The 57,671-nt window shown below is 75.5% G+C and carries 25 protein-coding genes (1 of these 25 running past the window's edge); 14 read left to right on the top strand and 11 right to left on the bottom strand.

The genetic code is table 11. The features are described 5' to 3' along the window. The 7 genes from EV374_RS28735 to EV374_RS28705 all read left to right on the top strand — a co-directional run. On the top strand, positions 1-7,739 hold the 3' portion of the coding sequence (locus tag EV374_RS28735; RefSeq protein ID WP_486486018.1) for a type I polyketide synthase. It extends 3,244 nt beyond the left edge of the window; the window shows 7,739 of its 10,983 coding nt (coding positions 3,245-10,983); its start codon lies off the left edge, out of view; the stop codon is at positions 7,737-7,739. Between the two features lie 36 nt (positions 7,740-7,775). Further along, positions 7,776-12,776: a type I polyketide synthase gene (locus EV374_RS28730; RefSeq protein WP_132240285.1), complete on the top strand. Its 5,001-nt coding sequence runs from the start codon at positions 7,776-7,778 to the stop codon at positions 12,774-12,776. A 49-nt stretch (positions 12,777-12,825) separates the two neighbouring features. Further along, positions 12,826-22,332 (top strand): type I polyketide synthase, encoded by a 9,507-nt coding sequence (locus tag EV374_RS28725; RefSeq protein WP_132240284.1) that lies wholly within the window; start codon positions 12,826-12,828, stop codon positions 22,330-22,332. A gap of 25 nt (positions 22,333-22,357) precedes the next feature. After that, the gene (locus EV374_RS28720) at positions 22,358-27,838 is read left to right on the top strand and encodes a type I polyketide synthase (protein ID WP_132240283.1); all 5,481 of its coding nucleotides are present in this window, start codon (positions 22,358-22,360) and stop codon (positions 27,836-27,838) included. A gap of 87 nt (positions 27,839-27,925) precedes the next feature. Beyond that, on the top strand, positions 27,926-28,978 hold the full coding sequence (locus EV374_RS28715; RefSeq protein ID WP_132240282.1) for an ABC transporter ATP-binding protein: 1,053 nt from the start codon (positions 27,926-27,928) through the stop codon (positions 28,976-28,978). Beyond that, complete coding sequence (locus EV374_RS28710) at positions 28,975-29,814, top strand: ABC transporter permease (RefSeq protein WP_132240281.1); 840 nt, start codon at positions 28,975-28,977, stop codon at positions 29,812-29,814. The genes EV374_RS28715 and EV374_RS28710 overlap by 4 nt, the downstream gene beginning before the upstream one ends. 365 nt (positions 29,815-30,179) lie before the next feature. Then, positions 30,180-31,586: a glycosyltransferase gene (locus EV374_RS28705; RefSeq protein WP_132240280.1), complete on the top strand. Its 1,407-nt coding sequence runs from the start codon at positions 30,180-30,182 to the stop codon at positions 31,584-31,586. A gap of 67 nt (positions 31,587-31,653) precedes the next feature. Here EV374_RS28705 and EV374_RS28700 read toward each other — a convergent pair whose 3' ends face one another. Then, complete coding sequence (locus tag EV374_RS28700) at positions 31,654-34,470, bottom strand: helix-turn-helix transcriptional regulator (protein WP_486486017.1); 2,817 nt, start codon at positions 34,468-34,470, stop codon at positions 31,654-31,656. A 737-nt stretch (positions 34,471-35,207) separates the two neighbouring features. Further along, positions 35,208-38,060 carry a helix-turn-helix transcriptional regulator gene (locus EV374_RS28695; protein WP_132240293.1) on the bottom strand — a complete coding sequence of 951 codons (2,853 nt, stop codon included), beginning with the start codon at positions 38,058-38,060 and terminating at the stop codon, positions 35,208-35,210. A 1,390-nt stretch (positions 38,061-39,450) separates the two neighbouring features. Between EV374_RS28695 and EV374_RS28690 the strand changes: the two genes are divergently transcribed. Continuing rightward, complete coding sequence (locus EV374_RS28690; RefSeq protein WP_132240278.1) at positions 39,451-40,830, top strand: AMP-binding protein; 1,380 nt, start codon at positions 39,451-39,453, stop codon at positions 40,828-40,830. A 45-nt stretch (positions 40,831-40,875) separates the two neighbouring features. On the opposite strand, the gene EV374_RS28685 is transcribed toward EV374_RS28690, so the two are convergent. After that, entirely contained in the window at positions 40,876-41,373 is a 498-nt protein-coding gene (locus tag EV374_RS28685; protein ID WP_132240277.1) for a cold shock domain-containing protein, read from the bottom strand. Between the two features lie 156 nt (positions 41,374-41,529). On the opposite strand from EV374_RS28685, the gene EV374_RS28680 reads away from it, so the two are divergent. Beyond that, a complete protein-coding gene (locus EV374_RS28680) occupies positions 41,530-42,192 on the top strand; it encodes a 4'-phosphopantetheinyl transferase superfamily protein (RefSeq protein ID WP_132240276.1) in 663 nt (220 codons plus the stop codon). Here EV374_RS28680 and EV374_RS28675 read toward each other — a convergent pair. Further along, positions 42,189-43,598: an acyl-CoA synthetase gene (locus EV374_RS28675; RefSeq protein WP_132240275.1), complete on the bottom strand. Its 1,410-nt coding sequence runs from the start codon at positions 43,596-43,598 to the stop codon at positions 42,189-42,191. The two genes, EV374_RS28680 and EV374_RS28675, sit on opposite strands and share 4 nt — an antisense overlap. A 238-nt stretch (positions 43,599-43,836) precedes the next feature. Between EV374_RS28675 and EV374_RS28670 the strand changes: the two genes are divergently transcribed. From EV374_RS28670 to EV374_RS28650, 5 genes are all read left to right on the top strand, one after another. Further along, complete coding sequence (locus EV374_RS28670) at positions 43,837-44,511, top strand: HAD-IA family hydrolase (RefSeq protein ID WP_132240274.1); 675 nt, start codon at positions 43,837-43,839, stop codon at positions 44,509-44,511. Positions 44,512-44,787: 276 nt separating this feature from the next. Then, complete coding sequence (locus EV374_RS28665) at positions 44,788-45,729, top strand: ABC transporter ATP-binding protein (protein ID WP_132240273.1); 942 nt, start codon at positions 44,788-44,790, stop codon at positions 45,727-45,729. After that, complete coding sequence (locus EV374_RS28660; protein ID WP_121397818.1) at positions 45,726-46,463, top strand: ABC transporter permease; 738 nt, start codon at positions 45,726-45,728, stop codon at positions 46,461-46,463. Before EV374_RS28665 ends, EV374_RS28660 begins: the two co-directional genes overlap by 4 nt. Before the next feature lie 251 nt (positions 46,464-46,714). After that, complete coding sequence (locus EV374_RS28655) at positions 46,715-46,960, top strand: DUF5988 family protein (protein ID WP_132240272.1); 246 nt, start codon at positions 46,715-46,717, stop codon at positions 46,958-46,960. 21 nt (positions 46,961-46,981) lie between these two features. After that, the gene (locus EV374_RS28650) at positions 46,982-47,362 is read left to right on the top strand and encodes a VOC family protein (protein ID WP_132240271.1); all 381 of its coding nucleotides are present in this window, start codon (positions 46,982-46,984) and stop codon (positions 47,360-47,362) included. Positions 47,363-47,402: 40 nt separating this feature from the next. Here EV374_RS28650 and EV374_RS28645 read toward each other — a convergent pair whose 3' ends face one another. The 7 genes from EV374_RS28645 to EV374_RS28615 form a co-directional block, all read right to left on the bottom strand. Continuing rightward, on the bottom strand, positions 47,403-49,139 hold the full coding sequence (locus EV374_RS28645; RefSeq protein ID WP_132240270.1) for a hypothetical protein: 1,737 nt from the start codon (positions 49,137-49,139) through the stop codon (positions 47,403-47,405). 6 nt (positions 49,140-49,145) lie between these two features. Next, positions 49,146-50,594, bottom strand: a complete 1,449-nt coding sequence (locus tag EV374_RS28640) for a VWA domain-containing protein (RefSeq protein WP_132240269.1) — start codon at positions 50,592-50,594, stop codon at positions 49,146-49,148. Positions 50,595-50,629: 35 nt separating this feature from the next. Next, positions 50,630-52,807 (bottom strand): tetratricopeptide repeat protein, encoded by a 2,178-nt coding sequence (locus EV374_RS28635; protein WP_132240268.1) that lies wholly within the window; start codon positions 52,805-52,807, stop codon positions 50,630-50,632. Beyond that, positions 52,804-53,673: a hypothetical protein gene (locus EV374_RS28630; protein ID WP_132240267.1), complete on the bottom strand. Its 870-nt coding sequence runs from the start codon at positions 53,671-53,673 to the stop codon at positions 52,804-52,806. The genes EV374_RS28635 and EV374_RS28630 overlap by 4 nt, the downstream gene beginning before the upstream one ends. 14 nt (positions 53,674-53,687) lie before the next feature. Continuing rightward, positions 53,688-54,770 carry a transporter substrate-binding domain-containing protein gene (locus EV374_RS28625; RefSeq protein WP_132240266.1) on the bottom strand — a complete coding sequence of 361 codons (1,083 nt, stop codon included), beginning with the start codon at positions 54,768-54,770 and terminating at the stop codon, positions 53,688-53,690. Further along, entirely contained in the window at positions 54,767-56,161 is a 1,395-nt protein-coding gene (locus EV374_RS28620) for a hypothetical protein (RefSeq protein ID WP_132240265.1), read from the bottom strand. Before EV374_RS28620 ends, EV374_RS28625 begins: the two co-directional genes overlap by 4 nt. A 243-nt stretch (positions 56,162-56,404) precedes the next feature. Further along, on the bottom strand, positions 56,405-57,643 hold the full coding sequence (locus EV374_RS28615; RefSeq protein ID WP_132240264.1) for a helix-turn-helix domain-containing protein: 1,239 nt from the start codon (positions 57,641-57,643) through the stop codon (positions 56,405-56,407). Between the last annotated feature and the right edge of the window lie 28 nt (positions 57,644-57,671).

Here is a 57,671-nt window from a genome sequence, read left to right as displayed (position 1 = left end):
CCGACCTGACCACCTGGCCCCCGCCGGGCGCGACCGAGGTCGGCACCGACGACCTCTACCTGAACCTCGCCGCCCAGGGCTACGACTACGGCCCGTCCTTCATCGCCCTGCGCTCCGCCTGGCGGCGCGGCGACGACCTCTTCGCCGAGCTTGCGCTGCCCGAGGCCCCCGCCGCCGAGGCCGGCGGGTACGGCCTGCACCCGGCCCTGCTCGACGCGGCGCTGCACACCCTCGGCCTGACCACGCCGGCCGGGGAGCCGTCCGGGGCGGACATGCCCCCGGGGTACGGCCGGCTGCCGTTCTCCTGGAACGACGTCGCCCTGCACGGCGCCGGCGCCGCGGCGGCCCGCGTCCGGGTCTCGCACACCGGCCCCGACAGCATCTCGCTGCTGCTCACCGACGTCACCGGCGCGCCCGTCATCTCCGTCGGCTCCCTGGTCCTGCGGCCGGTCTCCGCCGACCAGCTCCGCACCGCCTCCGGCGGCGGCGCCGAGTCGCTGTTCCGGGTCGAGTGGGCCCCGCTCGCGCTGCCCGCCGGCCCGTCCACCGTCGACTGGGCGGTCATCGGCGACGCGGCGGCGCTCACCGACGCGGTCGCCGCCACCGGCACGACCGTGGCGGCGTACGCCGACCTGACCGCCCTGGCCACGGCGATGGACGACGGGACGGACGCACCCGGCGTGCTGGTCGTGCCGTTCCTCGACCCGCCCGCGTCGGCGGACGTGCCCGGGGCCGTCGCCGAGGTGACCCACCGCGCCCTCGCCGTGCTCCAGCAGTTCCTCGCCGACGACCGCTACGCGGCCTCCCGGCTGGTGGTGCTGACCTCGGGTGCGGTCGCCACCGAATGGGACACCGACCTGACCGACCTGGCCGGCGCCGCCGTGATCGGCCTGCTCCGCTCCGCCCAGTCGGAGAACCCCGACCGGTTCGTGCTGGTCGACGTCGACGACATCGCCGGCTGCGCCGCCGCGCTCGTCCCGGCCGTCGCCACCGACGAGCCGCAGGTCGTGATCCGCGCGGGCGTCGCCGCCGGCGCCCGGCTCACCCGGGTCCCCGCCCCGAGCGAGCCGCCGGCCGCCCCGTTCGACTCCGACGGCACCGTCCTGATCACCGGCGCCACCGGCACCCTCGGCCAGCTCATGAGCCGGCACCTGGTGGACACGTACGGCGTCCGGCACCTGATCCTCACCAGCCGGCGCGGCCGCGCCGCCGGAGGCGTCGCGGAGCTCTGCGCCGAGTTGGAGGCGCGCGGCGTGAGCGTCACCGTCGCCGCCTGCGACGTCGCCGACCGCGCCGCCGTGGCCGAACTGCTGGCCGGCATCCCGGCGGAGCACCCGCTGACCGCCGTCATCCACGCCGCCGGCGTCCGCGACGACGGCGTCATCTCCTCGCTCACCCCCGAGCGGATGGACGGCGTGCTGCGGCCCAAGGTCGACGCCGCGTGGCACCTGCACGAGCTGACCGCCGACCTCGGCCTGAAGGCGTTCGTCTCGTACTCCTCGCTCGCCGCCACCGCCGGCGGCCCGGGCCAGGGCAACTACGCCGCCGCCAACGCGTTCCTCGACGGGCTGGCCCAGCACCGCAAGGCGCGCGGCCTCGCCGCCCTCACCCTCGCCTGGGGGCTCTGGGCCGACCGCAGCGGCATGACCACCGAGCTGGACGACGTCCACCTCAACCGGATCTCCCGCTCCGGCGTCGCCGCCATGGAGGCCGAGGAGGGGCTCGCCCTCTTCGACGCGGCCTGCCGCACCACCGACGCCGCGCTGGTCCCGGCCCGGCTGGACCTCGCCGCGATGAAGGTGCAGTTCGCCGGCGGGAGCATCCCGCCGCTGTACCGGGCGCTGATCCGCATGCCCGCGCGCGCCGCCGCGGCCACCACCGGCGCGTCGCTCGTGCAGCAGCTCGCCGGGCTCGGCGACGCCGAGCGGGCCGCCGCGCTGGTCGAGATCGTCCGGGGCCAGGCCGCCGCCGTGCTCGGCTACCCCGACCCGGCGGCCATCGAGCCGCGCCGGGCGTTCAGCGAGTTCGGCTTCGACTCGCTCACCGCCGTCGAGATGCGCAACCGGCTCAACAACGCGTTCGGGATGCGGCTGCCGGCCACCCTCGTCTTCGACTACCCGACCCCGCACGACCTGGCGGCCTTCCTGGGTACGGAGATCGCCGGCACCCCGGTCCCCGTGCGACCCACGACGACCGCCGTGCCGGTCGGCGACGACGAGCCTCTCGCGATCATCGGCATGGCCTGCCGGCTGCCCGGCGGCGTGTGGTCGCCCGACGACCTGTGGCGGCTGGTGGTCGACGGCGTCGACGCGATCAGTGACCTGCCGACCGACCGGGGCTGGGACCTCGACAGCCTCTACAGCCCCGACCCCGACGCCCCCGGCACCTTCTACGCCCGCGGCGGCGGCTTCCTCAGCGGCGTCGACCGCTTCGACCCCGGCTTCTTCGGCATCTCGCCCCGCGAGGCCCTGGCCATGGACCCGCAGCAGCGGCTGCTGCTGGAGACCACCTGGGAGTCCTTCGAGTCCGCCGGCATCGACCCGACCGACGTACGGGGCAGCAGCACCGGCGTCTTCGTCGGCACCAGCGGCCAGGACTACGGCTCGCTGCTCGCGTACTCGCCGGAGGCCGCCGAGGGCTACATGCTGACCGGGATGACCAGCAGCGTCATCTCGGGACGGGTGGCGTACACGTTCGGGCTGGAGGGGCCGGCGGTGTCGCTGGACACCGCCTGCTCCTCGTCGCTGGTCGCGCTGCACTGGGCCGGTCAGGCGCTGCGGCGCGGCGAGTGCGACATGGCCCTCGCCGGCGGCGTCATGGTGATGGCCACCCCGACCGCGTTCGTCGAGTTCTCCCGGCAGCGCGGCCTCGCGGCCGACGGCCGGTGCAAGTCGTTCGCCGCGTCCGCCGACGGCACCGGCTGGTCCGAGGGCGTCGGCATGCTGCTCGTGCAGCGGCTCTCCGACGCCCGCCGCCAGGGTCGCACCGTGTACGCGGTGGTGCGCGGCTCCGCGATCAACCAGGACGGCGCCTCCAACGGGCTGACCGCCCCGAACGGACCCTCGCAGCAGCGGGTGATCCGGCAGGCCCTCGCGTCGGCACGACTCACGACCGCCGACGTGGACGTGGTCGAGGCGCACGGCACGGGCACCACCCTCGGCGACCCGATCGAGGCGCAGGCCCTGCTCGCCACGTACGGGCGGGAGCGGCCCGCCGACCGGCCGCTGCTGCTCGGTTCGATCAAGTCGAACATCGGCCACGCCCAGGCCGCCGCCGGTGTCGCCGGCGTGATCAAGATGGTGCAGGCCATCCGGCACGGCCTCGTCCCGGCGACGCTGCACGTGGACGAGCCGTCGCCGCACATCGACTGGACCTCCGGGGCGGTGGAGCTGGCGACGGAGTCGCGGCCGTGGCCGGCCGTGGACCGGCCGCGCCGGGCGGCGGTGTCGTCGTTCGGCATCTCCGGCACCAACGCCCACGTGATCATCGAGCAGGCCGACGAGCCGCAGGCCGTGGCTCCGGCCGAGCCCGGCCCCGGGCTCGTGACCGCCGACGCGGTGCTGTGGTCGCTGTCGGGGCGGTCGAAGGGCGCCCTGACCGGCCAGGCGGCCCGCCTGGCGGAGTACGTGCGCGAGCGCGGCGACATCGACGCGGCGGCGGTGGGCTGGTCCCTCGCCGCCACCCGGTCGACGTTCGACCAGCGGGGAGCCGTCGTCGGGTCGAGCCTGGAGGAGCTGCTGGCGGGGCTGGACGCCCTGGTGTCGGGGACGCCGGCCGGCAACGTCGTCGCCGGCACCGCCACGCCCCACGGCGCGGGCCCGGTGTTCGTGTTCCCCGGCCAGGGTGCGCAGTCGGCGCGGATGGCGGCCGGCCTGGTGGGTCGTACGCCGGTGTTCGACGCCAGGTTGGCCGAGTGCCAGCGGGCCCTCGCCCCGTACCTGGACGTGGACCTGGTGTCGGTGTTGACCGGTGACGACGAGTCGTGGTTGGGGCGGGTCGAGGTCGTGCAGCCGGTGCTGTGGGCTGTCGGCATGGCCCTGGCGGCGGTGTGGCAGCACGCCGGGGTCACCCCGGCTGCGGTGGTCGGCCACTCGCAGGGTGAGATCGGTGCGGCCTGCGTGGCCGGGATCCTCAGCATCGAGGATGCGGCGAAGGCCGTGGCGCTGCGCTCGCGGGCGCTGACGGTGCTGCGGGGCACGGGCACGATGGCCTCGGTCGACCTGTCGGCCGGTTCGGTGGCCGAGCGGCTGTCGGCGTTCCCGGGTGTCGGGGTGGCGGCCGTCAACGGCCCGTCCACCGTCGTGGTGTCGGGTCCGCCGCAGCCGGTGGCCGACCTGGTGGAGTCCTGCCAGGCCGACGGGGTGCGCGCCCGGCTGATTCCCGTGGACTACGCCTCCCACTCGGCCGCCGTGCAGGAGGTCGCCGAGCAGCTTCGCGCGGACCTGGCGGACATCACCCCCCAGGCCGGTCACACCCGGCTCGTCTCGACGTTGACGGGGGACTGGGTCGACCCGATGTCGATGGACGCCGCCTACTGGTACGACAACCTGCGGCAGACCGTGCAGTTCGACGCCGCCGTGCGCGTGGCCGTCGCCGCCGGGCACACGACGTTCGTGGAGATCTCGCCGCATCCGGTGTTGACGATGCCGGTGACGGCGATCCTCGACGACGCCGGCGCGAGCGGGTACACGCTGGGCAGCCTGCGCCGGGGTGACGACGACGCGACGCGGCTGCTGACGAACCTCGCCACCGCCCACACGATCGGCCTGCCCGTAGACCTGAGCACGGTCCTCGCCCGCACTGACGTCGTCGCGCTGCCCACGTACGCCTTCGACCACCAGCGGTACTGGGTCGAGCCGCCGCTGCACCGGGCGCAGGACGTCAGCTCCGCCGGCCTCCAGGACGCCGGGCACCCGCTGCTCAGCGCCACGCTGACCTTCCCCGACAGCGAGCGGATGGTCTTCACCGGGCGGCTGTCGGTGCGTACCCACCCGTGGCTCGGCGAGCACCGGGTGATGGACAACATCCTGCTGCCCGGCACCGCCTTCGTCGAGCTGGCCACGTACGCCGGTGAGCAGGCCGGCTGCCCGACGGTGGAGGAGCTGACCCTGCTCGCCCCGCTCGTCCTGCCCGAACTCGGCGCGCTCCAGGTGCAGCTGATGGTCGGCGACCGGGACGACGACGGGCGGCGTACCGTCCAGCTCTACTCCCGGCCCTACCGGGACGGCTCCGACGAGATCCTGGCCGACGTCGCCTGGACCTGCCACGCCACCGGACTGCTCGGTCCGCAGCCGGCCGACGCCGCGCCCGCCTTCGACCTGGGGGTGTGGCCGCCGCCCGGCGCGACGCGCGTCGAGGCCGACGACTTCTACTCCGGCATCGAGGCGACCGTCTTCGGGTACGGCCCGGCGTTCCGTGGCCTGCGCGCCGCGTGGACCCGTGACGACGAGGTCTTCGCCGAGGTCGAACTGCCCGCCGACCACCACGCCGAGGCCGGCCGCTTCGGGGTGCACCCGGCGCTGCTGGACGGCGCGTTGCAGGCCATGTCGATCGGCGGCTTCCTCGGCCGGATGGGCGACGGCGCCGACGCCACCGTGCCCCGCCTGCCGTTCGCCTGGACCGGGGTGTCGCTGCTCGCCGCCGGGGCGACCGCCCTGCGCGTACGCGTCGCCGCCGCCGGCGAGGTCGGCGTCTCCTTCCAGGTGGCCGACGCCACCGGCGCCCCGGTACTGCACGTCGACTCGCTGATCATGCGCCGGGTCTCCGGCGACTCGCTCGGCGCGGCCCGCTCCGGCCGGCACGAGTCGCTGTTCCAGGTGGACTGGCCGGCGCTGCCGGTGCCCACCGGTCCCGTGCCGGCCGCCACCCGCTGGGTGGCGCTGGGCGACGACCTGGCGCTCAGCGCCGCCTGCGAGGCGGCCGGTGCCCGGGTGCGTACCGACGTCGGCCTCGACTCGCTGGGCGACCTGCTCGCCGGGGGTGAGCCGGCGCCCGAGGCGGTGATCGTGCCGATCGGCGACGCCGGGGACCCGACGGACCCGGCGCTGGCCCGGCAGGCGCGGGCCACCACGCACCGTACCCTCGCCGCGTTGCGGACCTGGCTCGCCGACGACCGGTTCGCCGAGTCCCGGCTGGTGCTGGTCACCCGCGACGCGGTCGCGGCAGGCGAGCAGCAGGTGGTCAACCTGCGCCAGGCCCCGGTCTGGGGTCTGCTGCGCACCGCCCAGCTCGAACACCCGGGCCGGTGCCAGCTCGTCGACCTCGACGACACCCCGGACAGCGCCGCCGTGCTGGCCGCCGCGATCGCCTCCGGCGAGCCGCAGGTCGCCGTGCGGGCCGGGCAGGTGCGCACGCCACGGCTCGGGCGGGTCCCGGCCGGCGTGGAGCCGCTGCCCGGCGGCATCGACCCGGACGGCACCGTGCTGATCACCGGCGGCACGGGCGTGCTGGGCCGCATCCTGGCCCGCCACCTCGCCACCACCCACGGCGTACGGCACCTGCTGCTGGCCGGGCGGCGCGGCGCGGCGGCCGAGGGGATCGACGACCTCCTCACCGAACTCGCCGGCGCCGGTACGGAGGTGACCGTCGCGGCCTGCGACGCCGCCGACCCCGACGCCCTGTCGGCGCTGCTGGCCGGGGTGCCCGCGGCGCACCCGCTCACCGCCGTGGTGCACGCCGCCGGCGTCCTCGACGACGGCGTGCTGGAGTCGATGACCCCCGAACGGGTGGACGCGGTCGCCGTGCCGAAGATCGACGCGGCGTGGCACCTGCACCGCCTCACGGCCGACGCGAACCTCGCGGCCTTCGTCCTCTTCTCCTCGGCGGCGGCCACCCTGGGCAGCGCCGGCCAGTCCAACTACGCGGCGTCGAACGCCTTCCTCGACGCCCTCGCGGCGCACCGCCGGGCCCGCGGGCTCGCCGGCATCTCGCTCGCGTGGGGCCTCTGGGAGCAGGCCAGCGGCATGACCGGCCACCTCGGCGACGACGACGTGCGGCGGATGGCCGAGCAGGGCGCCGCCGGCCTCGCCACCGAGCAGGCGCTGAACCTCTTCGACGCCGCGTGGCGGCTCGACGCGGCGGCCGTCGTGCCGATGCGCCTGGACGTCGGGACGCTGCGCGGGCAGGCCGAGGCCGGCACCCTCGCGCCGATGCTCCGGGCCCTGGTCCGGGTGCCGCTACGGCGCTCCGTCGACGCCACCGGCGCCCGCTCCGGCGGGGTGCAGCTCAGCCAGCGGCTCGCCGGCCTGGCCGGCCCGGAGCGGCTCAAGGTGGTGCTCGACGTGGTGCGGGCGAACATCGCCGCCGTCCTCGGCCACGCCGGTGCCGACGCCGTCGACCCGAACCGGCTCTTCACCGACCTGGGCTTCGACTCGCTCACCGCCGTCGACCTGCGCAACCGGCTCAACGGCCTGTCCGGGCTGCGGCTGCCGGCGACGCTGGTCTTCGACTACCCGACGCCGACCGCGCTCGCCGAGAAGCTGACCAGCGAGATCGCCGCCGACGCGGCGCCCTCCACGCAGCCCCTCTTCCAGGGCATCGACACGGTGGAGAGCCTGCTCAACGCCATCCCGCTCGATCCGGCGGCCCGGGCCCGGTTCACCGCCCGGATGCAGGACCTGCTCGCCAAGGCGTCCGACCTGGCGGCCGGACCCGCCGCCGAACCGGACCGGCCCGACCTCGACTCGGCCAGCGACGACGAGATCTTCGACTTCATCAGCAAAGAGTTTGGAATCTCCTGAGATGACCAACCTTCCAATCGAGGCAGGTGCCCCCCGATGAGCGATGACAAGCTGCGGTACTTCCTCAAGCGGGTCACCGCCGACCTGCACGAGACCAAGCGCAAGCTGCAGACCGTCGAGGCGCGCGACCAGGAACCCCTGGCCATCGTCTCGATGAGCTGCCGCTTCCCCGGTGGCGTCCGGTCGCCGGAGGACCTGTGGGAGCTTGTCGCCGACGGCCGGGACGCGCTCACCGAGTTCCCCGACGACCGGGGGTGGGACCTGGAGTCGCTCTACGACCCCGACCCCAACAAGCCGGGCAAGAGCTACACGCGCATCGGCGGGTTCCTCGACGGCGCCGGTGACTTCGACCCGTCCCTGTTCGGGATCTCGCCGCGTGAGGCCCTCGCCATGGACCCGCAGCAGCGGCTGCTGCTGGAGACGTCCTGGGAGGCCATCGAGCGGGCCGGCATCGACCCGCTGTCGCTGCGCGGCAGCTCCACCGGTGTCTTCGTCGGGCTGAGCACCTCGAACTACGGCATGGGTCTGCCGAACGTGCCCGAGGGCGTCGACATGTACATCGGCACCGGCAACACCACGAGCGTCGCGTCCGGCCGGATCTCGTTCACCCTCGGCCTCAACGGCCCCGCCGTCACCGTCGACACCGCCTGCTCCTCCTCGCTGGTGGCCCTGCACCTCGCCGTGAACGCGCTGCGCCGCGGTGAGTGCGACCTGGCCATCGCCGGCGGCGTCACCGTCATGGTCACCCCCGGCGTCTTCGTCGTCTTCTCCCGGCAGCGCGGCATGTCCGTCGACGGCCGGTGCAGGGCCTTCGCGGCCGGCGCGGACGGCACCGGCTGGGGCGAGGGCGGCGGCGTGCTCGTCGTGGAGCGGCTGGCCGACGCCGAGCGCAACGGCCACCCGATCCTCGCCGTGATCCGCGGCAGCGCCCTCAACCAGGACGGCGCGTCCAACGGGCTCACCGCCCCGAACGGCCCCTCCCAGCAGCGGGTCATCCGGCAGGCCCTCGCCAACGCCCGGCTCGGCACCGCCGACGTCGACATGGTCGAGGCGCACGGCACCGGCACCACCCTCGGCGACCCCATCGAGGCGCAGGCGCTCATCGCCACGTACGGGCAGGACCGGCCCGCCGACCGGCCGCTGTGGCTGGGCTCGGTCAAGTCGAACATCGGCCACACCCAGAGCGCCGCCGGCGTCGCCGGGCTGGTCAAGATGGTGATGGCGCTGCGCAACGGCGTCATGCCGGAGACCCTGCACGTCGACGAGCCCTCCCCGCACGTGGACTGGACCGCCGGGGCGGTCTCCCTGCTCACCGAGTCCAAGCCGTGGCCGGAGCTGGACCGCCCCCGCCGTGGCGGCGTCTCCTCGTTCGGCGTGAGCGGCACCAACGCCCACGTGATCCTGGAGGAGTACCGGCCGCGCGTCGCCGAACCGGCGTCCGTGGACGGCGTCGAGGCCGTCGAGGCCACCGCCGTCGAGCCCGCGCGACGCCCCGGCCTGGTCGGCTCGGACGTGACCCTCTGGCCGGTGTCGGCCCGGTCGCGCTCCGCCCTCGCCGGGCAGGCCGCCCGGCTCGCGCGGCACGTGCGCGAGCACGGCGACCTCGCCCCGGCGGCGGTCGGCTGGTCGCTGGCCACCACCCGCTCGACGTTCGACCACCGCGCCGCCGTGGTCGGCCTCGGCACCGACGAGCTGCTCGCCGGGCTGGACGCCCTCGCCGCCGGCCACCCGGGCGGCAACCTCGTCACCGGTACGGTCACCAGCGCCGGCGCCGGCCCCGTCTTCGTCTTCCCGGGCCAGGGTGCGCAGTCGGCGCGGATGGCCGCCGGCCTCGTCGGGCGTACGCCGGTGTTCGACGCGAAGCTGGCCGAGTGCCAGCGGGCCCTCGCCCCGTACCTGGACGTGGACCTCGTCTCGGTGCTGACCGGCGACGACGAGTCGTGGCTGGAGCGGGTCGAGGTCGTGCAGCCCGTGCTGTGGGCCGTCGGCATCGCCCTCGCGGCCGTGTGGCGCGCGGCGGGCGTCGTCCCGGACGCCGTCGTCGGCCACTCGCAGGGCGAGATCGGCGCGGCGTGCGTGGCGGGCATCCTGACCCTGGACGACGCCGCGAGGACCGTGGCGCTGCGCTCCCGCGCCCTGGCGGTGCTGCGCGGCACCGGCACGATGGCGTCGGTGGACCTGTCGGCCGACGCGGTCGCCGAGCGCCTGCCGGCGTTCCCGGGCGTCGGTGTCGCGGCGGTCAACGGCCCGTCCACCGTCGTGGTCTCCGGCCCGCCGCAGCCCGTCGCCGACCTCGTCGCGGCGTGCCAGGCCGAGGGCCTGCGCGCCCGGCTCATCCCGGTGGACTACGCCTCCCACTCCGAAGCCGTGCAGCAGGTCGCCGAGCAGCTGCGCGCGGACCTGGCCGACGTCACCCCGCAGGCCGGCCACACCCGCCTGGTCTCCACGCTCACCGGGGACTGGGTCGACCCGGCCTCGATGACCGCGGACTACTGGTACGACAACCTGCGCCGCACCGTGCGGTTCGACGCGGCGGTCCGAACGGCGATCGCCGCCGGGCACACCACGTTCGTCGAGATCAGCCCGCACCCCGTGCTGACGATGCCGGTCACGGCGATCCTCGACGACACCGGCGTCACCGGCCACACCCTGGGCAGCCTGCGCCGCGGCGACGACGACGCGACCCGGCTGCTGACCAACCTCGCCACCGCGTACGCCATCGGCCTGCCCGTCGACCTCGCGAACGTCCTCGCCGAGACCGAGGTGGCGCCGCTGCCCACGTACGCCTTCGACCACCAGCGGTTCTGGCTGGACGGCAGCGGCGGCCCCGACCTGCAGAGCCTGCTCCAGGGCGCGGCCGGCGGCGACCCCAGCGACACGAGCTTCTGGGCGGCCGTGGAACGCGGGGACGTCACCGCCCTCGCCGAGACCATCGCCACCGAGGACACCCCGGCCCACGAGGTCCTCGACGCGCTGCTGCCGGCCCTGCCGCTGCTCACCTCCTGGCGTCGGCAGCGGCGCCGCCAGTCCGACATCGACAGCTGGCGCTACCAGGACACCTGGAAGCCGCTGCCCGGCGTCGCCAACCGGGGCATGAGCGGCACCTGGGTCGTCGTCCTGCCCACCGGCGACATCATCGAGCCCTGGCAGGACGCCTGCGTCGAGGCGTTCGCGGCGGCCGGCGCGACGCTCGTCCCGGTGCCCGTCTCCACTCCCGACGTCGACCGCGACCAGTTCGGCAAGCTGCTCCAGGAGGCGCTCGCCGCCGCGCCGGGTGGCGACGACGCCGCCGCCGAGGTGACCGGCGTGGTCTCGCTGCTCGCCTTCGACGAGCTGGCCCACCCGCTGCACCCGTCCGTGCCCGGCGGCTTCGCCGCCACCGTCGCGCTCTTCCAGGCCCTGGGCGACCTCGGCCTGCGCGCCCCGATGTGGAGCGTCACCTCCGGCGCCGCGTCCGTCGGCATGGCCGACCTGCTGCGCTCCCCGGTGCAGTCGCTGGTCTGGGGCTTCGGCCGGGTCGCCGCGCTGGAGCACCCGCAGCGCTGGGGCGGTCTCGTGGACCTGCCGGAGGCAGTCGACGAGCGCTGCGCCGACCTGCTGGTCGCGGCCCTCACCGGAGCCGGGGAGGAGGACCAGATCGCGGTACGCCCCGGCGGCCTGCTCGCCCGCCGGCTCACCCGGGTCCCGCTCGGCGAGAGCCAGCCCGCGAACCCGTGGCAGCCGTACGGCACGGCGCTGGTCACCGGCGGCACCGGCGCGCTCGGTGGGCACGCCGCCCGCTGGCTGGCCCGCAGCGGCGTGGAGAACATCGTGGTCGTCAGCCGGCGGGGCATGGCCGCGCCGGGCGCGCAGCAGCTCGTCGACGACCTCACCGAGCTGGGCGCCCAGGCCACCGTCGTCGAGTGCGACGCCTCCGACCGGGACGCGCTGGCCGACCTGATCGACGCGATCCCCGTCGAGTACCCGCTCACCACGGTCGTGCACGCCTCCGCCGTGCTCGACGACGCCATGATCAACGACATCCGGCCGGAGCAGATCGAGCGGGTGCTCCAGGCCAAGGTCGACGTCGCGTACAACCTGCACGAGCTGACCCTCGACCACGAGCTGTCGGCGTTCATCATGTTCTCGTCCTTCGCCGGCAGCGTGGCCAGCTCCGGCGTCGGCAACTACGCCCCGAGCAACGCGTTCCTCGACGCCCTCGCCCAGCACCGGCGTGGCCTCGGCCTGACCGCCACCTCCATCGCCTGGGGGGCGTGGGCCGGCGGCGGCATGGCCGACGGGCCGCTCGGCGAGCTGCTGCACCGCCACGGCGTACCCGAGATGACCCCCGACGCGGCCATCGCCGCGCTGCACCAGGCCGTGGACCACGGCGAGGCGTTCCTGACCATCGCCGACATCGCCTGGGAACGGTTCTCCGTCGCCTTCACCGCCACCCGGCCCGGCCCGCTGATCAGCGACCTGCCGGACGTGCGGCGGCTCGCCGCGGCCGAGCAGGTGGCCAGCGTGGAGGCCGGCGACGGCCCGGAGACGTTGCAGGACCGGCTCGCCGGCCTGCCCGCCGCCGAGCGGCTCGCCGTGCTGCTCGGCCTGGTCCGCAGCCAGGTCGCCGCCGTGCTCAACTACCCGTCCGCCGAGTCGGTGGACGAGCACCGGGCGTTCCGGGAGCTGGGCTTCGACTCCGTCACCGCCGTCGAGCTGCGCAACCGGCTCGGCTCGGCCACCGGCGTGGCCCTGCCGGTCACCCTGGTCTTCGACTACCCGACCCCGACGACCCTGGCGGAGTACCTCTTCGCCGAGGTCGCCCACGACGACGTGGTCACCCCGACCGCCCTCCTCGACGATCTGGACCGGATCGCCGACAGCCTCGACGTGGTGGCGCGGGACGAGGCGGCCCGGGTGCGGGCCACCGTACGCCTTCAGGCGATGCTGTCCCGGCTCGCCCAGGACAGCGGTGGCGCCGACATCGGCCGGCACCTCGACGACGCCACCGACGACGAGTTGTTCGCGATGGTCGACAAGGACCTCGGCATCTCCTGACCTTCCAGCTCCAGCTCTCTCCCGTCCCTTTCGAGGAAGCGGCACTCCGATGGCCAACGAAGACAAGCTCCGCGACTACCTCAAGCGGGTCATGGCTGATCTCCACGACACCCGCCGCCGGCTCAGTGAGGCACAGTCCCAGGAACTGGAGCCGGTGGCGATCGTGGCGATGAGCTGCCGGTTGCCGGGCGGGGTGCGCAACCCCGACGACCTGTGGGAGCTGTTGCGGGACGGCCGGGACGCGGTCACGCCCTTCCCCGACGACCGGGGCTGGGACCTGGAGCGCCTCTACCACCCCGACCCCGACCACCCGGGCACCTCGTACGCCCGGGAGGGCGGGTTCGTCGACGGGGCCGGGGACTTCGACTCCGCCTTCTTCGGCATCTCGCCCCGCGAGGCGCTGACCATGGACCCCCAGCAGCGGTTGCTGCTGGAGACGTCCTGGGAGGCGGTCGAGGCGGCCGGGATCGACCCGGCCTCGCTGCGCGGCAGCCGGACCGGGGTGTTCGTCGGGACCAACGGGCAGGACTACGGGACCCTGCTGATGATGTCGCCGGACGGCGACGAGGGGCACTCGATGACCGGGGGCGCGGCGGCCGTTGCGTCGGGCCGGGTGTCGTACACCCTCGGGCTCGAAGGGCCGGCCGTCTCCATCGACACGGCCTGCTCGTCGTCGCTGGTGGCACTGCACCTCGCGGTGCAGGCGCTGCGGGCGGGGGAGTGCGACCTGGCGCTGGCCGGCGGGGTGACCGTGATGGCCACCCCGGGCCTCTACATCGGATCCAGCCGGCAGCGCGCCCTCTCCACCGACGGGCGGTGCCGGTCGTTCGCCGCCAGCGCCGACGGCGCCGGGTTCTCCGAGGGCGTCGGCTGGCTGCTGGTCGAGCGGCTGTCGGACGCCCGCCGCAACGGCCACCACGTCCTCGCGGTGGTCCGCGGCACGGCCGTCAACCAGGACGGCGCGTCGAACGGGCTGACCGCCCCGAACGGGCCGGCGCAGCAGCGGGTGATCAGCCAGGCCCTCGCCTCCGCCCGGCTCTCCACCGCCGACGTCGACGTCGTGGAGGCGCACGGCACCGGCACCAAGCTGGGCGACCCGATCGAGGCGCAGGCGCTCATCGCCACGTACGGGCAGGACCGTGGGGACGCCCCGCCGCTGCTGCTCGGCTCGGTGAAGTCGAACATCGGCCACGCCCAGGCCGCCGCCGGCGTGGCCGGGGTGATCAAGCTGGTGCTCGCCATCCGGCACGGCGTCGTCCCGGCGACGCTGCACGTCGACGCCCCGTCCCCGCACATCGACTGGACGGCCGGCGCGGTGGAACTGGCCACCGAGGCCCGGCCGTGGCCCGAGACGGGCCGGGCGCGGCGGGGCGCCGTCTCCTCGTTCGGCATCTCCGGCACCAACGCCCACGTGATCATCGAGCAGCCGGACGAGTCGGCCGAGGAGCGCCGCGCCGACTCCGCCCCCGGGCTGGTCGCGGCCGACGCGCTCCTCTGGCCGGTGTCGGCCCGGTCGAAGGCCGCCCTGGCCGGGCAGGCCGCCCGGCTCGCGTCGCACCTGCGGCAGCGCGACGGGCTGGAGCCGGCCGCGGTGGGCTGGTCCCTGGCGGCCACCCGGTCGACGTTCGACCACCGCGCCGCCGTGGTCGGCTCGACCGCCGACGAGCTGCTGGCGGGGCTGGACGCGGTCGCGGCCGGCCTGCCCGCCGGGAACGTGGTCAGCGGTGTGGCGTCGGGCCCCGGCGCGGGCCCGGTGTTCGTCTTCCCCGGTCAGGGCGCGCAGTCGGCGCGGATGGCCGCCGGCCTGGTCGGCCGGACGCCGGTGTTCGACGCGAAGCTGGCCGAGTGCCAGCGGGCCCTCGACCCGTACCTCGCCGTCGACGTGGTGTCGGTGCTGACCGGCGACGACGAGTCGTGGCTGGAGCGGGTCGAGGTCGTGCAGCCGGTGCTGTGGGCCGTCGGTATGGCCCTCGCCGCGGTGTGGCAGCACGCCGGGGTGACCCCGGCTGCGGTGATCGGCCACTCGCAGGGCGAGATCGGCGCGGCCTGCGTGGCCGGCATCCTCAGCCTGGAGGACGCCGCGAAGGCGGTGGCGCTGCGCTCCCGCGCCCTGACCGTGCTGCGCGGCACCGGCACGATGGCGTCGGTGGACCTGTCGGCCGACGCGGTCGCCGAGCGGCTGCCGGCCTTCCCGGGCGTCGGGGTGGCGGCGGTCAACGGCCCGTCCACCGTCGTGGTCTCCGGCCCGCCGCAGCACGTCGCCGACCTGGTGCAGGCGTGCCAGGCCGAGGGGGTCCGGGCCCGGTTGATCCCCGTGGACTACGCGTCGCACTCGCCCGCCGTGCAGGAGGTCGCCGAGCAGCTGCGCGCGGACCTGGCCGACGTGACGCCGCAGGTCGGCCACACCCGCCTGGTCTCCACGCTCACCGGGGACTGGGCCGACCCGATCTCCATGGGCGCGGACTACTGGTACGACAACCTGCGCCAGACGGTGCTCTTCGACACGGCGGTGCGGGTGGCCGTCGCCGCCGGGCACACCACCTTCGTGGAGATCAGCCCGCACCCGGTGCTGACGATGCCGGTCACGGCGATCCTCGACGACACCGGCGTCACCGGTAACACCCTGGGCAGCCTGCGCCGCGACGACGACGACGCGACCCGGCTGCTGACCAACCTCGCCGCGGCGCACGCCATCGGCCTGCCCGTCGACCTGACGAGGGTCCTGCCCGCCGCGCCCACCGTCGACCTGCCCACGTACGCCTTCGACCACCACCGGTACTGGCCCGCCCCGCCGGCCTTCCTCGCCGCGCCCGACGGCGAGCCGGACCTCGACCGGTGGCGCTACCGGGTCACCTGGCAGGCCGTGCCCGACCTGCCGCTGACCTGGCTCGCCGGCACCTGGCTCGTCCCGGTGCCCGCGGCGCTGGCCGGGGACCCCCTGGTCGCCGACGTGCTGTCGGCGCTCGGCAACTTCGGCGCGGACGTCGTACCCGTGGAACTGGACGCCACCGACGACCCGGCGGCGCTGGCCGAACCGCTGCGCGCCGCGCTCGCCGGCCCGGACGGACCCGTCGCCGTGCTCTCCCTGCTGGGCCTGGACGAGCGGGCGCACCCGGAGCACCCGGCGACCTCGCTGGCCGTCTCGGGCACCGCCCTGCTGGTGCAGGCGCTCGGGGCGCTCGGCGTCGAGGCGCCGCTGTGGTGCGCGACCCGGGGAGCCGTCGCGGTCAGCGCCGACGACCCGGCCCCGAGCCCCGTCGCCGCCGCCGTCTGGGGGCTCGGCCGCGCGGTCGCCCTCGAACACCCCGCCCGCTGGGGCGGCCTGCTCGACCTGCCGCACACCCTCGACGCGCAGGCCGGCGCCCTGCTCTGCGCGGCGCTCGGCGCCAGCGGCGAGGACCCGTTCGGCGGTGACGCCGACCAGTTCGGCGACGACGACGGCGCGGAGCAGTTCGGCGGCGACGAGGACCAGCTCGCCGTGCGCGGGTCCGGGGTCTTCGTCCGCCGGCTCACCCGGCTCACCGAACCCGAGCCGACCGCGTCCGGCGACGCCGTCGACGACACCTGGCGGCTGCGCGGCACCGTGCTGATCACCGGCGGCACCGGCGGGCTGGGCGGGCACCTGGCCCGCTGGGCGGCCCGCTCCGGCGCCGCGCACGTCCTGCTGGCCAGCCGGCGCGGCCCGGACGCCCCGGGCGCCGCCGAACTGGAGGCGGAGCTGACCGACCTCGGCGTACGGGTCACCGTGGCCCGCTGCGACGTCGCCGACCGGGCGCAGGTGGCCGACCTGCTGGCCGCCGTACCCGCCGACGCCCCGGTGACCGCCGTGCTGCACACCGCCGCCGTCCTCGACGACGGGATCGTCGACACCGTCACCCCGCAGCGCCTGCACACCGTCGCCGCGCCCAAGTGCGCCGCCGCCGTCCACCTGGACGAGCTGACGCGGGACCTCGACCTGGACGCCTTCGTGCTCTTCTCCTCGGTCGCCGGCACCACCGGCAACGCCGGGCAGGGCGCGTACGGGGCGGCGAACGCGTTCCTCGACGCCCTCGCCGAGCGGCGCCGGGCCGAGGGCCTGCCCGCCCTCTCGGTGGCCTGGGGCGCGTGGAGCGGGGCCGGTCTGCCCGCCGACAACGAACGCGCCCAGCAGCGACTGCGCCGGGGCGGGATGCTCGGCATGGACCCGGACCTGGCCGTCGAGGCCCTCGCCCGGGCGCTGCGGCGCGGCGAGACCACGACCCTGATCGCCGACATCGACTGGGCCCGCTTCGCCCCCGCGTTCACCCTGGTCCGGCCCAGCCCGCTGATCGGCGACCTCGAAGAGGTGCGCGAGGCGACGCGGCCGGCCCCGCAGGAGGCCGCCGAGGAGGCGACGGACGTACCGTCGGCCCTGGCGCGGCGGCTCGCCGGGCTCGCCGCGGCGGAGCGCGCCGCGACGCTGCTGGAGCTGGTCCGCCAGTGCGCGGCGACCGCGCTCGGCTACGGCGCGGCCGACGACATCCCGGCCACCCTGCCCTTCCGCGACCTCGGCCTGGACTCGCTGACCGCCGTGGACATGCGCAACTTCCTGGCCACCGCCACCGACCTGCGGCTGCCCGCGACGCTCGCCTTCGACTACCCGAACCCGACGGCGCTCGCCGCGCACCTCGACGAACTGCTCACCGGGGCCGCCCCGGACGTGGCCACCCCCGCCCCGGCCGCGCCGGCCGACGACGACGAGCCGATCGCCATCGTGGCGATGAGCTGCCGCCTGCCCGGCGGGGCGGACACCCCGGAGCAGCTGTGGCAGCTCCTCGCCGCCGGCGGCGACGCGATCGGCGAGTTCCCCACCGACCGGGGCTGGGACCTCGGCCGGCTCTTCGACTCCGACCCGGAGAAGGAGGGCACCAGCTACGCCCGCGAGGGCGGATTCGTCAGCGGGGCCGCCGACTTCGACGCCGGTTTCTTCGGCATCAGCCCCCGCGAGGCCCTGGCCATGGACCCGCAGCAGCGGCTCCTGCTGGAGGCGTCCTGGGAGGCGATCGAGCGGGCCGGGATCGACCCGCACGCGCTGCGCGGCAGCCCCACCGGCGTCTTCGTCGGCACCAACTACCAGGACTACCGGAACCTGATGTTCAGCGCCGAGGGCGCCGAGGGGCACCTGATGACCGGCAACGCCGGCAGCGTGCTCTCCGGCCGGGTGTCGTACACCCTCGGGCTGGAGGGGCCCGCCGTCTCGGTGGACACCGCCTGCTCGTCGTCGCTGGTCGCGCTGCACTGGGCCTGCCAGGCGCTGCGCCGCTCGGAGTGCTCCCTCGCCCTCGTCGGCGGCGTCACCGTCATGTCCACCCCCGGGGTGTTCGTCGGCTTCAGCCGGCAGCGGGGCCTCGCCCCGGACAGCCGGGTCAAGGCGTTCGCCTCCGCCGCCGACGGCACCAGCTGGGGCGAGGGCCTCGGCCTGCTGCTCGTCGAGCGGCTCTCCGACGCCCGCCGCAACGGCCACCCCGTGCTCGCCGTGATCCGGGGCAGCGCCGTCAACCAGGACGGCGCCTCCAACGGCCTGACCGCCCCGAACGGGCCGTCGCAGCAGCGGGTGATCCGGCAGGCGCTCGCCAACGCCGGCCTCACCCCGGCCGACGTGGACGCCGTCGAGGCGCACGGCACCGGCACCAAGCTCGGCGACCCGATCGAGGCGCAGGCCCTGCTCGCCACGTACGGTCAGCGGCCCGCCGACCAGCCGCTCTGGCTCGGCTCGATCAAGTCCAACATCGGGCACACGCAGGCCGCCGCCGGCGTCGCCGGGATCATCAAGATGGTGCTGGCGCTGCGGCACGGCTACCTGCCGCAGACCCTGCACGTCGACGAGCCCACCGACCAGGTGGACTGGTCCGTCGGCGCGGTCGAGCTGCTCGGCGAGGGCCGCCCGTGGCCGGTCACCGACCACCCGCGCCGCGCGGCCGTCTCCTCGTTCGGCATCAGCGGCACCAACGCGCACACCATCCTGGAGCAGGCCCCGGAGCCGTCCGTCGTCGAGCCGCCGACGGGGGAGCCGGCCGGGCTGCCGGTGGTGCCGGTGTTGCTGTCGGGACGTACGGCGGTCGCGCTGGCCGCCCAGGCGGACCGCTGGGCCGAGCAGCTCACCGGGCTGGAGGCCCCCCGGACGGTCGACGTGGGCTGGTCGTCGGCGGTCTCCCGGGCCACCCTGGAGCACCGGGCCGTCGTGCTGGCCACCGACCGGATCGCGCTGGGCGCCGGGCTGCGCGCCCTCGGCTCCGGCGAGGACTCGCCGCTGGTGGTCACCGGCGTGGCCGCGTCCCGGCCGAAGGTGGCGTACCTGTTCTCCGGGCAGGGGGCGCAGCGGGCCGGGATGGGTCGCGAGCTGGCCGAGGCGTTCCCGGTCTTCGCCGCCGCGCTCGACGAGGCCTGCGGCGCACTCGACCCGCACCTGCCCCGCCCGCTGAAGCCGCTGCTCTTCGCCGAGCCCGACACCCCCGAGGCCGAGGCGCTGGACCGGACCGAGTTCACCCAGCCGGCGCTCTTCGCCGTGGAGGTGGCTCTGTTCCGGCTGTTCGAGGCGTGGGGGGTGCGCCCCGACGCGGTCGCCGGGCACTCCATCGGCGAGTTCGCCGCCGCCCACGCCGCCGGGGTGCTCTCCCTGGCCGACGCCGCCGAGCTGGTCGCCGCCCGGGGCCGGCTGATGCAGGCGCTGCCGGCCGGCGGGGCGATGCTCGCCATCGCCGCCACCGAGGCCGAGGTGACCGCCGGGCTCGGCGACCGCGCCGACCGGGTCTCCGTCGCCGCCGTCAACGGTCCCGCCGCCGTGGTGGTGTCCGGGGCCGGCGACGCCGTCGAGGAGCTGGCCGCCGAGTGGACCGCGCGGGGCGTCCGGATCCGGCGGCTGGCGGTCAGCCACGCGTTCCACAGCCCGCTGATGGAACCGGTGCTCGACGACCTCGCCGCCGTCGCCGGACGGCTGCGGTACCAGGACCCGACCATCCCGATGATCTCCACCGTCACCGGCGCGCCGGTCGACGCGGCGGAGATCGGCACGCCGGAGTACTGGGTGCGGCACGCCCGCGACGCCGTGCGCTTCGCCGACGCCGTCGCGGCGCTGCGGGAGCGCAACGTCACCGGCTACGTCGAGATCGGCCCGGACGGGGTGCTCACCGCCCTCGCCCAGGCAGTCCTGGCGGAGGACGCCCCGACCGGCGGCCGGGCCCCGCTGGTCGTGCCCGCCCTGCGCCGGGACCGCCCCGAGCCGACCACCCTGCTGCGGGCGGTCGCCGCGCTGCACACCCACGGCGTCTCCCCGGACTGGTTCGCCCTCTACGCGGGCACCGGCGCGCAGCGCGTCGACCTGCCCACCTACACGTTCGACCGGCAGCGCTACTGGCCGGAGCCGCCGCCGTGGGCCAGCCTGGCGGCCGAGGACGACCGCACCGACGTCGAGCGCCGCTTCTGGGCGGCCGTCGAGGCCGAGGACCTCGAGGCGCTGGCCCGCGACCTGGACGTCGACCACGACCAGCCGTTCGGGACGGTGCTGCCCGCGCTCTCCGCATGGCGGCGGCGCGGCCGGGAACGGTCCCTGGTCGACGGCAGCCGGTACCAGGTCGTCTGGGAGCCCATCGAGGAGACCCCGCAGGAGCAGGACCCCGGCCGCTGGCTGGTGCTGCTGCCCGCCGACCGGGCCGACGACCCCGACCTGAACTCCTGCACCTGGGCCCTTGGCACGGACGTGACCATCGTGCCCGTGGACACCGGCGCCGACCCCGACGAGCTGTGCGGCGGGTTCGCCGACGTGCTCACCGAGGCACTCGGCGAGGACGGGGGGCCGCTGTCGATCCTCTCCTTCCTCGGCCTGGACGACGCCCCGCACGCCGAGCACCCGACGCTGCCGCGTGGCCTCGCCGCGACCGTGCACCTGCTCCAGCAGCTCGTCGACCTCGACGCCCCGGCCCGGCTCTGGTCCGTCACCCAGGGTGCGGTCGGGGTCGGCGACGGCGACGTCCCGGCCAACCCGCGGCAGGCGATGCTGTGGGGCCTGGGCCGGGTGGCCGCGCTGGAGCAGCCCACCCGCTGGGCCGGTCTGGTCGACCTGCCCACCGACCTCGAGCCCTGGACGGCGATGCGGCTCGGCGGCATCCTCACCGGCGGCGGCGTGGAGGACCAACTCGCCGTCCGCGAGTCCGGGGTGCTGGTGCGGCGGCTCGTCCCGGCCGTCACCGACGGGGATCCCGCGCCGTGGCAGCCCCGGGGCACGGTGCTGATCACCGGCGGCACCGGCGCGCTCGGCGGGCACGTGGCCCGCTGGGTGGCCGGCGCCGGCGCGGAACGGGTCGTGCTGACCAGCCGGCGGGGCACCGACACCCCCGGCGCCGCCGAGCTGCTCGCCGAGCTGACCGGCCTCGGGGTGGACTGCCGGGTCGCCCGCTGCGACGCCGCCGACCGGAACGCGGTGGCCGAGCTCCTGGCCGACCTCGGGCGGGAGGGACCGCCGCTGCGCGCGGTGGTGCACGCCGCGGGGGTCAGCGAGGTGGTGCCGCTGGCCGACACCACCCTGGAGGACCTGGCGTACGTCATCGCCCCGAAGCTGTCCGGCGCCGAGCACCTCGACGAGCTGCTCGACGGCGTCGACCTGGACGCGTTCGTGCTCTTCTCGTCCATCTCGGCGGTGTGGGGCAGCGGCGGGCAGGGCGCGTACGCGGCCGGCAACGCCTACCTCGACGCCCTCGCCGAGCGGCGCCGCGGCCGGGGCCTGGCGGCCACCTCCGTCGCCTGGGGGCCGTGGACCGAGTCCGGCATGTACACCGAGGGGGCGGCGGAGCAGCTGCGCCGCCGTGGCCTGCGGGTGATGCCGCCCGGCGTGGCGATGGCGGGGCTGCGGCACGCCCTGGCCGCCGGGGACACCTGCGTCACCGTCGCCGACGTCGACTGGGCCACCTTCGCGCCGCTGTTCACCTCGCTGCGGCCCAGCCCGCTGCTGGCCGACCTGCCGGCCGTACGCGAGCTGGCCGTCACCCCCGCCGACGCGCCGGACGCCTCCGCGCCCGTCGCCCGGGACCTGCTCGCCGAGCTGCGGGCGCTGCCCGGCGACGAGCGGCGGGCCGCGCTGCTGGAGATGGTGCGCGTCGACGCGGCGAAGGTGCTCGGCCACTCCTCCGGCGACGTGATCGAGACGGACCGTGGCTTCCTGGACCTCGGCTTCGACTCGCTCACCGCCGTGGAGCTGCGCAACCTGCTCACCGCGGCCACCGGGCACGACCTGCCCACCACGGTCGTCTTCGACTACCCGACCCCGGCCGGCCTGGCCGACCACCTGTACGAGGAGCTCTTCGCCGACGGCGACGGGGAGTTCGGCGAGGACGGCGACGAGGAGTCGGTCCGCCGGGCCCTCGCCGCGATCCCGCTGGACGAGCTGCGCCGGACGGGTCTGCTCGACCAGCTGCTCCAGCTGGCCCGCACGAGCGCCGGTCCGCCGGCCGTGGCGTCCGCCGCCCCGGCCGCGCCCGAGGCGCAGATCCACGAACTCGACGTCGCAGGTCTGGTCCGGATGGCCCTGGAAGGCTCCGACTCGTGACCCGGCCGGCCCTGAGGAGCCCCCGATGAGTGTTTCACTGGACGAGGTCGTCGGCGCGCTGCGCGCGTCCCTGCTCGACAACCAGAAGCTCAAGCAGCAGAACCAGCAGCTCACCGCCGCGCTCAGCGAGCCGGTGGCGATCATCGGTATGAGCTGCCGGTTCCCCGGCGGCGTCGGGTCGCCGGAGCAGTTGTGGGACCTGGTGGCCGCCGGCACCGACGCGATGTCGGCGTTCCCCGACGACCGGGGCTGGGACCTGGGGGCGCTCTACGACCCCGATCCCGACCCGGACAGCCGGGGCACGTCGTACGTGCGCGAGGGCGGGTTCCTCTACTCCGCCGGGGACTTCGACCCCGCCTTCTTCGGCATCAGTCCCCGCGAGGCCCTCGCGATGGACCCGCAGCAGCGGTTGCTGCTGGAGACCGCCTGGGAGGCGTTCGAGCGGGCCGGCATCGACCCGACCACGCTGCGCGGCGCGCCCACCGGCGTGTACGCGGCGACCAGCAGCCAGGGCGACTACGCCGCGCTGCTCACCGGGGTCAGCGGCGGCGTCGAGGGCTACCTCGGCACCGGTAGCGCCGCCGCCGTGGCCAGCGGCCGGATCTCGTACGCCCTGGGACTCGAGGGGCCGGCGGTCACCGTGGACACGGCGTGCAGCTCGTCCCTGGTCGCGTTGCATCTCGCCTGCCAGGCGCTGCGGCTGGGGGAGTGCACCATGGCGCTGGTCGGCGGGGTGTCGGTGATGGCCACCCCGACCGTCTTCGTGGAATTCTCCCGCCAGCGCGGCCTGTCCACCGACGGCCGGTGCAAGTCGTTCGCCGCCGCCGCCGACGGCACCGGCTGGTCCGAGGGGGCCGGCATGCTGCTGGTCGAGCGGCTCTCCGACGCCCGCCGCAACGGCCACCCGGTCCTGGCCGTGGTGCGCGGCAGCGCGGTCAACCAGGACGGGGCGAGCAGCGGGCTGACCGCCCCGAACGGCCCGTCCCAGCGGCGGGTGATCCGGCAGGCCCTGACCAACGCGGGGCTGACCGCCGACCAGGTGGACGTCGTCGAGGCGCACGGCACCGGCACGACGCTGGGCGACCCCATCGAGGCGCAGGCGTTGCTGGCCACGTACGGCAAGGACCGCCGCGCCGACCGGCCGTTGTGGCTGGGGTCGGTGAAGTCGAACATCGGGCACACCCAGGCGGCGGCGGGCGTCGCCGGGGTGATGAAGATGGTCCTGGCGATGCGGCACGGGGTGCTGCCGCCCACCCTGCACGTGGACGAGCCCACCCCGCACGTCGACTGGTCGGCCGGGGCGGTGTCCCTGCTGACCGGGGCGGAGCCGTGGCCGGAGACCGGGCAGCCGCGCCGGGCCGGGGTCTCCGCGTTCGGGATCAGCGGCACCAACGCGCACGTCATCATCGAGCAGGCCGCCGAAGCGGACACCGACGACGCCCGGCCGGCCGGTACGCCCGTCCCGCCGACCCCCTGGATCGTCTCCGCCCGCTCCGCGCCGGCCCTGGCCGGGCAGGCCCGGCGGCTGCTGGACCACCTGTCCGACCGCCCCGACCTGGCCCCGCCCGACGTGGCGTACTCGCTGGTCACCACCCGCGCGGCCCTGCCGCACCGGGCAGCGGTGGTCGGCGAGGACCGCGACGCGCTGCTGGCCGGTCTGCGCGCGGTCGCCGAGGAGCGCAACACCCCCGGCGTGGTACGCGGGGTGGCCCGCCCGGCCGGCAAGGTCGCCTTCCTCTTCACCGGCCAGGGCGCCCAGCGCCTCGGCATGGGCGCCGAGCTGTGCCGCCGGTTCCCGGTGTTCGCCGCCGCCTTCGACGAGGTCGCCGGGGAACTGGACCGGCACCTGAGCCGGCCGCTGCGGGAGGTGGTCTTCGCCGATCCCGACTCGCCCGAGGCGGCGCTGCTGGACCGTACCGAGTTCACCCAGCCGGCACTGTTCGCCTACGAGGTCGCCGCCTACCGGCTGGTCACGGCGTGGGGGCTGCGCCCGCAGCACCTGCTCGGCCACTCGGTCGGCGAGCTGGCCGCGGCGCACGTCGCCGGCGTGCTGTCGCTGGCCGACGCCGCGGCCCTGGTGGCCGCCCGGGGTCGGCTGATGCAGCAGCTGCCGGCCGGCGGGGCGATGCTGGCGGTGCGGGCGTCGGAGGCCGACGTGACCCCGCTGCTCGACGAGCGGGTGTCGCTGGCCGCCGTGAACGGCCCCCGGTCGGTGGTGCTCTCCGGCGACGAGGAGGCCGTGCTCGAGGCCGGTGCGCGGCTCGCCGCCGAGGGCCGGCGGTCCCGCCGGCTACGGGTCAGCCACGCCTTCCACTCGGCCCGGATGGACGCCATGCTGGCCGACTTCCGGGTCGTCGCGGAGAAGGTCACCTGGCATCCGCCGACCCTGCCGGTCGTCTCCGACCGCACCGGCGAGCCGCTCACCGCCGCCCAGGCCACCGACCCGGGCTACTGGGTCGACCACGTCCGGGACACCGTCCGCTTCCACGAGGGCGTCGCCACCCTGGCCGCCGCCGGCGTGGGGACCTTCCTGGAGCTCGGCCCCGACGGCGCCCTGACCGCGCTGGCCCGCGAGTGCCTGCCCGACGTCGAGCCGGCGGCCTTCGTGCCGCTCGGCCGCCGGGACCAGCCCGAGCCGGCCAGCCTGCTCGCCGCGCTCGCCGCCGTCGACCTGCGCGGCGCCGGGGTGGACTGGCCGGCCCTCTTCGCCGGCAGCGACGCCGCGCGCGTCGAGCTGCCCACCTACGCCTTCCACCACGAGCGGTACTGGCCGGATCCGCCCGCCGTCGACCTCCGTCAGCCCGCCGCGCCGAGCGACGACGAGGAGTTCTGGGCCGCCGTGACCCAGGACCGGCCGGCCGCGCTGGCCGCCGCGCTCGGCCTGGACGCCGACCGGCAGGAGGCGCTCGCCGAACTGCTGCCCGCCCTGGCGTCCTACCGGGACCGGCGGCGCCGTGGCTCCGCGCTGGACGGCCTGCGGTACCGCGCCGACTGGGTGCGCGTCGCCGCGCCCTCCGGCACCGCGCCCTCCGGCACCGCGACGACCGGCGGCTGCCTGGTGGTGGTCGGGACGCGGACCGACGCCACGGGCGTGCTGGCCGCACTGCGCGCCGAGGGACTGAACCCGGTGCTCGTGACCGTCAGCGACGACCCGGACGAGATCGCCCGGGCCGTCGCGCACGCCGGCGGCACCCCGTCGGTCGTGGTCTCGCTGCTGGCGGCGGAGGCCACGGGGACGGTCGCGCTGGCCGGGACGGCCGCGCTCGTCCGGGCCCTCGCCGGGGGCAGCGCGCCGGTGTGGACCGTGACCCGGGGCGCGGTGGCCGTCGACGCCGACGATGCCGCGCCCGGCGTCGCCGGCGCGTACCTCTGGGGCCTGGGTCGGGTGCTGGCGTTGGAACAGCCGCGCCTGTGGGGCGGGCTGGTCGACCTGCCGGCGGAGCCGGACGACGCCGCGCTCGCCGCGCTCGCCCGGCTCGTCGCGGCCGGCGGCGACGAGGACCAGCTGGCGGTGCGTTCCGGCGGGGTGTACGCGCGGCGGCTGTCGCGCGCCCCGGCCGGCACCGCCGCCGACGCGGACTGGCGGCCCCGGGGCGGTGTCCTGGTGCACGGGGGCGCGGCGGTGCGCACCCCGCACCTGCTGCGGTGGCTCGCCGACCGCGGCGCCACCCACCTCGTCCTCGCCGGTCCCGGGGCGCCCGCCGGCACGGTCGGCCCGGACGTCGCCGTCACCGTCGTCGACGACCTCGACGGGCTGCCCGAGGCGCTGGACCGGCTGGCCGACGCCGGGACCGTGGTCCGCACCGTCCTGCACGTCGCCGACTCCGACGGGGCCGGCGAACCGGTCGCGGCGCTGGACCCGCGCGACCTGGCCCACGCCGTGGCCGCCCGTACCGCCGGGGTGGAGCTGCTCGACCGGGCCTGCGCCGGCCGGCCGATCGACGAGTTCGTGGTCTTCACCTCCACCGCCGCCGTCTGGGGCAGCGGGGGAGCGGCGATCGCCGCTGCCGCCGGCGCCGGGCTGGAGGCGCTGGCCGCCGGCCGGCGCGCCGCCGGCCACCCGGCCACCGTCGTCGCGTGGGTGCCCTGGGCCGACGAGGTCACCGACCCGGCACAGCTGCGCCGCCGGGGGGTCCGTCCGCTCCCCGCCGAACTGGCCGTGGCCGCGTTGCAGCAGGCCGTGGGCCGCGGCGACGACCAGCTCGCGGTCGCCGACCTCGACTGGCCGGCGTTCGTGCCGGCCTTCACCGCCGTACGGCCCGCACCGCTGCTGCGCGGGGTGCCCGAGGCGGCGGCGGTCGCGGACTCCGACGCCGGCCCCGGTGGCGAGGCGACCGACCCGGCCGGGGCCTTCCGGGACCGGCTGGCCGGCACCCCGGCCGGCGATCGGCTCGGGATCCTGCTGGATCTGGTCCGCGCGCGCGTGGCCACGGTGCTCGGGCACGCCTCGCCCGGGGCGGTCGAGGCCGACCGGGACTTCCTGGAGCTCGGCTTCGACTCGCTGACCGCGCTGGAGCTGCGCGACGCGCTGTGCCAGGAGACCGGGGCGGAGCTGTCGGCCACCCTGCTCTTCGACCATCCGACCCCTACGGCGCTCGCCCGCCACCTGCTCGGTCAGCTCGGCGGCACGGGCGGGGACGGCGCGGACGACGCCGGGGGACCCGCTGCGGAGAGCTCCGGCGGCGGACTGCTCGGCGGGCTGTTCAACCAGCCGAAGGCGCGCGAGGATCCCGCCGGGTACGCCGAGCTCCTGGTCAAGCTCGCGCAGTTCCGACCCAGCTTCAGCGAGCCGGCGCAGCTCACCCGCCCGGCCGGCATCCTGCGGCTGGCCGAGGGCAGCGCCGCGGCGCAGCTGGTGTGCTGCTGCACCATGTCCCTGCTCTCCGGCGCCCACGAGTACGCCCGGCTCGCCGCCGGCTTCCGCGGGGTGCGCAACGTCTGGGCCCTGCCCAACCCCGGGTTCGGCGTGGGCGAGGAGTTGCCCGCCGACCTCGACGCCCTGCTGCGGGTGCACGCCGACACGGTGCTGCGCGCCGTCGGCGCCGGCCCGTTCGTGCTGGCCGGTCACTCGGGTGGCGCGATGGTGGCCAACCTGCTCGCCGGCGAGCTGGAACGCCAGGGCCGCTCGCCGGACGCGGTGGTGCTGATGGACACCTACCCGGCGAACAGCGAGGTGCTCGGCGGATGGGTGCCGCAGCTGCTCGACGGGATGATCGACCGGGAGACCGCGTACACGCCGATGGACGACTGGCGGACGACCGCGTGGGCCGGCTACCTGCCCCTGTTCCTGGACTGGCAGCCGTCCGAGATGGCGGCGCCGACCCTGCTGGTCCGGGCCAGCGAGCCGTTGGGGGAGTGGAACGGCGAGGAGGACGGCTGGCGGTCCCGCTGGCCCTACCCGCACGAGGTGGCGGACGCCGCCGGTGACCACTTCAGCATGGTCGCCGACCGGGGGCCGGAACTCGCCGGCACGCTCCAGCGGTGGCTGGCCGCGCGGGGTCTGTGACCGTTCCCGCCCCTGGCGTGCCCCTAGCGCCCCCTATCGGCGCACACACATCTATCGAACCGACGTTGCAGGACGGAGCATGACGACGTGGACGAGGCAGTGGTGGTCACGGAGCTGGTCAAGCGGTACCAGCCCAACATGCCACCGGCGGTGGACGGGCTGAGTTTCTCCGTCGCCGCCGGTGAGGTCTTCGGCCTGCTCGGGCCGAACGGGGCGGGCAAGACGACGACGATCGGGGTGCTGACCACTCGGGTGCGGGCCACCTCGGGCCGGGCCCGGGTGTGCGGCGCGGACGTGATCGGCGCGCCCGCTGTCGCGCGGCAGTTGCTGGCGGTCGTACCGCAGCGGGTGAACCTGGACCGGGCGCTGACCGTCCGGCAGAACCTGCTGTTCCACGCGGCGTACCACCGCGTGCCCCGGGCGGAGCGCATCCGGCGGGCGGACGAGCTGCTGGACCAGATGGGGCTCAAGGACTTCGCGAACCACCGCACCGACTTCCTGTCCGGCGGCCTCGCCCAGCGCACGATGATCGCCCGCGCGCTGATGCACTCGCCCCGGGTGCTCTTCCTCGACGAGCCGTCCGCGGGCCTCGACCCGCAGTCCCGGCTCTTCGTGCACGACCGGGTCGCCGAGCTGAAGCGGTCCGGGGTGACCGTGGTGGTCACCACGCACGACATGGACGAGGCGGAGAAGCTCTGCGACCGGGTCGGCATCGTCGACCACGGCAAGCTGCTCACCCTGGACACCCCGTCGGCGCTGACCCGTACGCTGCCGGGCAGCAGCACCCTGACCCTCGTGGTGACCCCCGGCGCCCCCGCCGAGCAGGTGCGGGTCGCGCTCGACGCGATCCCGGACGTGGAGCAGGTGGAACACTTCAAGGTGACCGCCCCGGCGCCCGTCGCCGCGCCGGCGTTCCCGGGCATGCCGGCGATGCCGATGCCCGCGCCGGCCCCCGACGCCCCCGTCGACCCGGACGCCCCGCTCTCCTTCCGGGTCTACACCAGCGGCCAGCCGGCCAACGCCATCCCGATGGCGATGAAGATCCTCGCCGACCTGGGCTGCGAGGTCCGTGACCTGAACATCGGCCAGCCCAGCCTGGAAGATGTCTTCATCCACCTGACCGGAAGGGAACTTCGGTGAGCGTCGCCGCCCCCGCCCCCCCGTCCGCGCCGTCGCCGGCCTCGTCGCCGCCGCCGGTGCGCGCGCTGGACCAGTTCGCCACGTTCCGGGCGGTGCTCTCGCGGGACCTGTTCGTCACCGGCCGGGAGCTGGTCGGCTTCCTGCTCCAGGTCTTCATCCAGCCGCTGTTCATGCTGTTGATCTTCGGCAAGGTGCTCAGCGACCTGGGCTACGCCAGCGACGACTTCTCCAACGTGCTGCTGCCCGGCGTCATCGCGCTGAACGCCTTCCTGATCGGCCTGGAGAACACCGCGCTGCCGATGATGATGGACTTCTCCTTCACCCGGGAGATCGAGGACCGCCTCCTGTCGCCCATGGCGATTCCGCTGGTGGCCCTGGAGAAGATCGTCTTCGGTGGCATCCGTGGCCTGATCGCCGGCGTGGTGCTGATCCCGGTCGGCATGCTCATGCTCGGTGTCACCTGGCCCTGGGCGGTCGTGCTCAAGGTGGTCGGGGTGTTGGCGATCGGCGCGCTGGTCGGCGCGGCGGTGGGCCTCGCCTTCGGCACGCTGGTGCCGACGCAGCACATCCAGATCATGTTCACCGTGGTGATGACCCCGATCATGTTCACCGGCGCGACCCAGTTCCCGCTGCTGGGCCTGGACTCGTTGCGCTGGTACCAGGTGATCTGCTCGTTGAATCCGCTCACCTACATCAGCGAGGCGACCCGGTCGCTCGTCGGCCCGCCCGGGGTCGAGTCGCTGCCGCTCTGGCTGTGCATGTGCGTCCTCACCGGGGTCTTCGTGGTGTTCTCGATGATCGGCATGCGCGGCTTCATGCGCCGCGCCGTGGACTAGCCGACAGGATCCGACCCGCCGATGGCCCGAGCCGCACCCGCGGCTCGGGCCATCCGCTATTTACCAGCGCAAATGCAGATCGGGTCACTCCTTCCGGATTTATCAGGAAGAAATTTCACCTGCTCGATGGGCATCGTCATGTCAGCCGTGGCAGGCTGTACGGACGGCGGTGGCTCATCCTTCCGGCTGCTTCGGAGTGGCAACCGTCCCCTCAGGGCTCCGCCGAACGTTGCCGCACCGACGAACGTCGGTGCCGGCCCGGCCGCAGACCGAACGGCTCCACGAACAGCCCGTCGGTGCGGCGTACTCCAGGGTCGGACGGCGCGGGTCGCCGCACAGGCGGAAAGGAGTGACGGACGGTGGACATGACCGGAAACGACCGTGACCGGGCGGTACTCGTCGTCGCCTACAACAGCGCGGGGATGTTCAACCCGCTGCTCAACGTCGCGGGCGAGTTGAAGGCCCGGGGCGTCGGGAACATCTGGTTCGCATCGACCGAGGACCGCCGGGCGGACGTCGAGGGACTGCGCGGGCCGGGCGAGGTCTCGTTCGTCTCGCTCGGCCCGGCCCGGCCGCAGTCGTCACCGGACAGCTGGGACGACGCGACGTACCGGCTGCTGACCACCGGCGACCGGGCTACCAGCTTCGCCCGGTACCTCGACGTCAGCACCGACTACGACCACGTACGTCAGCTCTACCGGCGCTGCCTCCAGGTCATCGACGAGGTCGGGCCGGTGGTGGCCGTGGTCGACAGCCTCGCGAGCTGGGCGATGGACGCGGCGCAGACCCGGCAGCTGCCCTTCGTGGTCAGCATCTCGCTGCCGCCGTCCAACTTCTTCCAGGAGCAGCTGCCGGCGCGCTACCCGGCCCCGTTCTCGGGGCTGCCGGAGCGGATGACGCCCCGGCAGCAGGCGGCCAACCTCGGCTTCCGCAACCGGCTGGTGCGGGCGCTGATGGAGCCGGACCGGCTGCGGCGCAGCCTCGCCGCCGTGGCCGACCGGAAGGCGGCCGGCATCCACAACCCGGAGATGCGCCCGGCCGGCTACGTCGAGGCCGCCGAGGCGCTCATGGCGTACACGGTCTTCGGCTTCGAGTACCCCTTCGCGACCGCCCCGGAGAAGCTGCGGATGCTCGGTCCCGTCGTGCCCCGGGAACTGCCGCCGGCCGACGGCGACGACGAGCTGACCCGGTGGCTCGACGCGCACCCCTCGGTGGTCTACGTCGGCTTCGGCACCATCATGCGACTGTCGCGCGGCCAGGTGGACGCGATCGTCGAGATCACCGACCGGCTCGGGCCCGAACACGCCGTGCTGTGGAAGGTGCCCGCCCGCCAGCAGCACCTCCTCCCGCCGGCGCGGCGGCTGCCGGGCAACCTGCGGGTGGAGGCGTGGGTGCCGTCGCAGCACCGGGTGCTGGCCCACCCGCACGTGCGGGTCTTCTTCAACCACGGCGCCGCCAACGCCATCCACGAGGCCGTCCACTTCGCCGTGCCGCAGCTGGTGATGCCGTTCTGGCTGGACTGCCCCGACGGGGCGGTGCGCGCGGTCGACAGCGGGGTGGCCCTGTCCGTCGAGCGCGCCGACTCGCCGGACGTCGAGGACGTCCTGGCCAAGCTCGCGCGGCTGCTGGGCGAGGAGACGTTCCGGGCGCGGGCGCAGCTGTGGAGCCGGCGGATGCGGCAGGCCGGCGGGGTCACCGCCGCCGCCGACCTCGTGCTCGAACACCGCGACGAGGCGGCGGCCCGTCGTACCGTCGGGCTGGCCGTCGGCTGAACTCCCGGTCGCCGTACGCGTCGTGGGGGCGCGGTGGGCCACACCCACCGCGCCCCCGCGACGTCGGTCAGGACGCGGCGCCCTGGGTCTCGTCGGCCAGCGCCTCCGCGTACGCGACGAGCCGGGACGGCAGGTCGGTGCGCCGCTTGACGTCGAGCTTGCGGTAGACCCGGGTCAGGTGCTGCTCCACCGTGCTCACGGTGATGAAGAGCTTGCTGGAGATCTGCCGGTTGGTGTGCCCCTGGGCGGCCAGCGCGGCGACCCGGCGTTCGGCGTCGCTCAGCCCGTCGTCCGGCTCCTGCAACTCGGCGGCGGCCGGGTACGCCGGCAGCCCGCTGCCCGGCTCCCGGCGGATCAGCCGCTGGGCCAGCACCGATGCGCCGCAGTCCTGGGCGAGCTGGTACGCCCGGCGGACGAGCAGCCGGGCACGGGCGGAGTCCCCGGCACGTTGGAGCGTCTGGCCGGTGTCGCCGAGGGCCCGGACGAGTTCCAGCCGGTCGCCGCTGGACTGGAGCAGGTTGACCGCCTCGGAGAGCAGCTTGCGCCGGTGGTCCTGGGCGGCGGTGGTGGCGAGCAGCCGGAGCGTCCGGCCCCGGGTGCGGTCGTCGACCCCGTGCGGCACCCGCAGCTGCTCCTGGAGAAGCTGCGTGGCCTGCGTCTTGTTGCCGACGCTGAGCTGCACCCGGGCCAGCTCCAGCCGCCACGGCACCAGCCCGGCCGCGTCGATGCCCCAGGCGCGCATCAGCTCGCCGCACCGGCGCAGGTCGGTGGTGGCGGCGTGCGGCCGGCGTACGGCCAGGTGGTGCCGGGCCCGGGCGGCCAGGTAGTGCAGGCCCAGCGGGGTGCGGAACATGCCGGGCGGGACGGGGTGGGCGAGCCACCGTTCGGCCTCGGAGAACCGACCCGACTCGGTCGCGCAGGCGACCAACGTGGCCAGCGGGCCGGCGATGGCCACCCCCCAGGCAGGGGCGGGCATGTCCTCCAGGGCCGCCCGCGCGTGGTGCTCCGCGCCGGGCAGGTCGCCGACGCGCAACGCCGCCTCCGCCCGGACCGCCCGGATGACGGCCCGCCACACCGGGGCGTGCTGGACCACCGGACGGCCGAGCAGCACGTCCCCCCAGACCGCGGCCCGGTCGGACCGACCCGCCCAGAGCAGCGCCAGCAGGGGAGCGGTCAGCAGACCCAGTGCGCCGTCGTCCGTGTGGTGGCGCTGGAGAAGCTGCTCGGCGGTTGCCACGGTGTCGTTGTCCGCGGCCGGCGTCAGCGCGGTGCCGAGCACCGTCACCGCCTGGAGCAGCGGGCTGATCGTGGTCGGCGCGCTCGCCGCCCGGCTCCAGGCGCTCGGGGTCTCCCGCACGGTGGCCAGGTGCTCCGGGTGGGAGAGGGAGACCAGCAGCGGCATCATCCGCAGGCGGCCGGCGGTGCCGGCCGGGCCGTGCTCCTCGTCCGTCGGGAAGGCGCTGACCGCCTCGGTGGCCTCGTCCACCCGCCCCTGCCACAGCAGGTAGGGCACGGCGGACAGGCCCGCGTCGGTGGACCACCCGGCGGCCCGGGCCGTCTCCACCAGCTCGGTCAGCTGCCCGTTCACGGCCAGCGGGTTGAGCTGCCAGCGGGCGTTCACCAGCATCTCGGTGGTGGCGGTGCGCTGCTGCGCGTCCACCGGGGCGCGGGAGACCAGGCGCAGGCACGCGGCGGCCACGTCGGGCCGGCCCGACGCCAGCGCGTGGCCGGCGGCGTCCTGGAGCACCGGCACGCCCCAGGGCGCGCTCGCCGAGCCGGCCGCCACCAGGTGCTCGGCGACCACGCTCGGCTCGGCGCCGTGGTCGTGCAGCACCTCGGCGGCGCGCTGGTGCAGGCCCCGCCGTTCGTCGGCCGACATGTCGCCCAGGATCGACCGCAGGATGCGCGGGTGGCGCAGCTGGTCGCCCTCCATCAGGCCCGAGGTGCGCAGCACCCGTACCGCCGGGGCCGTCGACTCGGGCACCACGTCGAGGAGGTGGCCGAGCAGGTCGGTCGTCGCGGGCCGGTTGAGCACCGCGAGTGCCTGCGCCACCCGGCGCACCCCCGGCTCGTGCCGGTACAGGCAGCCGAGCACCGCCTGGTCGAACGCGTCGCCGACCGGCGGACCGTACTCGTCGTTCGTCTCCGCGCCGGCCTGCTCCTCGAGCAGCGCCCGGGTGAGCAGCGGATTGCCGCCGGTCATGCGGACGCAGCGTTCCGCCGTCCGCCGGGCGTCGGCGTTGTCGGCCTCGCCGCCGACCAGCCGGGCGACCGCGTCGACGGTCAGCGGCGGCAGGCCGATGCGGGAGAAGTGCGGCTGGCTGAGCAGCTCGGCGCGGAACAGCGGGTGCGGCGGGCGCAGCGTCGAGGCCTCCGCGAGCACGACCATGATCCGGGCGTGGCGCAGCCGGCGGGTCACGTAGAGAAGGCAGTGCAGCGAGGCCGGGTCCGCGTGGTGCACGTCGTCGACGACGAGGACCAGGGGGCCGGCGGCGGTCAGGTCGAGCAGGGTGGCGAAGAGACCGTGCAGCAGGGGGGCCCAGGCCCGGTCGCCGTCGGCCGCCTCAGCGCCGGGCTCGGGCAGCGGTACGGCGAAGGTGGCGTCCCGCATCAGCTTCTCGACCCGGGCCGCGGCCTCCGGCGTGAGCCGTGCACTGTGGAACAGCTGCCCGACCACTCCCAGGTGGAGCCCGCGCTCGGCCCGGGAGCCGGCGGCGCTCATCACCTGCCCGCCGGCACCCGCCGCCCACTCGCTGAACGACTCCAGCAGGCTCGTCTTGCCGCTGCCCACGGCGCCGGTGACCAGCGCGACGTGTCCGCGCTGCTGGTCCTCACAAGCCCGGAACGCGCGCCGGAGACGGGTCGTCTGTTCCTCTTGCTGCACCAACACCAACGTGTCAGCCCTTCTCCTACGCGGCGCGGGACCGGGAACCCCGGTGTTGCCGACGCCGCCTCCCCCTTGCCGGACAGCCGCCCCTCCACCCGCGTCTTCCGGGTAGGGGTGGAGCGCACCGGGCCGCCGTGCCGGGTGGACCTGGAAATCTTTCGCCGGACCGGGGTTTTCGCCGTACGGTCCGGGTGCTCAGGGGAGTCTGGCACCGGCGTGGGTGTGCGACAACGGGCGCGAGACCCCATGGTTTCGCGCACAAACCTGCGGCCCTGAAACGCATTTAGGGGTTGCGCGAAGCGCGATGAAGGGGTGTCGGACTCGACCCGGCGGGGGAGATGGCGACACGGTGAGGGGCTGGTGTCCGGTGTGCGGCTTGATGGTGTCACATCGGGCTTCGCCACGCACGCCCGGTTGCACGCTCAGTGCTGGGATGTGGACACCCGGCGACGATCGGCGCAGGTGGCGGCCCGACCCCAACCTCCACAGTCGACCTCCGACGACCTCCGACGACCGGCGCGAGCCGGAGCAGGCGGCGGCGGACGGCCGGCGGCGGACGGCCGGCGGCGGCTTACACCGTGGTGGCCGCGGGTGCCGGACGACGTCGTCGCGCGGACCTCGTGCGACCGCGGGTCGACGAACCGGTCCGGGGACGGGCCCGGGAGATCACGGCCGGCGGTGAGCCGCGGCCGGGACGGTCGGTGAGGGCCGGAGCGGTGGTCGACCGGCGGAGGTCAGCGCGGCCGGGGCCCGGCGGGCCGTTGGCCCGGGTCGTCCCTGCCTCGCGGCGGCGGGTCCAGGACCGTCGCGCCGGGTCGGTTCATGCGCAGCCGGGCGGCCAGCTCGCTGCGCGAGTTGACGTCCAACTTCCGGTAGATCCGGGTCAGCCGCTGCTCGATGGCGCTGACGGTCAGGAAGAGCTTCTCGGCGATCTCGCGGTTGGTGTGGCCCTGGGCGGCCAGGGTGGCCACGTTGCACTCCGCGTCGGTCAGTCCTCGGACGACGGCCGTCGCGCCGGCGCTCTCGGCGCTGCCGCTCCGGGCGGAGAGGCCGGGTCGCAGCATCGGGATTCCGCACTCCTCGGCGAGGACCCGGGCCGACCGCGCCGCGACGCGGGCCTGCCGCCGGTCGCCGGCCTGCTGGTAGGCCTGACCGAGGTCGGCCAGGTTGTGCGCCAGCTCCATCCGGTCGCCGCACTGCCGCAGCAGTCGGACGGCGCTGCGCAGGTGCGGGATCCGGTCCGGCCCGTCCTCCGTGGCGGCCAGGACCCGCAGGGCGGCGGCCCGGTGCCGTACGTGCACGGGCCGTAGCCGGGCCAGCTCTTCGCGGACCAACCTGCCGGCCTGCTGGCGGCGACCCATCCGGAGCAACGCCCGCGCCGACTCGGTCCGCCACGGGACGAGGCCCGAGAAGTCCAGCCGCCAGCGGTTCATCAGCTGCCCGCAGAGCTGGAAGTCGGCCAGGGCCGCCTCCGGGCTTCCCGCGGCGAGGGCGTGCATCCCGCGGGCCTGCAGGTAGTGCAGCCCGATCGGGGTCTCGAACATCGCCGGGGGCACCGGCATCTGGAGGGTGGTCGCCGCCGCGTCGAGCTGGTCCATGAAGGTGAGGGCCCGTACCCGGACGGCGAGCGGTATCCCGATCGCTACTCCCCAGCCCTTCGGCGAGAGCTGACCGAGCGCCTCGTCGGCCAGTTTCTCGGCGCGGGGCAGGTCGCCGAGCCGTCCGGCGACGGCCGCCCGGAGGGCCGCGAGCGTCGCCGACGGGGTGGGGTAGCGCGGGGTGGCGGGGTTGCGGCCCAGCCGGTCGCACCAGTCGTCGGCCAGGTCCAGCCGGTCGGCGTAGATCATGGCGATGAGTGCGCAGACGGCGGTCCACATGTTCGGTTCGTCGTCCAGCCCGGTGGTGGACAGCGCCCGCTCGGCCTGCTCGACCGCGCTGGCGTCACCGCGGTCGAGCACGGCGGACAGCAGGGTGGCGCCCTCGATCCCGCGCTTGACCTTGGCCAGCGTGAGTGGGTCCCGGGCGGCCACGGCGGGTGCGGGGCGGTCGACCATCACGCCGGGGTAGAGGGTCGACATCCAGCCCGTGGTGACGAGCAGTTCGGCGGCGGATCTCGGGTCGACGCTGTCCGCCCGTTCGCTCAGGTGGTTGACGAGATCGACGGCCTTGTCGATCTCGCCGTGCCAGAGCAGGTAGTGGATGGCAGCGGCGGCCTGCTGGCTGCCGAGGTGCCCGGCGCGGATGGCGGTGACGACGCCGACCAGGTGGGGGATCGCGGCCTGCGGGTCGAGACGCCACTCGGCGCGGGCCAGCGCGGAACGGATCCGCGCCCGCAGGCATTCGCCGGCGCAGCTTCGGTGCGCGCGGCGCAGGTAACGCAGTGCGGTCTCCATCTCGCCGTCGCGCAACGCCTGCTCGCCCGCGTCCAGCAGGGTCTGCGCCATCCAGGGCTCGGCCAGCTCGTCGATCCCGACCAGATGCGGCGCGATCCGGGCCGGGGCCGCGCCGTCGTCGTGCAGCAGGCAGGCCGCCTCCAGATGCAGCCGTGCGCGTTCCTCGGCGGTCATGCCGTCGAGGACGGCCTGGCTCACCGCCGGATGGCGCAGCCCCTGCTCGGTGATCAGTCCCGCGCTGGTCGAGTCGTCGATCGCTCCGAGCGCGGCCCGTGACCGTGCGTCGACGAGGTGGGGCAGCAGGTTGCCGTGCAGCGGCTCGCCGGTCACGGCCAGCACCCGGGCGGCGTTGAGCACCAGTTGGTCGCAGCGGTACAGGCAGCTGAGCACGGCCTCCCGGAACGACTCCCCGACCACGGGACGGTCGGCGAGCCGGGGCGCGGCCGCCTGGTCCTCGGCGAGCGCCTGCACCAGCAGCGGGTTACCGCCGCTGATCCGATGGCTCTCCTCGGCGATGGTGCGGGCGACCGGAACGCCGAGTCGTCGGGCGAGCAGTTGGAACGTCCCGTCGGCGGTGAGCAGCGGCAGCCGGATGCGCTGCAGCCGCGCGGGTTGCAGCAGCTCGGCGTGGACGTCGGGCCGCCACGGCCGGGTGCGCGGCGCCTCCGTCAGGATGATCAGTACGGGTAGCCCGGAGATCCGTCGAGCCACGTAGTCGAGGCAACGCAGCGACGGCACGTCGGCGTGGTGGACGTCGTCGACCGCGATGACCAGCGGCCCCTGCGCGGTCATCTCCAGCAGGGCCCCACCGATCGCGGCGGTGGCCAGGGCGGTGTCCTCGTGGTCCGTGTCGTCGGCGTCGGTCCAGGTGAGGGCGCCCGCGTCCAGCAGCCGCCCGAGGCGGGCCCAGAGGTCGGGGTTACCGGCTCCACTCAACGGCGCCGCCCGCACGAGCTGCCGGATGACCTCCAGCGGGACGGTGCGTTCGGCGCGGGAGGCACTCGCGCCGAGGACCCGCGCCCCGGAGTCGCAGGCCCGCCGGGCGAAGGTCTGCAACAGCGTGGTCTTGCCGGAGCCGACCGGGCCGGTCAGCACGGCGACGGTCCGGTTGGTCGGGGGGGCCTCGCTGCGGGACAGGTCCGTCAGCCGGCGTTCCAGCATGCTGAGCAGGCACGACCGCTCGGTCAGCTCCATCGACACGGCCCCCGGAGGAGCGTGCGGTCCGCGGTCACCGGAGGGGCCGCCCGCCCTGCGCGCCCCTGGAACTCGACGAAATCGGAGACCGGCAATTCTTGACCCATTCCATTATTAGCAAATATAGACGACCGTCGAGCATGGCCGGTGAACCATCGACCGACTTGACCGGCTGGCGACTCCGGGTCGCGCCCCCACCAGCGTCGGCGATAATTCCCCAGCCCCTCCGGGTCGGCCTTCCCCCTATCGACCACCGTGATGGTGGGAGTATGGCAGTTCGGCAATTGGGCGGCAAGCCGAGGTTTGTAAAGGATGGGCAAACATCGGTTCTGTCTCGCGTCGGCCCGAGCTGGCTTCGTGCGTACGGGCGACAGCGGAAAGTCGCCGGGCGGTCCCGTAACGTGACAGTATGCCGCCGTGGCCCATTGGTCGCGCCTTTTCCGGCCCGCTCGGCGATTGGCGGACGCGTTCTTGCGTGCTAGGCGTCCGGTGCGTGTCCACGTCGTCACCGCGACGGGGCTCCGTCGTTGGCCCGTCGGTGGCGAAGCCGCCTCCCGTCGGCGGCCGTCCTGCGTCGGGCGGGCCGGAAGTCCTCGACGTCATCCCGGGTAAGCGCTGCTCAACTCAGTGTCAACATGGCCGGCGGGCGGCCCGGTGGCCATGGGCGCGGTGCGGTCCGGCGTGGGAGCGCTGACGGTCGGAGGGGGGTCGGGGGTGCCTGCCGGCCCGTTGGCCCGGACCGGCGACGAGAGGCTCCGGGGCGCGGGCGGGCGGCTCGACAATTGTTAAAGGTTCCCGATTGTTGCGGCGTGCGACATCGCCTGCCCGAAGTGCGACTGCGGGCCGCCGGGCCGTCCGGGATCGGGACTCGGCGCGCGTCGCCGAAGCGCCGAGCGATTCGGACCTTTGGGAAATTCACCGATTATGTTGTTAAAAAAGAATTATGCGCCCAGGGGCCTGTCGGTGGGCGTCGGTGTTGCTGCGTGAACGACGGAATAGGGTTGGATAAGTGTAACGGACATCAATGTCGCGGTGATCCTTTGCTGCCGATCCACAATTTCCCGTCAAAAGCCGGCTCCAATGTCCACCACTGTTGGCGATTCATCGTCCATCCATAGTGTCGGCCATCGGAAAGGGTGGTCCGGCCCGCCGCTGCCGAAAACCGGACGAGATCCTGTCCTACCTGGCCTGTCGGCCTCGCAGGGGACCCGGTCCGGGCAGCTAGGGGTTGTGCCGGGCCGATAGCCCGGCCTAATTTCGGGGCACCCGTTTCCAGCATCGGGATAGTCGGATATGGGGCCGTGCCCCGTGACCTGAAGGGTTCTGTGGCCGTCGTGATGTTCCACCTGCCGCCGCGACTCGTTGCCGCCCTCCGCAGGGGATAGCGCAGATGACACTGCTGCCGGCGCTGCGGGGATTCGGCGCGGACCGGGCCGATGCGGTCACGGTGGCCGGCGGCACGCTCTCCAGCGAGGCCCTGCTCGGCTGCGTCACCGCGGTCGCCGACCGGATCAGGGGTGCGGTCGCGGTCGCCGTCGACGGCACGCCGACCCTGGAGACGGTGGTGGGAATGCTCGGCGCCGTCCACGCGGGCGTCCCGCTCGTACCACTGCCCCCCGACGCGGACGAGTACGAACGGGGCCGCATCCTGCGGCAGTCCGGGGCGACGGCGCTCCTCGGCCGCAACCGGTCCGACACCCACCGGCTGCCCACCGTCCCGGTCGACCTGCGGGAGCGCTCCTCGACACCGCACCCCGAGCCGGCGCCGGGCACCGACGCGGTCATCCTCTACACCGGGGGCGCCGGCGGGCCGTCGCGCGGGGTACGCATCTCGCGCCGCGCCATCGCCGCCGACCTCGACCTGCTGGCCGACGCGTGGCGGTGGAACGAGGAGGACGTCGTGGTCCAGGGCGCGCCGCTGTTCCGGGCGTACGGCCTGGTCGTCGGCCTGCTCGGCGCGTTGCGGGTCGGCAGCCGCTTCGTCCATCTCGACCGCAACGCCGCCGCCGGACCGGTCGGCACCATGTACCTGGGGTTGCCCGAGCAGTGGGCGAAGATCGCGCTGAACGCCCGGTGGGCCCGGTCGTTGTCGGCGGCGCGGATCCTGATCTCCGCGGACGCCCCGCTGGCCTGCGCCGTGGCCGAACGTCTCCGGCTGCTCACCTCGCACACGCCGGTCCAGGCGTACGGCACCACCGAGACGCTCATCGCGCTGACCGGGCGGGCCGACGACCGCACGGTCGCCGGTGCCGTCGGCACCCCCCTGCCCGGGGTGGAGACCCGGGTGCTGGACCGCGAGGCCCGACCGGTGCCGGCCGACGGCGAGTCGGTCGGCGAGTTGAGCATCTGCGGACCGACGCTGTTCAGCGGCTACGTCGAGGGCGGGCGGGCTCATGCCGCCGGTCACTGGCACGCCACCGGCGACCTGGCCACCGTGGCCGCCGACGGCTCGTACCGGATAATCGGCCGGCGCGGGCTCGACGTGCTGCACTGCCGGGGCCGGCGGATGCACGCCGGGCAGATCGAGGAGGCGTTGCTGAGCCATCCCGGCGTCCGGGAGGCCGCCGTCGTCGGCACGCCGCACGACGCGCTCGGCGAGCAGGTCACCGCGTACGTCGTCGCCGAGGGGTTGACCGCGCAGGTGCTCATCGACCACGTCGGCCGGTACCTCTCCGCGGGTCAACGGCCCCGGCGGGTGCACTTCGTCGACGAGCTGCCGCGCAGCGCGCTCGGCCGGATCAGGAAGTCCCTGCTGATCGCCGCCGGTTGAGCCGACCGGGCCGTGGGCGGCGCTCCACCGACGTCCGCCCCGCGGTCAGCCCTCCACCCAGCCGTGCCGTCGGGCCAGGTCCAGCATCCGGGCCCGCACCGCCACGATCTGCGCCCCGGTCAGGTCCGGCACGGAGGTGACCAGCGCCTCGGTGGCCTCCGTGCAGAAGGCCCGCTCGGAGAGCACGTCGCACAGGCCCTCGTCGTCCTCCGCACCGCCCGCAGCCGGCCCGCCGTCCCTGCTGCGCCCGCCGGTGAACGCCACGCCGGCCCGGGAGGGCGCCGCGGTGCCGGCCGCCCCGTTGCGCTCCGCGCCCACGGCAGCGCCCACCACCCGCACCAGCACGGCCTTGGGACCACGGTCGGTCCCCACCGCCTCGTACTCCACCGGGACACCGGGCGTCAGCGCCCACTTGTCGCCGTCCAGCATGTTCGCGTGCACGAACACGTCGTCGCTGCCGTCGTCCGGGGCGATGAACCCGTAGCCCCGCACCTCGTCGAACCGCACCACCTTGCCAGTGAGCATCGCTTTTCCCGCATCCATCCGACCAAAATCCGCGTGCCCCGCCCATGGAACCGGGGCCCGCCCCCAGACTGGCAGCCGCCCGCGCGGCCCGGCACCCGTACCCGACCCCTATGGTGCACCGTACCGTCGGTGCCGGCGCGGCGCGGCTCGCCGCAGCCTCTAGCATCGGCGGACGTGATCGAGCAGATCCTGCCCCCCGCCGTGGCGGTGGCCGAGGCCTTCACGGACCCCGCCGGCCTGACCCTGTTCCCCGAGGAAGAGGCGCTGGTGGCCCGGTCGGTGGAGAAGCGTCGCCGGGAGTTCACCACCGTGCGGCACTGCGCCCGCACGGCCCTCGGCGAGCTGGGCCTCGCGCCGGTGCCGATCGTCTCCGGCGCCCGCGGCGCCCCGGTCTGGCCGGCCGGCGTGGTCGGCAGCATGACGCACTGCGACGGCTACCGGGCGGCGGTCCTCGGCCGCACGACCGCGTTCGCCACCCTCGGCGTGGACGCCGAGCCGCACGCACCGCTGCCCGACGGGGTGCTCGACGCGATCGCCCTGCCGGCCGAGCGGGCGCGCACCGCCACGCTGGGCGCGGCCCGCCCCGCCGTCTGCTGGGACCGCCTGCTGTTCAGCGCGAAGGAGGCGGTGTACAAGGCGTGGTTCCCGCTCACCGGCCGGTGGCTGGACTTCTCGGAGGCGGACATCGTGATCGATCCGGCCGGCACCTTCGAGGCCCGGCTGCTGGTGCCCGGCCCGGTCCTCGGCGGGATCCCGGTGACGGCCTTCGCCGGCAGGTTCCTGGTCGAGCGGGGACTGGTCGCCACCGCGATCAGCATCCCGGCCGTCGTGCCCTAGTCCGCCGTCAGCCTGGTCTTCTGCACCTTGCCGAGGGCGTTGCGGGGCAGCGCGTCGACCAGGCGCACCTCCCGTGGCCGCTTGTGCGCCGACAGGTGGCGGGCCACGAAGTCGATCAACTCGGCCCCGTCCACCCCGTCGCCCACCACGTACGCGGTGACCTGCTGGCCGAGGTCGGGGTGCGGGGTGCCCACCACGGCGGCCTCGCGGACCCCCGGGTGGGCCAGGAGGGCGTCCTCCACCTCGCCGGCGCCGATCCGGTAGCCGCCGCTCTTGATCAGGTCGGTGGACGCCCGCCCGACGATCCGGTGCCAGCCGTCCGGGTCGACGGTGGCGACGTCCCCGGTGCGGAACCAGCCGTCCGGGGTGCGGCTCGCCGCGTCGGCGTCCGGACGGTTCAGGTAGCCGTCGAACAGGGTGGGGCCGTCGACCTGGAGCTCGCCCATCGCCGTCCCGTCGGCGGGGAGCGTGGCGCCGTTCTCGTCGACCAGCCGCGTGCGCACCCCCGGCAGCGGCAGCCCGACGGTGCCCGGCCGGCGCGGGCCGTCCGCCCGGGCGCTCACCGTGATCAGGGTCTCGGTCATCCCGTACCGCTCGACGGGCCGGTGCCCGGTGAGGGTGGCGAGGTCCGCGAAGACGGCCGCCGGCAGCGCCGCGCTGCCCGAGACGAGCAGCCGCGCCGGACGCAGCGCCCGCGCCGAGTCCGGGTCGGCGGCGATCCGGGACCACACGGTCGGCACGCCAAAGTACATCGAGCCGTTGGCCGCGGCGTACCGTTCGGGTCGCGGCCGGCCCACGTGGTGCAGCCGGCCACCCAGCCGCAGCGGCCCGAGCACGCCGAGCACCAGCCCGTGCACGTGGAACAGCGGCAGGCCGTGCACCAGCAGGTCGTCCGGCGTCCACGCCCAGGCGTCGGCCAGCCCGTCCAGGCAGGCGGCGACGGCACGGCGGGAGATCACGGCGCCCTTCGGTGCGCCGGTGGTGCCGCTGGTGTAGAGGATCACCGCGGTGCCGGCCGGGTCCGGCTCGGGGTGGACGGTGTCCGAGCGCCGGCTCAGGTCGACGGGCACGACGGCCCGGCCCGCGCCCTCGGCGGTGCGCTCCGCGCCGGCCGGGACCAGCAGTGCCGTCGCTTGCGAGTCGCGCAGGATGTGGTCGCGCTCCATCGGCCCGGCGTCCGGCGGGACCGGCACGACCGCCGCCCCGGCGGTCAGGGCGCCGACCACCCCGACCACCGTCTCCAGGGTCGCGGTGGCCTCGATCGCCACCCGGTCGACGCCGCGCAGCTCGTCGGCCATCGCCGCGGCCAGGCGGCGCAGCTCCACCCAGGGCACCGCGCGGTCGTCGACACGGATGGCGTCCGGACGCTCGTCGGTGCCTCCCGCGAGCCAGCTCAGCAGCGGCATGACGCGACCCCTCTCCAGCGGCTCGGGCCCGGGCCGGTCCGGCCGGGCGTGCCGCGGCGGCCGGACGACGGGCCCCCGGGACGCCGGTAGGGTCGGTGGGGCGCCGGCGGATCCAGGTGGGCGCGGTGCGCCGCGCCGGCGGGCCCGGAACGACGGTCCTGACCGTAGTCGGGGGCACCCCCGGCCTGCCACCCCTACCGGGCGGCGCGCCGGGTCGTACGGGCGGGAGGTGACGTCGGTGGTCGCGGACGCGACGGCGTGGACGGCGGTACCGGGCGGCGTCCGGGCCGTGGTGCTCGACCTCGACGGGGTGCTGGTCGACAGCCTCGCCGTCGCCAGGGAGGCGTTCGCCCTCGCGTACGCCGAGGTGGTCGGCGACGGCGTCGCCCCGGTCGAGGAGTACTGCCGCCACCCGGGCCGGTACCTGCCGGAGGTGCTGGAGCTGATGGGCCTGCCGGCGACGCTGGCCGGACCGTTCGTGCGGGAGAGCAACCGCCTCGCGCACCGGGTCACCCCCGTCGACGGGGTGCCGGAGCTGCTCCGCACCCTGCGCCGGCGGGGGATCGGGCTGGCCGTGGCCACCGGCCGCAGCGGGGTCCGCGCCCGCGACCTGCTCGGCCGGCTCGGCCTGCTGCCGCTGGTCGACCACGTGGTGGGATCGGACGAGGTGCCCCGGCCGAAGCCCGCTCCGGACATCGTGCGGCGGGCGCTGCGCCTGCTCGGGGCCCGCCCCGGGGAGGCGCTGATGGTCGGCGACGCCCCCAGCGACCTGGCCAGCGCGCGGGCGGCCGGGGTGCTGGCGGTGGCCGCGCTGTGGGGCGAGTCCGACGAGGAGACCCTGCGCGCCGCCGGCCCCGACGTCGTCCTGACCCGACTCGACGAGCTGCTGCCGTTCTGCCCGGCCCGCCGGTGACCGACCCGCGTGGACGCACACCTGCGGTGACCGGTCGGCACCCCTGCCCCCACGCCGTGTTCGCGGTCGGCACCCCTGTCCCGGGCCGGTTTCCGGTTCGATACCCCCGATTTGTCAGCTGATCAGTTGATCGGCACATCGGTTGGCCGGATGATGTCGGGCGTCGGTCGGCCTGGCGCCGGCCGGCCGGCCCGTTCCCACAAGCCGACGCCGCGATCAGCCGAGGGGTCCCGCCCTTCTCGACGGCAACCCGCACGTGAAGGAGGACCACCCCCCATGCCGGTCATCGAAGTCGATCATCTGCAGAAACGGTACGGCGAGAAGATCGCGGTCGACGACGTCTCCTTCACCGTGGAACAGGGCGAGATCTTCGGCGTGCTCGGCCCGAACGGGGCCGGCAAGACCACCACGGTCGAGTGCGTGCAGGGGTTGCGCCGTCCTGACGGCGGCACCATCCGGGTGCTCGGGCTCGACCCGGTCCGCGACCGCACCGAGGTGCGGCAGCGCGTCGGCGCCCAGCTCCAGGAGAGCCAGCTGCCGGACAAGGTACGGGTGTGGGAGGCGCTGGACCTGTACCGGTCCTTCTACCGCAACCGGGCCGACATCGACGAGCTGCTGACCGACCTCGGCCTGGCCGAGCAGCGCAACACCTACTTCCAGAAGCTCTCCGGCGGGCAGAAGCAGCGGCTGTCGGTGGCCCTGGCACTGGTCGGCAGGCCGGAGGTCGCCATCCTCGACGAGCTGACCACCGGCCTCGACCCGCAGGGCCGCCGGGACACCTGGGACCTGGTCGAGCGGATCCGCGACCGGGGCGTCACCGTCGTGCTGGTCACCCACTTCATGGAGGAGGCGCAACGCCTCTGCGACCGGCTCGCGATCATCGACAAGGGTCGGGTGGTGGCCATCGACAGCCCCGCCGGCCTGCTCACCCGGGTCGGCAGCGAGCACCGGGTGCACTTCCGTCCCGCCGAGCCGGTCGAGGACGCCCTGCTGCTCGCGGCGCCCGACGTGACGGGGGTGTCCCGCTACCGCGACGAGGTGACGGTGACCGGCACGAAGGACGTGCTCCAGTCGGTCCTGTCCGTGCTCAACGGGCGCGGGATCGGCTACGACGCGCTGCGGGTCGAGCAGCCCACCCTCGACGACGCGTTCGTCTCCCTCACCGGCCGCTCGGGCCGGACCGCCGCGCAGTCCCCGACCGACGGGAGGTCGTCGTGAGCGCCCTGTCCAAGCTGATCGCCGTCGAGACGAAGCTGTTCCTGCGGGAACCGGTGTCGTTGTTCTTCGTCTTCGCCCTGCCGATCGGCCTGATGCTCGTCTTCGGATTGCCGCAGCGCGCCGGCACGGCCGCCGACACCGGGCAGCACGCCGAGCAGACCTTCCTGCCGTCCCTGGCGCTCGCCCTCACCATCGGCATGCTCGCGCTCTTCACCCTGCCGATGGCGCTCGGCATCTACCGGGAACGTCGGGTGCTGCGCCGCCTGGCGACCACCCCGGTGCAGCCCGGCCTCCTGCTGGTGGCGCAGGTGGTGGTCAACCTGGTGATGGGCGTCCTCGGCGCGGTGGTCACCGCGATCGCCGTGCGGTTCCTGCTGGACCAGCCGGCACCGGCCAACGTTCCCGGCTTCGTGCTGGCCTTCCTGCTCGGGGTGGCCTGCCTCTTCGCCGTCGGCCTGCTGATCGCGGCGCTGGCGCCGTCCGCCCGGGCGGCGCAGTCGATCGGCCCCGCGCTGTTCTTCCCGCTGCTCTTCCTGGCGGGCGCCTGGCTGCCCCGCGACCGGATGCCGAGCGCGCTGGCCGCCATCGCCGACTACTCGCCGCTGGGTGCCACGGTGGACACCCTCGGTGCGGCGTGGGCGGGCGCCAACCCGGAGCTGCCGCAGCTGATCGCCCTGGCGGTGACGGCCGTGGTCGGCTCCGCGGCGGCCACCCGGTTCTTCCGCTGGGAGTGATCCTGCGCACCCGCGTGGCCGGTGCGGGGGACGTCGTGGCTGCCCAGGGCCGTTCCTAGGGGTGGCCTAAGGGTGTCCGCCGAATGTGATCTGGATTACGTTCGGAGCAGAACGGGCGCCCGGTCACCGGACAAGGACGTTCGACCGCGAAGCGTCCGTTCACCCGGCAACGGGTGTCGTCAGGCCTGTGTGGACGCGTCCGCCGTGCGGCGGCTCGTCCGAGGTGTGCGGAATGCGACGGAGGTCGTGCCATGAAGGACGTTTCGCAAGCTGATCCGGTCACCCGGGACGCGGTCGGCGTCATCGACATCGTCCTGGAGGGCGGTCCGGTCGATCTGCCGGCCGACCTGCGCAGCCGCCAGGTGGCGCGGGCGGAGGAGAAGATCAAGGTCCTGCACTACGGCGGGTACGAGCACTTCGAACGGGGCGCCACCCCGCTGGCGGTGGACCTTCCGGTGGTCTTCCGCTGGACCGGTCGGACCCGGATCGCCGAGTAGGGGAAGGGCGGCACCAGTCACATGAGGGCACAGAACCACCGGCCGGGTCCCCACCTGACGGTCAGCGACACGAACGAGGCCATCGCCTTCTACACGGATGTCTTCGACGCCGTCGCGATCGTACGGGAGTGCCTGCTCGACGGGCACGTCCTGCACGCGGAACTGGCCGTCGGCGGCCACCGCCTGACCGTCAGCGAGTGGTACGAGGCGGGCGCGCCGTCGACGGTGGAGAGCCGCGAGGACGTGCTGACCATCGAGCGGACCGACCCCGAGTCGGTGCTGCGACGGGCGGTGGCCGCCGGTGCCCGCGTCGAGACGCCGGCGGATCCGTCGCGCCAGGTGACGCTGCGCGATCCCGCCGGCCTGTGCTGGAGCGTCGTCGGCCCGCAGCGGGCGGCGTAGGCGAACGCCCGCGACGCCCACCGCTCCGCCGGGCCGGCGGTCAGGACTCCGCCCGGGAGCGGTGGGCGTTGCGGGTGCGCAGGGCGAAGAAGAGCGCCGCCGCCCGGCGGACCTCACCCGGCCGTCGGGGATCCGCGGCGATCTCGTGCAGCAGGTCCCGGTCGGCGCGGTCCGCCGCCAGCGTCGTCAACAGCGAGAAGCACTCCCGGGCGGCGTCCCGGCCGCCGGGACCGTCCGCGCCGTCGGACCAGTGGGTGAGCAGCGCCGCCAGCACGTCCGCCCGGAACGCCGGCGCGCCGGCGGCGGCCGTGCCCCGGCCGGCGAGCAGGTGACCCGCGGCGATCGCCCCGACCGGCTCGGTCAGCCGGGCGCGCAGGAAGGCCGGCGTGACGGCGGCCCGGCTGATCGCCTGCAACGCGACGAACCGCGCCGAGCCGGTGTTCATCAGTGTCACCCACTCGTCCGGCTGCCAGTCCCGGGCGAGCGGCCCGGCCGCCAGGTACTCCACCAGGCTGGGCCAGACCGAGGCCAGGGTGTGGCGGTCGGCCCGGAAGAGGTCGGTGGCGAGCAGGATCTGCCGTACCCGCGCGGGCCAGTCGGGCAGCACCGTCGCCGGGGGAGCCGGGGCGTGGGCCGCCGACCAGTCGACGACCGCCGCCACCGGGTCGCCGCCGGCGACGGCGGCGGTCGCCGCCACCTCGACGAGGTCGGTGTGCCGGGTGTCCAGCCAGGCGGCGACCGCCTCGCCGTCGGGCGGGCGGCGCCGCAGCGCCGCGCAGGCGGCGTCGAGGCTGGCCCGGCCGCCGCGCAGCAGGGCGCGGACGAACTCGTCGAGCAGGGCGGCCGGGCCCGTCGGCGTGGCCGCCTCCGCCTGCCCGCCCTCCCAGACCAGCACCGCGACGGTGGCGGTGAGCGGATTGTGCACCGGCCCGGTGATGCGCTGGGCGTGGGTCCAGTCCAGGAACCTGCGGGTCGTGGCGCCGTCAGGGAACCAGCGGGCCGCCAGCAGCGCCACGTCCGCGTCGGTGAAGTGCGCCAGGTGGTACGCCGGATAACCGTCGCCCAGCACGGCCAGCTCGTCCTCCGCCAGGTGCCGCGTGGTCACCAGGACCCGCCAGGGCCTCGGCGGGCCGGCCGGGCCGGGGGAGCGGGCCAGCTCCGCGAGGCGGTTCAGCACGACGGCCCGCTCGTCCGGGTCGGCCACGGCGTCGAGCGCGTCGACGCAGACCAGCCACCGCCGGCCGGGGGCGGGAGCCTGCTCGACGTCGAGCGGGGCGCCGTCGCGCGGGTACGCCTCGGCGAGCGCCGCGGACAGCGGCTGGTGCACCAGGGCGGCGGCCGGCAGGCTCACCAGCACCGGCCCCGGTGGGCAGCGCCGCCGCCGCCCGCGCCCGGCGAGCCACCGTCGCGCCGAGCGGGCGCTCTCGTAGCGCACGAGCGCCGTCTTGCCGCTGCCCGGCTCCCCGATCAGCAGGACGTTGCCGGTGCCGGTGAGCAGGTCCGCCACGTCGACGCCGTCGCCGGACGGGGCGAGCCGTGGCACCGCGCGGCGCGGCACGTACACCTCGGACAGCGGCTTGACGTAGCCCCCGAAGCGGTGCGGGTGGACGATGCCGGCATCGGCCTCCCCGCGCCAGACCGGGCGCAGCGCGGCCCACCAGCCGCGCCGGCCCCGGGAGTGGCGGCGGACGGCGACGGCCGCGGTGACGAGCGCGGTGGCGAGCGTCACCGTGCCGCCGACGACGCTGGCGACCTTGTCCGAGACGTCCAGGTCCATCGCCGGTCAGGACCGCCCGGCGGGCCGGTCCGCCGACAGGTGGTGGGTGCCGCAGCCCTGGCAGTACGCGCCGGTCTGCTCCTCGAGACAGTGCCGCCACGGCGCGGGCGGTCCGGTCGGCGCGACCCGCTGCGCCGGCGGCTCCTGCGGTCCCCACCGGGACGTGTGGTGGGCCACGACCAGGGAGGACTGCGTGAGTCGGGCGTCGACGTCGGGCTTGAGGCGGACCCGGCCGTCGGCGGCGTCCAGGACGTCCACGACGCGGGCGAGCAGGGCGACGTCGTCGTCGCGGCCCGTGGCGTGGGCGAGCGCCACCGCGCGCCCGAGGTGCTCCTCCGCCTCGGCGACCCGGCCCGCCCGGGCGGCGGCCAGCCCGCGCTGGACCGCCGCCGCGTAGTCCTGCTGGCGGGTGTAGTACGCGACGCTCTCGTTGATCTCCGAGTACCGCAGGGCGTCCTCGGTCCACTCCACGTCGATCGGCACCTCGACCGGCGTGGTGGCCGCGCCCGCGTGCACGCTCAGCCAGCCGATGCGCCGGCTCGCCCCGGGCGCCATCGCGTCGACCTCCAGGGCGACGTGGTAGTCCCGCTGGTCGTGCGGGCTCCACGCGCCGACCGGGTAGTCGGTGCCCAGCTCGCCGGCCGGCTCGCCGCGCCCGCTCAGGTCGGCCAGCGCCGGGTGCACCTGCTTGACGAAGCGGACCCGGGCCAGCCCGGTGGTACGCACCCGGAGCCGGACGTCGGGGACCCGTCGGGACATCGCGCGGGTCAGCACCGCCCGGAAGTCGTCGGCGAGCCCGGTGAGGTCCTCGACCGGCACGACGGGGTTGGCGCCCAGCGCCTCCGCGATGCCGAGCAGTTCCGCCGCGTCCCAGTCGTGCACGCCGTCCGCGGAGCCGATGGCGCGGCAGTCGACGGTGAACCGGCCCACGCAGTCGTCCACCGCCGCCCGCAGGTCGGCGGGGAGCTGGGACTCGTTGCGCCCGTCGGTGAGCAGGATGACGTGCCCGATCGCGTCCGGTCGCGTGGCCAGCAGGTGGCGGGCCAGCAGCAGCCACGTGCCGATGGCGGTGCCGCCGTGCGGCGTCACGTGCCGCAACGCCTTGCGGGCGGCGGCCCGGGTGGTCTCGTCGGCGACCGCCAGCCGCCGGTCGACCGGGTAGACCATCGTGGCGTGGGCGGTGCCGGCCACCACCGCGAACGCGACCCCGTCCGGCAGGGCGTCGATGGCCGCGGCGGTGGCACTCCGGGCGGCACGCATCTTGGCCTGGGGCGCGCCCATCGAGCCCGAGGAGTCGAGCAGGATCACCTCCGCGAGGTCGTCGTGCCGGACGTCGGCGTGGACGGGTTCCTCGCCCCGGACGGTGGCGACCACGTCGAGGACCGCCCCGTCGGCGGAGACGCACTCGGTGTGGTGCGCGCGCAGCCGCAGCGGCAGATCGTTGGCGGGGGACACGGGTGACCTCTTTCCGTCGGGGCCGGCGGCCGGGATCACCACCACGTCACCGGCCGGTACGCGTTGGCCAGCTCGACGAGCGCGATCCGCTCGCGCCGGTCGGCGGTGCGCCGGGCGCGGGAGCGGCAGCGGCGCTCGAAGGCGCGGCGGAGGGCGTCCTCGTCGAGCCGGTGACCGAACAGCCGCCGGCCGCCGTGGCGCTCCTCGGTCAGGTCGCAGTCCAGCGCGATCCGCAGGATGTGCGCCTCCACCTCCTCGCGTTCGCCGAACGGGGGCAGCTTGTCGACGATCGCGGCGGCGTCGAGCGCCGTGTCGAGCCGGTGTCCGTCGTCCGGCGCGTCGAGCAGGATGCGCACCGCACAGGTCACCGCCGCCGTCGAGGCGCGGGAGGACTCCGGCACCCGCAGCAGGGCGTCCGCCGCGCTGCGCGCGTCCGCCGTCTCCAGCAGGCAGCGGGCCAGCCCGAACGCCGCGCCCACCACGCCCGGGTCGGCGTCCCACACCCCCCGGTAGTGGTCGGCCGCCGTGCGCGGGTCGCCGTCGAGTTCGCAGGCCACCGCGTACGCGAGCCGCGTGGACACCTCGCCGGGCAGCCAGCCGTAGACCTGCGCGAACCAGCGCCGGGCGGTGCCGGCGTCCCGCCCCACCAGGGCCACCAGGGCGCGGTGCCACCACAGCGCCCAGTCCCGCGACTCCTCGGGGAAGTCGGCGAGCAGCGGGCCGGCCTCGTCCACCCGCCCGGTGGCGAGGTGGGCCCGGACGGCGCGGTAGGTCACCTGCGCGGTGTGCTCCGGGGCGGTCCGCAACAGCTCGATGAGCTCGGCCGGGTCGGCGGCGCCGAGCGAGGCGAGGAACCCGGCGGCCGGGTCGGCGCCGTCGACCAGGGGCACGGGCAGGCCGAGCATGATCTCCACGACGTCCAGGGCGTCGCGGTCGGTGTGCAGGGCGAAGGCGCACGCGGAGGGGCTGAACAGGGTGGACCGGGTCGGCCGGGGCACGCCGTCGGTCGCCGAGCTGACCTGCCGGCGTACGCCCCGGACCTGTTCGCGCATCTCGGCGGCGGCGGCGAACCGGTCCTCCGGCGCGGCGGCGGTGGCGCGGGCGAGCAGCCGCAGGAACGGGTCGAGGCGTGCGGGCACGGGCAGCCGCAGCACGTCCTGCCCCGGCGGGATCCGGGTCACCTCGGTGGACCGGGGCACCAGGGTCAGCGCGGCGAGGGTCCGGCCGACGGTGTAGAGGTCCGACCGCACACTCGGGCCGGCGGGCCCCAGCCGCTCCACCTCCGGCGCGGTGTAGCCCGCGGTGCCCCACGCCGGGCTCACCGTGTTGTCGATGCGGCGGGCCGCGCCGAAGTCGACCAGCTTGATCGGGTCGTTGGTGCCCTGGCCGCCGACCCGCATCACGTTCTCGGGCTTCAGGTCGCAGTAGAGCCAGCCCTGGTCGTGCAGGTACTCGAAGGCGTCGAGGATCTGCACGGCGTATCCCAGCGCCTGCGCCACGTCCACGGCGGTGGACCCGCCGCCCGGGCCGGCCGCGCTGCGGGCCTCCTCCAGGGTGCCGCCGTTGACGTACTCCATCACCAGGTAGCCGGCGTCCCGGTCGGACTCGGGCCGCAGCGCGTGGGTGATGGTGACGATCCTCGGGTGGTTCAGCGCGATCAGCGCCTGCCGCTCGGCGACGAACGCCGCGATGGCCTCCCGGTCCTCCGGGTTGCGCTGCCCCTTCAGCACCCGCCAGGCGCCGTCCATGTCCTCGTCCCGGGCGAGGAACACCCAGCCGACGCCGCCGTTGCCGAGGCAGCCCTCGATCCGGTACCGCCCGGCGCGCAGGTCGCCGTCGGCCAGGGGCGGGGTGAAGGAGTACCGGGTGCCGCAGTCGGGGCAGAAGCCGGCGACCCTGGGCAGCCGGGGACCGCGATGGCGGGGACAGCTCGTGTTGCCGCAGTAGCGGGAGTGCTCGGGCACCACCGCCTGCGACACCACCGCCGTCAGAGGGTCGTGGGGCCGGGCGGTCGGCAGCACGGCCGGTCGCTCCCAGGGCCGGGACGTCGTGCGCAGCGGCCGTGGGCCGACCTCCGCAACCGGGACCGGCCCGCCGGGGGCGCTGAGCCCGGCGCCGGCCCCGACGCACTCGTGCCCCCACAGCCGGCAGAACCCGTCCTGGTCGACGGCGCCGGGGCAGTTGCGTTCCGCGCAGCCGCGGCTCGCCGTCATCGCGTACCCCCGTTCACGGCCTGCTGGTAGGCCCGCACCGCGCGGCTCGCGGCGGTCACGGTGAAGGCGTCGGGGCGCAGCGCGGCCAGCGCCTCCCGGTAGGCCAGCTCGACCTGCGCGTGCTCGGCCCGGCCTTCGTCGGCGGCCTTCTGCCGGTAAGCCTCCAGCCGGCCGGTCAGCTCCACGTGGCAGCCCCGACGCAGCCGGCGCCGCGCGGTGTCGGTCCGCTCGACCGCGCGGTCGACGGCGGCCCGCAGCGAGCCGTCGTCGCGTTCCGGCTGGACGTCCCCCCGCCACCACTGGCCACGGCCCGCCGCCTCGGCGGCGGTGAGCCGGTCCAGCAGCCCGTCGAGCGCGAGCGCCGCCAGGGGATCCGTCCCGTCGCCCAGCCCCTCGCCGGCGGCCTCCGTGGCGAGCTGCCGGAGCCGCTCGACGGAGGAGCGCAGCCGCTGCGCCCGGACCGCCAGCCGGTCCCGGCCGTACGCGTCGACGATCCGGCGGATCCGGGCCACGTGCTCGCGGGCCGCGACCAGGATCTCCTGGACATCCATCGCCTGCACCTGCACCGGCTCGCCGGTGGCGGCGGTGAACCGGACCTCGCAGGGGTCGGTCAGCAGCCGGGCCAGGGCCTCCTCGCCCCCGTCCGTCGACCGGTCGATCCCGTCGAGGTCGTCGACCAGCCGGTCGAGGGCCAGCGACAGGCAGCCGAGCCGGTGCAGCAGGTCCCGGGCCTCCTGCGCGGGCGCGGCGGCCGGGCCGTCGGGCTGCCGGAAGGCGTCGGTGACCAGCTGCTGCACGTCGAGCAGGTGCTCGCAGACCCAGGCATGCGCGGCCAGGGTGGCGTCGAGGCGTTCCCGTACGGCCATCCGCCCACCGCCCATCAGTCGGCCGGCCGGGGGGTGGCCGGCGCGGGGTCTGGGGGCGGCCACCCGGTGGTGACGGGCCCGGGCGACGGCATGCCCCGGTCCCGGTGGCCGGCGAGCCACCGGTCGTGGGCCTGCTGCCACACCACCGCCGTACGCGGCTGCGCCAGCACGTGGTTGACGAACGCGACCAGCTCCCGGCCGTCAGTCAGGCGGAACGCGAAGGCGTGCGGCTCGTCGGTGAACCAGGTGCAGTTCTCGTCCCGGTGGTAGGTGCACGATCGCCGGTCCGGCCGGGGCGCCTCGGTCACCAGCGTCGTGTCCGGGGCCATCCGGGCGAAGCCCAGCAGGATGTTGTCGTCGGTGCTGACCCCGTCGACCTGGCCCTGACGCAGCATGACCAGGCAGTCGACCGGGTGCGGGGCGTGCACCGGGACCGGCCGCAGGCCGCCCGTGGTGCGGTAGCCGGCGATCATCGCCAGCGAGGTGGTGTCCGTGGCGGCGCAGACCCGCCGACCGCCGAGCTGTTCCATGCCCGCGAACTCGGGCGTGCCGTCGGCGTTCCTGCGGACCAGCACCGTCTGCCCGGAGTCGAGGTAGTCGTTGGAGAACAGCACCCGCCGGGCCCGCTCGCAGGACGCGGTCAGCGACGTGGCGACGACGTCGATCTCCCCCTTGTCGAGCATGGCGAAGGCGCCCTGGCCGGGCGGCACCGCCTTGAAGGTGAGCCGGTCGCGTGGGTCGTCGACCGGCCAGAGGGCGCGGGCCACCGCCAGCATCAGCTCGATGTTGAACCCCTCGAACCGCTGGGTGCTGGCGTCCCAGTGGCTCATGGTGGCGTCGGACGGGTCTACGCCTGCGACCAGTTCGCCCTTGTCGAGGATCCGGCGCGGGGGCGTCGGGTCGGGCGGGAGGCTGCGGCGCACCGGGCAGACCCCGCCGGTCGCGTCGGTGGTCGGCGCCGTGGCCACCCCCGGCGGCCGCGCGGGGGGCGCGGGCGCGGGTGTCGCCGGCGCGGCGCACCCGGCCAGCGCCGCCAGGAGCGCGAGCGACGCGACCCGGCGCCGGGGCCGCGTCGGGGTCCGCCAGGGTGTGGTCACTGGTACTCCAGGTGGCGCTGGCGCAGCCCGGCCACCACACCGGCGGCGGCGAGCAGGGTGACCCAGGCGGCGGCGCCGCCCAGGTGGCGGCGCGCCTCGGGCAGCTCGGCGACCATCCGGGTGACCTCCTCGTTGCGGGTGGTCAGTTCGGTCAGCAGGTGGTCCTCCGCCGCGACGAACGCCCGGCCCGCCGATCCCTCGGCGAGCACGGTGTCGACCGCGTCGCGGAACGCGTCGGGCGTCTTGATCTGCCGGGCCGGCCAGACGTTCCGCTCCAGCGCGGTGCAGTCGATCCGGTCCCTCAGTGGTTCCCGCCCCCCGGTGGGCCCGGAGCAGAGGTCCCGGCTGTCGAAGTCCGCCTTGTGCCCGGCCGGGTCGACGCTCGCGCCGAGCCCCAGGTAGACGTCGGCCCGGCCGGCCAGCAGGGCGCCGAGCCGCTGCTGGGTGGCGCTCTGCGCGTCGATCGCCCGTTCCAGCTCCGGGAACCCCCGGTCGGCGTCCGGCCAGTGCCACCACGAGGAGACCAGCATGGCCAGCACGGCCGTGGTGGCCACCGAGGCCAGCAGCAGGCCCGCGTTCAGCCGGCGCCGGGTCCGCCGGCGCAGCCACACCTGCACCACCACCAGGGCGGCGAGGGCACCCAGCGGCACCAGCACGGACGCGGCCAGCCAGGGCCGGGCGTCGGCGCGGGCGTCGAGCAGCAACCTGGTGTCGTAGTTCCACAGGCCCTGGGCCGCGGTGAGCAGCTCGGTGGACATGTAGTGCGACGCCTCCCGCGCGTAGGCCGAGGCGAGCACCGCGCGGGCCGCCGGACTGCCCGTCCCGGCCTGCTCCGCCGCCCCGGCCGGCGGACAGGGCTGCCGGTTGCCCGTGGTCGCCGCGGAGAGCGGACCCGCGACCCGCAGGGCGGCGCACACCACGTCGCGGTAGATCTTCAACCGGGCGGCGATGGTCGCCAGCCGGGTGAGGCGGTCCGGGTCGCCGACGGCGTTGCCCATCGAGTCGGTCAGCGTGCGCTCCACCTCGTGGACGGACGCGTCGTAGGCGGCCACCAGCGGGGCCCGCCGGTCCTCGGCGGGCGGCAGCAGGAAGACGGCGCTGGCCGCGACGTCGGCGTCGGCGAGGCCCTGGTAGATCTGCCGGGCGGTCGTGCTGGTGCCCACGGCGGTCGCCGCGGACCGCTCGCCCAGCGTGGTGGCCGCCGTGCGGGACTGCACGGCGACGGCGGCGGTGGCGGCCAGCGCGGCGACCAGTACGGCGCCGCTGAGCACGATCAGCGCCGGGGTCGTCCGGAGCGCGTCGCGGAGCCGGCCGGTGCCGCCGGAGCGGGTCGACCCGCTGGCCGGGGCGGGCCGGTCGGCCCCGGGCTCGTCCCCCGTGTGCGACGCCATCCCCGTCCTCCCGCTCGCCGGGGCCCTCCGGCGGCCTCCTGGCGGAAGGCGTCGCGGTACCGGAGGCGGCCCCCGTCCGCCCCGCCGGTCGGTCACCCGGGCGGCCTGCGGCGGAGGCCGGCGGCCGGGCGGGTGATCGCGGGCGGGGGAGGACCAGGGTGGCACCGCGGGTGCACGGGTGGCACGCGTTTGTCCGGTATCTGACCTGAGCGTCACCGGTCTGCCACGCAGGGGAGCGGCCGGTCAGAGGCCTGGGTCGTCGGCCTCGGTCCGGGGTGGGAAGGCCAGGGCGAGGGTGAGGTCGAGGACCGTCGCCGGGTCGGTCAGGCGCTCGCCGTACAGCTCACGGAGCTTGCCCATCCGGTAGCGGACGGTCTGCGCGTGTACGAAGAGGTCGGCGGCCACGTCGTCGCGCCGGCCCTGGTGCAGCAGCCAGGAGCGCAGGGTCTCGGCGAGCCGGTCGGCGGTGCCGGGCGGCAGCGACGCGAGCGGCGCCAGGACCCGGGCGCGCAGGTCGGCGAGCCCTTCCGGGTCGGTGCTCAGCACCAGCTCGGCCAGGTGCTCCTCGGTGTCCAGCGCCGGCCCGTCGTCGGCCGGGCGCAGGCCGAGCGACAGGGCCCGGACCGCCCGCTGGTAGGAGGAGGCGACCAGGGCCCAGGGCCGGGCGGGGCCGAGCAGGGCGCGGCGGCCGTGCAGCACCCGGGCGAGCTGCCGCCGCCGCTCACCGTGTGTGTCGGGCACCAGCAGCACCGCCAGGTCCTCGCCCGCCCCGCCCGCCGGAAGGTCGTCGCCGCTCTCCAGGGTGTGCGGGTGCAGCCGGGCGAGCGCCGCGCGGAGGTTGGCCCGGGGCAGCAGGACGACGGTGAGGGTCTGTGGCGGCGGCCAGTCGGCCCGCTCGGCGCTGCGCAGCAGCGCCTCCTCGGGCTCCCCGGCGAGCAGCCGCTGGGTGAGCCGCTCCAGGTTGCGTCGCCGGGCCCGCCCGGCGCTGGCCAGCTCGTCCGCGTGCCCGGCCACGCTGGCGGCGGAGAGTTCGTCGATGTACGCGAACATCAGCTCGGCGAACTCGGCGACGGTGGCGGCGGACGACCCGCCCTGCACCGTGGTGGTGGACATCTCCCGCCAGGAGACCCGGGCGCCGACGCGGTACGCGGCGAGCAGGGCGTCCATGCTCCGGCCGGAGCGCGCCTCGCCGCTGCCGAGGGCGTAGGCGGCCTCCAGCGCGCCGACCAGCGGGGTGCTCGGGTCGCCGCCCTGGGTACGGCCGATGAGCTGGAGGAACGTGCCGAGCGCGATCTGCACCGCGGTCTCGATCTTCTCGCGCATCTGACCGGTCAGGGTGCCGGAGTAGCTGGGCACCTCGGCGGTGATGGCGGTCACGGTGCGCTCGGCGAGCAGGGGCAGCCGGTCGTGCAGCGCGCCGGCCACCCGGGCGTCCAACTCGAGGCGGGCCGCGCGCCGCGTGGCCTCCGAGCGTTCGGACACGTTTGTTCCCTCCGCACAAAAAGGCTCG

The sequence above is a fragment of the Micromonospora sp. CNZ303 genome (assembly GCF_004345505.1).
This window is presented reverse-complemented; position numbering and strand designations above follow the sequence as displayed.

Excerpts from the sequence above, each read along its gene's own strand:
- EV374_RS28730 (WP_132240285.1), top strand. The coding sequence starts at position 7,776 with ATGAGCGATGACAAGCTGCGGTACTTCCTCAAGCGGGTCACCGCCGAC.
- EV374_RS28725 (WP_132240284.1), top strand. The coding sequence starts at position 12,826 with ATGGCCAACGAAGACAAGCTCCGCGACTACCTCAAGCGGGTCATGGCT.
- EV374_RS28720 (WP_132240283.1), top strand. The coding sequence starts at position 22,358 with ATGAGTGTTTCACTGGACGAGGTCGTCGGCGCGCTGCGCGCGTCCCTG.
- EV374_RS28705 (WP_132240280.1), top strand. The coding sequence starts at position 30,180 with ATGACCGGAAACGACCGTGACCGGGCGGTACTCGTCGTCGCCTACAAC.
- EV374_RS28695 (WP_132240293.1), bottom strand. The coding sequence starts at position 38,060 with ATGGAGCTGACCGAGCGGTCGTGCCTGCTCAGCATGCTGGAACGCCGG.
- EV374_RS28690 (WP_132240278.1), top strand. The coding sequence starts at position 39,451 with ATGACACTGCTGCCGGCGCTGCGGGGATTCGGCGCGGACCGGGCCGAT.
- EV374_RS28685 (WP_132240277.1), bottom strand. The coding sequence starts at position 41,373 with ATGGATGCGGGAAAAGCGATGCTCACTGGCAAGGTGGTGCGGTTCGAC.
- EV374_RS28675 (WP_132240275.1), bottom strand. The coding sequence starts at position 43,598 with ATGCCGCTGCTGAGCTGGCTCGCGGGAGGCACCGACGAGCGTCCGGAC.
- EV374_RS28665 (WP_132240273.1), top strand. The coding sequence starts at position 44,788 with ATGCCGGTCATCGAAGTCGATCATCTGCAGAAACGGTACGGCGAGAAG.
- EV374_RS28655 (WP_132240272.1), top strand. The coding sequence starts at position 46,715 with ATGAAGGACGTTTCGCAAGCTGATCCGGTCACCCGGGACGCGGTCGGC.
- EV374_RS28650 (WP_132240271.1), top strand. The coding sequence starts at position 46,982 with ATGAGGGCACAGAACCACCGGCCGGGTCCCCACCTGACGGTCAGCGAC.
- EV374_RS28645 (WP_132240270.1), bottom strand. The coding sequence starts at position 49,139 with ATGGACCTGGACGTCTCGGACAAGGTCGCCAGCGTCGTCGGCGGCACG.
- EV374_RS28635 (WP_132240268.1), bottom strand. The coding sequence starts at position 52,807 with ATGACGGCGAGCCGCGGCTGCGCGGAACGCAACTGCCCCGGCGCCGTC.
- EV374_RS28630 (WP_132240267.1), bottom strand. The coding sequence starts at position 53,673 with ATGGCCGTACGGGAACGCCTCGACGCCACCCTGGCCGCGCATGCCTGG.
- EV374_RS28620 (WP_132240265.1), bottom strand. The coding sequence starts at position 56,161 with ATGGCGTCGCACACGGGGGACGAGCCCGGGGCCGACCGGCCCGCCCCG.